Below are 57,671 nucleotides of genomic sequence, written 5' to 3'. Positions count from 1 at the left end.
TGTGGAAAATGTTACTAAACATTGCAGATGCGATGAGTGATTAGGCAACGCATAAATAACTGACTTTTAAAAGACAAAGTCATATTGCGTAACATTTGAAAGCTTACTATTGTTATACTGAAACAGTTACGGTTTATGAAGGGCGACATAACAATGATCAACGACGATCAAAACACTACGACTTCTCTTGATTTGGCTAAGATTCGTGAAGATATCGATTCAGTTGATCAGCAAATCCAGCAATTGATTAATCGCCGTGCGCGTTTGGCAGAAGCTGTAGCAAAAGCAAAGTTTGCTTCAGAAGAGAATCCACTGTTTTACCGTCCTGAACGTGAAGCGCAGGTTTTGCGTAATGTTATGGAACGTAATGAGGGGCCATTGTCTGATACCACCATGGCACGTCTGTTCCGTGAAATCATGTCGGCATGTTTAGCGCTCGAAGCACCACAAAGTATTGCTTTCCTGGGGCCTGTGGGTACCTATACGCATTCAGCAGTATTGAAACATTTTGGGCATGATGCTGTAGTACGTCCATTGCCAACCATTGATGAAGTGTTTCGTGAAGTAGAAGCGGGAAGTGCGCATTATGGTCTGGTACCAGTTGAAAACTCGTCTGAAGGTGTGGTGAACCATACTTTAGACTGTTTCAAAACTTCGCATCTCAATGTGATTGGTGAAGTGGAATTGCCAATTCATCATCAGTTCCTGATCTCTGAAAATACCCGTAAAGACAGTATCAAGCAGATTTATGCGCATCAGCAGACTTTGGCACAATGCCGTAAATGGCTAGATGCCCATTATCCAGGTGTTGAGCGTGTTGCACTCAGCTCAAATGCCGAAGCCGCACGCCGTATTCAGAATGAGTGGCACTCTGCCGCGATTGCCTCTGAAATTGCTGCGAATATCTACAATCTTGAGATCATGCACAGCAATATCGAGGACAATCCGGAAAACACCACACGTTTCCTGGTGATTGGTCGCGAGAAAGTGCCACAAAGCGGTAATGACAAAACTTCACTGCTGGTGTCAGCGCATGACCGCGCCGGTGCATTGCTTGAGATCCTTGCACCATTTGCCAAGCACAACATTAGTCTAACAAGTATTGAAACTCGTCCTGCACTGCCTGAAAAATGGGCTTATGTGTTCTTTATCGATCTGGAAGGTCATATCGATCAGGAACATGTTAAAGCTGCGATTGAAGAAATTCGCCCATTGGTGAAAGAAGTTCGCGTATTGGGTTCATATCCTCAAGCTGTACTTTAAGTCAGCCATTTGTGGTCAGTGCGAGGGTGCTGACCACTGTTTCACACGTAAATCGGAATTATAAAATGTCGTTCGTGCCAGCCAATCAAGGCATCTCAAAGTTAAAGCCATACCAGCCAGGTAAGCCAATCAGTGAACTTGAACGTGAGTTAGGGATCACTGATATTGTGAAACTTGCTTCAAATGAAAACCCGTTGGGCTGTTCAGATAAAGTCAAAGAAGCAGTGGCTGCGGAACTGGCGGAAATTGGCCGTTATCCTGATGGCGGTGGCTTTATCCTGAAAGATCAGATCAAGACACAATTCGGTTTTGATCATAACCAGATTACTTTGGGTAATGGTTCAAACGACTTACTGGAAATATTTGCCCGTGCATTTGTTTCTGAAAAAGATTCAGTGGTGTATAGCCAGCATGCGTTTGCGGTATATGCACTGGTGACTCAAGCGATTAATGCCGAAGCGATTGAAGTGCCAGCAAAAGGCTTCTCTCATGACCTTGAAGCGATGGCGGCTGCGGTAAAAGACAACACCAAGCTGATCTTTATTGCGAATCCGAACAACCCGACAGGGACCTGGTTCGAAGAAGCTGAATTTGAAGCATTCATGCAAAAAGTTCCAGCGAATGTGATCGTAGTACTGGATGAAGCCTATGTGGAATATTTCCCGGAAAACTTCAATAGCCTAAAATTCCTGAAACAGTATCCAAACCTGATTGTCAGCCGTACGCTGTCTAAGTGCTATGGTTTGGCTGCACTGCGTGTTGGTTTTGCCCTGGCTTCTGTTGAAGTGACTGATTACCTGAACCGTATCCGTCAGCCATTCAACGTCAACCATTTAGCGATGGTGGCTGCAGTTGCTGCACTGAAAGACGAAGCATTCATCGAGAAATCTCGTGAAGTAAATAAAGCAGGTATGGCACAGCTTGAAGCTGGCTTGAAAGCTTTGGGCCTGAACTATGTACCTTCACGCGCGAATTTCATCTTGGTCGATGTACAGGCTGATCCAGCGGAAACATTTAACAAGTTATTGAAAGAAGGCGTGATCGTGCGTCCAGTGGGTATTCCAAACCACTTGCGTGTATCGATTGGTACTGAAGCTGAAAATGCCAAATTCCTTGCTGCATTAGGCAAAGTGCTTGGCTTAGAGGCGAAAGCTTAAGTTATGTCGCAGCCACTGTTTGAAAAAGTTGCCTTTATCGGGCTTGGACTGATTGGTTCAAGTCTGGCGCGTGTCATTCAGGCCGAGCATTTAGCCAATGACATCGTGGCATCGACCCGCTCACAAAAAACCTTGGAAGATGCCAAGGCACTTGGTCTGATTTCCAACGGCTATGCAAATCCTGTAGAAGCCGTTAAGGGGGCAGACCTAGTGGTGCTGGCACTACCTGTTCGTGCAACGCAAAAGGTATTGGAAACCATCAAGCCTTATCTGGCTGAAGGTACCATTATTACCGATGTGGGTAGCACAAAGGGGAATGTGGTAGATGCAGCCAAGGCTGTGTTTGGTGATGCATTACCTACAGGTTTTGTACCGGGTCATCCGATTGCCGGTGCAGAACATACGGGTGTGCATGCTGGTAAAGTTGATCTGTTTGCCAATCATAAGGTGATTTTGACGCCGTTGCCAACCAGTGCAGCGTGGGCAGTCGATAAACTGATTCAACTGTGGCAGGCGGCAAAAGCGGAAGTGATTTGCATGGATGTGGAAAAGCACGATGAAGTGCTGGCGCATACCAGTCATCTTCCGCATCTGATGGCCTTTAACCTGGTCGAACAACTGGCCAAGCGTGAAGACAATTTAGATATTTTTCGTTATGCTGCGGGCGGCTTTCGGGACTTCTCCCGAATTGCAGCCAGTGATCCACAAATGTGGCATGACATCTTTTTTGCCAACAAAAAAGCAATTCTTAATGCTGTAGATGGCTTTGAGGCTCAGCTGGAAATTATCCGCAAGCTGATTGAAGACGAAGATTCCCAAGCATTGATGGGCTTACTGGGACATGCGCAGGCGGCTCGCCAGCATTTCAACCATATGCTCGCCAAGAAACCTTTCATGGAGAAAAATCAAGTGACACAACAATTTACCATTCAGCCGGGTGCTAAGAAATTCCAGGGCAAATTTACCGTGCCAGGTGACAAATCTGTGTCACACCGTTCCATCATGTTTGGTGCTATCGCTGAAGGTACAACCCATGTGACCGGTTTCCTTGAAGGGGAAGATGCTTTAGCGACTCTGCAAGCTTTCCGTGATATGGGCGTGAGCATTGAGGGTCCTAAAAATGGTGAAGTGACGATTCATGGTGTGGGGATGCACGGTCTGAAAGCACCACAGTCTGCACTGTATATGGGCAACTCAGGTACCTCAATGCGTTTGCTGTCCGGTATGCTGGCAGCGCAGAAATTTGATTCTGTGATGACGGGTGATGCTTCTCTATCTAAACGTCCAATGGAGCGTATTGCCAAGCCTTTGCGTGAAATGGGTGCACAGATTCAGACTACAGGGGAACGTGGTACCCCGCCGGTATCCATTACAGGCAATCAAAACCTGAAAGGGATCCAGTACGACTTGCCAATGGCATCAGCTCAGGTGAAATCAGGGATTTTACTGGCAGGTCTTTGGGCTGAAGGTGAAACTTCGGTGACTGAGCCTGAACCAACACGTGACCATACTGAACGTATGCTGCGTGCCTTTGGTTATGAAGTGAAAACTGAAGGTAACCGGATTTCACTGCAAGGTGGCGGAAAATTGGTCGGCACCAATATCCAAGTGCCATCAGACATTTCATCTGCTGCCTTCTTTATGGTGGGTGCGGCAATTACTGAAAATGCAGACGTGACTTTAGAAGCTGTAGGTATTAACCCAACCCGTACCGGTGTCATTGAAATTCTGAAGCAAATGGGTGCGGATATTACGGTTGAAAACGAGCGTATTGCGGGCGGTGAACCGATTGCAGACATTCGTATTTGTGGTACTCGTACCTTAAAAGGTATTCATATGCCTGAAGATCAGGTGCCATTGGCAATTGATGAATTCCCGGCATTGTTTATTGCAGCGGCATGTGCGGAAGGTCAAACGATCCTGACGGGTGCGGCTGAACTCCGTGTCAAAGAATCGGATCGTATTCAAGTCATGGCAGATGGCCTAAAAACCATGGGCATCGACTGTACGCCGACTGATGATGGCATCATCATCGAAGGTAAAGGCAAGGCAGGTGACTGGTCACCAATCTTTACCGGTGGTGAAATTGAATCGCATCATGATCACCGTATCGCAATGAGTTTCTCGATTGCAGGTCTGCGTAACTCAGGTGAAATCAAGATTGTCGGGACTGAAACAGTCGCCACCAGCTTCCCAACCTTTACTGAACTGACGTCTCAGGCTGGTCTGGCGATTGAAGTGACAGAATAATCCTTAAATTTATGTGAAACAGCCAAGCTTTTGCTTGGCTGTTTTGTTTATATTGGCTTATGCTAAACCCATACAAGAAAAAAGCCATTTGGATGTAGCGATGCGAAAATTAAAATTTATTGCCAATACTCAAAGCCAACAGCAATTACAGGATAGTCGTGAGACCCAAGAGTATGTCGCGCAATTTCTTGCTGATGAACTCGGAAAATATGGCTTTCAAACCTTGCCACAAAGTGGTGGACAGGTTGCTGTTGCAGTAGATGAACACGCATTGCCACTTTCGGTGAGTTGTGAAAGTCGCGACAGTGAAGGGCATTTTGTCTGTGAGATTGCATCTTATCCAGATGAAGAACAAGACTGGCTGGATCGGATTACCGAACAAAGCCTCCTTAATCAACTGGCACAGGCCGTAGAAGCTTCACTCAAGGAGCAAGAAAGCTTTAGTGAATTCGAATGGAAAAATTAAAAAAAGCGGCCATTGAGCCGCTTTTTTTAATTATGGAATTTTTTACAGCATTAAAAAGCGCGTAATCGCAATACGCAACTGTTTGAGGTAACCAGTAAAGAAATGATTGGCACCTGGTAAAATGGTCAATAAATGACGCTGTGGTTTAGCCCATTCAATTAGATCCGACAACAGGGTCACATCATCGGCTTCACCATGCAGGAACAGAATGTCACCTTTAATATGCGGTGTTACATAGTGGCGTAAACCTGCTACGGTGGCGGTTGGCAAACCGCATAAAACCGTCTGTTTAGGCTGTAATTCTATAGGTAGCGTGGCATAGCTTTTGGCCATGACATGTGCACCGAAACTAAAGCCACCTGCATAGAATGGCAAGCCAATATGTTGAGTACGAGCGAATTTAATCACTTCAAGTACATCATCAGTTTCACCATAGCCTTCGTCGTGTATTCCATCACTTTGACCAGAACCACGGAAACTTGGACGATAGACAACACAACCACGCTCTAAAAACATTTGTGCCAGCAATACTGGAACTTTATGTTGTGGTGTACCGCCTTGCAATGGATGGGGGTGACAAACAACCGCGAATCCTTTCACTTCACCCTGAGGATAATCCACAAAAACTTCAATTTGTCCCACAGGACCCTGAAGGAAAATTTGTTCGGACATAGGAAAATCGATAAATGAGGGGAGAAAGGCGTATTTTAACGATTGTATTAAGTAAAAACATGAATTGGAATTAAAATAACTCGACTGATATAGTTTGATTAATCACTTTTTAACCAGGTTGGCTATGCTCGCATTAATTTCCCCTGCAAAGACCCTCGACTACGAATCATCGTTACCAACAGATCAGCATACGCAAGCAAGATTGCTGGAACATTCCCAGGAATTGATAGAAGTTGCCAGCAAGTTGTCAGCAACAGAAATTTCCAGCCTGATGTCGGTAAGTGAAAAAATTGCCAATCTTAATGTTGAGCGTTTCCGTGACTGGCAGCCAGAATTTGATCTGTCAAATGCACGACAGGCGATTTTTGCCTTTAAGGGTGATGTTTATACAGGTCTGGATGCCTATAACCTAAAAGATCATGACATTAGCTATGCTCAGGAGCATCTGCGTATGCTGTCCGGCTTATATGGTTTGTTACGTCCATTGGATCTGATGATGCCATATCGATTAGAGATGGGAACAAAACTTGCCAATTCTCGTGGTCATAACCTGTATGAATTCTGGGGACATACTATTACTGAGCTGATCAATTATGATCTTGCAGCGGCGAATTCAGAACTTTTGGTGAATATTGCTTCTGATGAATACTATAAATCTGTGAAGGAAAATAAAATCCAGGCAGAAATCATTAAGCCTGTGTTTCTGGATCAGAAAAATGGCAAATATAAAGTGATTAGCTTTTATGCCAAGAAAGCACGTGGCCTGATGGCACGCTTTATTATTGAAAACCAGATTGATCGCGTAGAGGATCTGAAAGGTTTTAATACTGAGGGGTACTACTTTGATGCAGAGAGTTCTCTTAAAGGTGAGCTGGTGTTCAAGCGTGATGAACAGCTCGCTGCTTGAAGTCTTATTTAATAGAGAAAAGATCACCTGTGGGTGATCTTTTTTTTATATATGAATAATTAAGCATTAAAAAGCGCATAAAATGAGCTTTTTCTTTTTACAGATAAGAATTCTGCTACAAAAAGGAGCATTAATTTTAAAGGATAAAATTTAGTCTATTTCAAAGTAGAACGGCAAATATTGGAGAGTTAAAGGTTAAAATATAAAAGCCTTTATCGATGATTTTGATAATGGACCAGAAGAAATTGATTTAGAAAAATTTATAGATAAGGCTGTAAGAAACTCAATTTTACTCATCTTTTATTTAAAAGAAATTAGAGTTCATTTAAATTAAATATTCACTGGAAATAGATATTTATTTAAGATTTTTATAATTAATTTTAATTATAGGATTCTTTCATAAATCATTTTTAAATCTCTATAAAGGGAATTACCTCTCCTACAAGGAGGTTTGCGGAGCATGCTCCTCAGGGAGAGGTTTTTTCTAAAAAACTCCCTCATTCTCTTCAAATTAATACTTCTCATCCCAAAGGGAGAAAGGGCTTTTAATATCTATAAATATGAATAGGATAATCATTTTTTGAGTTATGAAAGAAGTATATTTTAATAAAAATATTTAAGCAGATTAATACTTTGTATTTACGATAAAAGCATAATTTTTTTATTGTAGAATTCCTGATATTAATAAAGCTAAACTGAGTCAATTAGGTTACAAATTAATAATATTGATTACAATTCATATAGAATTTCACCTACTTTGTCACATGATTAGTTGATAATTTATTCATACAATTTTAAAAATGTAAAAGAATGCCTATAATTATGAAAAGTTATGTAATTCCAGTTTGCGCTTTATTGGTCGGGGTACTGGGATACTATGTGTATAAGCAAAGTGAAAACAGGCGCCAGCAGGAAATAAGCCGCATCATTACCGATGCCAAGATTTCTTTGCAGGCAATTGAGGGTAAGCATATTCGTCATTAAGACGATATCTGCTTGAGTAAGCTATTAACTGCATAAAATCAATGAACTTTTCAAATGACTGAACAGTTGAAACTTGAATAGAGAATTAAAGTTAAATTTTAGAAACAATAAAAAATCAATGTGTTATAATTCTGAAAACAAAATATTGGATCAGATTTGAGTTATTGTAACCAATTGATTCAATTCATTTATTAATGAGCTGCATAAGGTTATGCAGCTTTTTTGTTTAGTTTTTTTGTGCTTAGTGCATAGTTACTGTTTTGCTGTGCTTTAAGATTACTTGACCCGTCGAATAGCGATGCTGGCATATTCGTTGCTAACTCATCCGCAAAATCCTTTACCTAAGTAAGTAGAAGGATTTTATGGAATGCTCAGGCATAAAGTTTACTCAATAGGGGCTAGGTCATGACGACTCCTAATCCATCTTCCGAAAACATGCTGGAACGTCTGTTCAAACTGAGTGAAAACAAAACCAGTTTCCGTACAGAAGTTCTTGCAGGTGTAACGACATTCTTAACCATGTGTTACATCATTATTGTCAATCCAATGATTTTATCCGAAACAGGGATGGATCATGGGGCTGTCTTCGTTGCAACCTGTCTTGCAGCCGCAATTGGCTGTCTGGTGATGGGTCTTGTAGCAAACTATCCAATTGCGCTTGCACCTGGCATGGGCTTGAACGCTTTCTTTACCTATTCTGTATGTCTGGGAATGGGTGTGCCATGGCAAACTGCATTGGGCGCCGTTTTTGTGTCAGGTCTGGTATTTATTGCCATTAGTATGTTCAAAATACGTGAGGCAATCGTCAATGCTATTCCAATGTCCTTAAAACTGGCGATTGGTGGTGGTATTGGTTTGTTCCTTGCGCTTATCGCGCTGAAAAACGCAGGAATTATTGTCGATAACCCAGCAACTTTAGTTGGTCTAGGCGACCTTAAACAGCCATCGGTATTGCTTGCATTACTTGGTTTCTTAATGGTTGTGGTGATGCATCACTTTAAAGTTCGTGGTGCAATTATCATCAGTATTTTAGTACTGACGGGCATTTCGGCTGCCATGGGCCTGAGCGAATTTAAAGGTGTGGTCGGTGCTGTACCTTCAATTGCGCCAACCTTTATGCAAATGGACTTTGAAGGTTTGTTTACTGCAAGCTTGATCGGTGTCATCTTCGTATTCTTCTTGGTCGATTTATTCGACTCGACAGGTACTCTTGTTGGTGTTTCTCACCGCGCAGGTTTATTAAAAGATGGTAAATTACCTCGCTTGAAAAAAGCACTATTTGCTGACTCATCTGCAATTGTGGCAGGTGCAGCATTAGGTACGTCTTCAACTACACCATATATTGAGTCTTCAGCAGGTGTAGCTGCAGGTGGTCGTACAGGCTTAACCGCAGTGATTGTCGGTTTCTTGTTTATTGCCTGCTTATTCTTGGCACCACTTGCTCAATCTGTACCAAGCTTTGCAACAGCACCAGCCCTTTTGTTTGTGGGTGTGTTGATGATTCAAGGTATCGTGCATATTGATTGGGACGATATTACAGAAGCTGTTCCAGCATTCTTGACTATCGTATTCATGCCATTCACGTATTCAATTGCTGATGGTATAGCGATGGGTTTTATCAGCTATGCTTTGATTAAATTACTCACAGGTAAGGCTTCAACTGTACCGTATATGGTGTGGATTGTAGCTGTGCTTTGGGCATTGAAATTCGCGCTATTCGGTGGCTGATTTTTGTCAAATTCAGAAAGGGTGTAAACTCAGTTTGCGCCCTTTTTTATTTTTCTCAGGTTTAATCAGGAGTAGTGATGAACCGTCTTGAATTAATACAGGCGATGCCAAAAGCAGAGCTGCACGTGCATATTGAAGGTACTTTTGAACCTGAGTTAATGTTTGCAATTGCACAACGTAATGAGATTGCCATTCCTTACCAGTCGGTTGAGGAAGTCAGGCAGGCCTATAATTTCCATAATCTGCAATCCTTTTTAGATATTTATTATGCTGGTGCCAATGTTCTGATTTATGAACAGGATTTTTACGATCTGGCCTGGGCATATTTTGAAAAATGTGCCGAAGACAATGTTGTACATACCGAAATGTTCTTCGATCCACAAACCCATACCGATCGTGGAATTGCTTTCGAAACGGTACTGAATGGTCTGCAACGTGCGTGTGATGATGCCGCAGAAAAACTTGGTATTACTTCACATCTGATCATGTGTTTCCTGCGCCATTTAAGTGAAGAAACAGCATTTGAAACTCTAGAACAGGCTTTGCCATATAAAGATCAAATTATTGGGGTGGGGCTGGATTCAAGTGAAGTCGGGCATCCGCCTTCTAAATTTGAACGTGTCTTTGCTAAAGCGCGTGAAGCAGGTTTCCTGATTGTGGCACATGCGGGTGAAGAAGGTCCGGCAGAATATGTCTGGGAAGCTTTAGATCTGTTGAAAGTGAACCGTATTGATCACGGTGTGCGTTCTGAGGAAGACCCGGCATTGATGCAGCGTTTGATTGCAGAAAAAATGCCGCTGACAGTATGCCCACTTTCAAACTTAAAGCTTTGTGTGGTAGATGATATGCAGCAACATAATATTCGTCGCCTGTTACAGCAGGGCGTGCATGTCACTGTGAATTCGGATGATCCATCTTATTTTGGTGGTTATATGAATGACAATTTCATTGCCATTGCTGAAGCTCTGGATCTAAGCAATGATGAGTTAAAACAGCTGGCAATCAATTCCTTTGAAGCCTCATTTATCAGTGAAGCAGACAAGGCTAACTGGATTAGTAAGATCAAAGCATTGGTTTAAGTAAACTGTACATAAGAGGTGGAGTTCGCTCCGCCTTTTTCTGTTGAATGAGTAAATTCATGAAAAAATATATTATCGCGATATCTGTGGCTGTTTTGGCTTTCTGGACACATAGTCATGCCGATATAAGTCTGACTCAAAAAGCTTTAAAGCCAGTGATTGCCTATCAATGTGGGCAAGAGCTCAAAGATTCCACAGTCTGGAAAGTTTCGACCTATCTGATGCAGGAGGCTAATAAAGCCAAACTGGAACACAATGTCTGTGATTGTGTGGGTAAACATGCTTTAAAAGATGTGCCGACATCAACTTTGCTTAAAGCAACAGTAAATGAAGAAGCGAAAAACCAGTTGGCACGTCAAGCCGTAGCGAATAGTCTGAAAGGCTGTGTACAGGAATTAGTGAAATAGGTCAGGGTTTTTCAATGGGCGTCGTTTAATTGCACAACTGACTCCATGGGCTGAAATAGTGATTTATTCACGCTTTAATTTTCGGCAAAATAGTGCATCTTTAATTCACAACATAGGATTTACAGTGAAAAAATTAGCAGCTGTACTTGCACCCATGGCTTTTGTTTTAACTGCTTGTGTTACCACTGATGGTACAACAGGTTCAACTGCTGCAACTACAGCGAACGGCTTGGCAATGGCCGCAGTAAAAGTGGGTGTGCAGGCTAAATGCGTCACTGAAATCAATAATAATACTTACTGGAAAACAGCATCTAAGTTGATGACTGAAACTCAGCAAACTGAATTACAAAACGAAGTATGTTCATGTGTAGCTGAGAAAGCGACTACCAGCGTAACAGCAGCTGACCTGGTTGTTGCTGCAATGGACAAAAATTCTCAAGCAACCTTGGTAACTAAAGTGGTAAGTAGCACATTGAATGCCTGTGTTGTAGAAACTTTGAAAAACTAAGCAAGATTTGCTTAAATGAGCGGCCACTTTGGCCGCTTTTATATTTGGGCTGAATAATTGAAGGAAATATGATGCGAATTGCAGGTGTAGATGAGGCAGGGCGTGGTCCATTGGTGGGTTCAGTGGTGGCGGCTGCAGTTATTCTTGATCCGAATAATCCGATTGAAGGCCTGAATGACTCGAAAAAACTCACTGAAAAGAAACGTGAGAAGTTATTTGTTGAAATTCAGGAAAAAGCATTGGCTTGGGCAATTGCCGAAGCGTCTGCAGCAGAAATTGATAAACATAATATTTTGCAGGCTTCATTGCTGGCGATGCGTCGTGCGGTAGAAGCACTTGATATTCAACCAGATCATGTACTGGTTGATGGCAACAAGATTCCTCGAGGTTTGGCGATGAGTTGTGATGCTGTCATTGGTGGGGATGCACTGCATGCCGAGATTTCAGCAGCCAGTATTTTGGCAAAAGTTACTCGTGATCATCAGATGGTTGAAATGGATCATAAATTCCCACACTTTGGTTTTGCCAAGCACAAAGGTTATCCGACCAAAGCTCATTTTGAAGCAATTGCCTTGCATGGGGTAATTGAAGAGCATCGACGTAGTTTTGGTCCTGTGCGTAAAGCCATTGCAGCTATGCAGGAACAGAGTGAACTGGAGCTATAAGACATTTATAGAATATTTTATAAATACATAGAATGTCTAAGTGAACTGCGGTAAAAGTGTAGAAAAAAATAAAAGCGGCCTAGAGCCGCTTTATTATTTTTCGCAGAAATTAACGATTAAAGTTATTCTGAGAAGAGGTATCATCTTCAAATGAAGGCTGATAGTCCTGGTCAATATGTTGAAGATGCTCATGCATTGCACGTTCATGCTGAATACGCTGGTAAATTTCTTCACGGTGGACAGAAACTTCCTTTGGCGCATTCACCCCAATACGTACCTGGTTGCCCTTTACGCCAAGCACAGTCACGCTGACTTGGTCTCCAATCATCAAAGTTTCTCCGACACGGCGAGTCAGAATCAGCATGTTTATCTCCTTGCAAAACGCTAAACGTGCATTCAATTTAGAATGTATGTTGAAACACAACTTGAAATCACAAGAGAAAATCGAACAGATCACCACGCACCATCTTGGTTGGGATTATCATCTATTTAAATTTTCTATAAATCCTCGCCCTTAATATAACAGAGCCACTATAAAAAAAACTATAGTGGCTCTGATTTTTTATGAAGTTTTGCAAAATAATGTCAGACAACGACAATAAATTACAAATCAATCATTAAGCACGTGCGCTTGATTCGCCAGACTCACGATCTAGACCAAATGCAGTGTGAAGCGAACGTACCGCAAGTTCCAGGTAGTTTTCTTCAATGATCACTGAAATTTTAATTTCAGAAGTCGAGATCATCAGAATGTTAATGCCTTCGTCTGCAAGAGCAGTAAACATTTTACTTGCTACGCCTGCATGTGAACGCATACCTACACCTACGATTGATACTTTTACGATGTCATCACGAGTCGCTACTTCACGTGCACCAATCGCTTGCGCTGTTTCTTCAAGGATTTTTTTCGCTTTTGCAAGCTCGCCACGGTTGACTGTGAACGTGAAGTCGGTGGTGCCATCTTCTTCAACGTTTTGGATGATCATATCGACTTCGATATTGGCATCACCAATTGGTTTTAAAATTTTAGAGGCAATACCTGGTTCGTCTGGAACACCCAGAATAGTCAGTTTAGCTTCGTCACGGTTAAACGCGATACCAGAGATAATTGGCTGTTCCATGTTGTCTTCCAATTCAGTAGTGATAAGGGTTCCGACGTTGTTTTTGAAGTCTTCATCAAATGCGCCATCGTTGTCGTTGTCGAAGCTTGAAAGTACACGTAATGGCACTTGGTATTTACCTGCAAACTCAACTGAGCGAATTTGAAGGACTTTAGAACCAAGGGATGCCATTTCCAGCATTTCTTCAAACGAAATACGGTCAACTTTTTTCGCTTTTGGTGCAACACGCGGATCAGTTGTATAAACACCATCTACATCTGTGTAAATTTGGCATTCATCAGCTTTTAATGCAGCGGCAAGTGCAACACCAGAAGTATCTGAACCACCACGACCTAGAGTCGTTGTGTTGCCATTCGCATCAAAGCCTTGGAAACCTGCCACGACAATGACACGGCCAGCATCTAGGTTTTCAGTCAAAACATCGGTATCAATCGATTCAATACGAGCCTTGGTGAAAGCGCTGTCGGTTTTAATCCCAACTTGGCGACCAGTCAAAGATTTAGCTTCAACACCGATCGAGTTCAATGCCATTGCTAACATCGAAATCGTTACCTGTTCACCGGTAGAAACCATTTGGTCAAGTTCACGCGGGTCAGGGGTTTCGGTAATGGCTTTCGCTAAAGCAAGTAAGCGGTTGGTTTCACCACTCATCGCTGATACAACCACCACCACCTTGTGGCCGTGGTCATGCCAGCGCTTCACACGACGAGCAACATTTAAAATGCGCTCGGGAGTACCCATTGAGGTACCGCCATATTTTTGAACGATTAATGCCATAGTTGTTCCATTCAAACCATGACCCTGATGTTCCAATCAGGGTCAGTTACACAAAATGAAGTTTTTATTTTGCTTCAAGCCAAGCTGCTAGATCAGCCATCACTGTTGCAAACTTCTCGTTAAGTGGCGCGCCACCTTGTGCCAAGTCAGGTTTACCACCACCTTTACCACCAAGCTCAGTTGCCAAGTGTTTGATGATGTCACCCGCTTTAATAGAAGCAGTAAAGTCTTTCGCCACAGATGCGATCAAGCTCACCTTGTCACCCTCTACACCTGCAAGAACAATCACTGCATTTTCTAATTTAGATTTCACACCATCGTGCAAGTTGCGAAGTGCTTTTGCATCCATGCCTTGAACGGTTGTGATCAGTGTTTGACGACCTGCAATCGTTTGAACTTGGCTTAACAGTTCACCCGCTTGTAGGCTTGCCAATTTTTGAGTCAGTTGTTCGATTTGTTTTTGCAAGCTTGATGCTGTGTCAACAATCGCTTCAACTTTCTCTAAAGTTTGGTCTTTTTGTGCTTTCAATAAGCCATTAATCGTGTTGATGTCACGATCCGCCTTTTGAGCAACTTCAATGGCTTTAGTGCCTGTCACCGCTTCAATACGACGCACACCGGCTGCCACACCACCTTCAGACGTGATTTTGAACAGGCCAATGTCACCTGTACGTTTTACGTGAATACCACCACATAGTTCGATTGAGAAGTTTTTCTCTTCAATCACTGAACCCATAGACAGTACGCGTACTTCGTCACCGTATTTCTCACCAAACAACATCATCGCACCTTTTGCTTTCGCAGATTCGATATCAAGCAGTTCAGTCGTTACTTCAGTGTTGGCAATCACTTCAGCATTCACAAGACGTTCAATTTCTTGAAGTTGTTCAAATGTCACAGGTTGGTCGTTGGCAAAGTCGAAACGTAATACGTCAGACGCAACCAATGAGCCTTTTTGCTGTACGTGTGAACCTAAAATTTGACGAAGCGCAGCATGTAGAAGATGCGTTGCAGAGTGGTTACGTGCAGTCGCTGCACGGATGTCTGCTTTTACAGTCGCTTCTACATTTTGAGTAACTTTCAGGTTACCCATGGTCACGATACCTTGGTGAACGAACGCACCGCCAGATTTCTTGGTATCTTGAACTTCGAAAATACCGGTATCGTTTTTAAAGATACCTGTATCGCCGATCTGACCACCGCTTTCTGCATAGAAAGGTGTTTGATTCAGTACGATTAATGCTTCATCGCCTTCAACCACTTCATCGACTTGCTCGCCATCTTTATAGATTGCGATGATTTGACCTTCACCCGCAGTTGCATCGTAGCCGTCAAATTGAGTTTCACCTTCAACTTTCACAACAGAGTTGTAGTCGATCGTGAATTTACCGGCATCACGTGCACGTTGACGCTGAGCAGCCATTTCAGTTTCAAAACCAGCTTCATCAATCGTTAAATCACGTTCACGTGCGATGTCCGCTGTAAGGTCAGTTGGGAAGCCATACGTATCGTAAAGTTTGAATACAACTTCACCTGGAATCACGGAACCTTTCAGTTGAGCTAATTCACCTTCAAGCAATTTCAAACCTTGCTCAAGTGTTTTTGCAAATTGCTCTTCTTCTTTCAGAAGTTGCGCTTCGATACGAACTTGTTGTGCTTCAAGTTCAGGGTAGGCAGCACCCATCACTTCAATCAAAGGCTTCAACATTTTGTGGAAGAATGAACCTGTCGCACCCAATTTGTTACCGTGACGAACTGCACGGCGGATGATACGACGTAGGACATAACCACGACCTTCGTTTGATGGATTTACGCCATCAGCGATGAGGAATGAACATGAACGTGCATGGTCAGCAACCACTTTAAGTGATGCAGGGTATTCAACTGGTTTGCCTTCAGCTTGTGCTTTCGCTTCAAGTTCAGCTGTATCTAAACCAATGATTTCCGCAGCTGCTTTTAACAAATGTTGGAATAGGTCGATTTCGTAGTTTGAGTTGACGTGTTGTAGAACTGCCGAAATACGCTCTAAGCCCATACCTGTATCAACAGAAGGAGCAGGAAGAGGGTGAAGCACCCCATCAGCAGTACGGTTGAACTGCATGAATACGTTGTTCCAGATCTCGATGAAACGGTCGCCATCTTCTTCAGGTGTGCCCGGTAAACCGCCCCAAATGTGATCGCCATGGTCATAGAAAATTTCAGAACATGGGCCACAAGGACCTGTATCGCCCATTGCCCAGAAGTTATCTGATGCGTATTGACCGCCTTTGTTGTCACCAATACGGATAATGCGAGATGCATCCAGACCGATTTCTTTGTTCCAGATGTCAAAAGCTTCGTCATCGGTGTGGTAAACCGTGGCATAAAGTTTGTCTTTAGGAAGACCTAACCATTTTTCGTTGGTTAAGAAATCCCAAGCAAATTTGATCGCATCACGCTTGAAGTAGTCACCAAACGAGAAGTTACCCAGCATTTCAAAAAATGTGTGGTGACGCGCTGTGTAGCCAACGTTATCTAAGTCGTTGTGCTTACCGCCTGCGCGTACGCATTTTTGTGAAGATGTTGCACGGACATAATCGCGTTTTTCCAGACCTAAGAAGCAGTCTTTAAACTGGTTCATACCGGCGTTGGTAAACAATAATGTTGGGTCGTTGGCAGGAACCAGAGAACTCGACGCGACACGTGTATGCCCTTGCGATTCAAAGTAGCTTAAAAAAGCTTCGCGAATTTCAGCTGATGTCATAAAACGAGTACTCACAACCAAGTCACTCCATAATTTCTGATTGGGCAAAAGCAGTGCAGTCTGACAAGAAGGTTGGTTCTTTGCTGCAATGCGGGGCTTAAATTTTTAAAAACGCCAAATTATAACGGAAAATGCCTGTTCGACCAATGATTTTCATATTTATAGATCATAAAACTCTAAGGAATGAATATTGGTAAATTCTGGAAAATGACTACAAAATCAAAAGCTATTGTCAGAACAGCAATTTATTTCAAATCTGTCAGGATTAAAGAGAATATTCACGATGATAAAGCATAAATTATTCGGTGAAATATTGGACATGCTGTGTAAATTTTAAAGGATTTGGCTGAATAGTTATCAGTCAGCTGTATAATTCCATTAATATAGGGCACTCAAAGTTTTATGCTGCTTAAGGGAATGTCGATGCAACGTATCGCAATTAATGGTTTTGGGCGAATCGGACGCAATGTGTTACGTGCATGGTTTGAAAATCCGAAAGATTTTAATTTTGACATCGTTGCTATTAATGACATTGCCGATGTGGAAACTTTACTGCATCTGTTCAAATACGACACCACTCATGGCCGCTTTCCAGGGCAGGTCGATCTCAGCTATGAACAGGAACGTGTTTATCTGCATGTGTCTTATCAGGATGCCAGTTTAAAAGTCGAAGTCCTGCGTCAAGCCAGCCCGGCTCAGATGCCATGGCAAGAACAGAATGTTGATGTGGTACTGGAGTGTACCGGTCTGTTCCGTTCCCGTGAAGCAGCGACACAGCATATTACTGCCGGTGCCAAACGTGTAATTATTGGTGCAGCGCCATTTGACAGTGTAGATGCTGCAATTGTTTATGGCGTGAACCATCGTGATGTGAAAAACAGTGACCAGATCATTTCCAGCGTATCTTGTACCACGCAGGCATTAGTGCCGCTGGTTAAAATCATAGATGATGCTTTCGGTATTGATACCGCGCTAATGACTGAAATTCATGCGGTCACTGCGGATCAATCAGTCCTAGACCATGCGCATCGTGACTTACGTCGTGCCCGAGCTTCAGGGCAAAATATTATTCCGACGACGTCATCTGCTTTAGGCGCACTCAAGCAGGTCATGCCGAAAATGGAAAACCGGATTGATGGTTATTCGATTCGTGTACCGACCATTAATGTGGCAGCGATTGATTTAACTTTTGTAACTCAAGCCAATATTACCGATCATCAGCTGAATGACGTCCTAATCAAAGCAGTGGCTCAGGACTATACTGAAATCATGTCGATCACGGATGAACCTTTAGTCTCTTCCGATTTTAATCATTCACCATATTCATTGATTGTGGATATGACCCAGACCATAGTCGTAGGCAAGCAGGCCAAAGTATTTGCCTGGTATGACAATGAATGGGGTTATGCCAACCGGTTACTAGATTTATGTCATTCCTTTAATGCATAAAGCGCTCTAATCTATGGCTTAAGTAAATTTTATTCTCAAGTATATTGATGTATAAAGAAAATTAATCTAATTTGCCAGTCGATATCTGGTGCTGGCATTCCGATAAAATCGTTACAATATCGCCTGTTTTTTTGATTATGATAAAACTCAGGCGACCAACTAGAAGAGCAAAAGCAATGTTATTAATGTGGGGCTTTATTACACTCCTGACACTGGCGGTGATTTTCCTGATCTGGCTGCAGTTCAATCAGGTTGAAACTGGTCCTGAATTGGAGGGTGTTGCGGTCGAGCAAAAGGTCGCGAATCTGGAAGATAATCTAAAAAAGACCTTAGAGATTATGCAGGATCTGGCTAAAAAGATGCATGTACAGCAAGAAGTACTGGACCAGACCACGACCAAACTAAAACAGGTCGAATTACAGAATGCCGAGCTGGTGCATCTGCTGGCAAAAGTGGTTGAACCAAAACAATAATCTTCGAAAATGGTTTTCTGATTAAGCAGTCTAAAAGAGCGGGCTGCGTGAAACTCCTGCCGAAATTACCCTCATCATAATGGTAGGCAGCATGCCGAAACCTGATGTATTACATATAGATGTAGGCTAAATTTAATCTAATAACGAAGTGTATTTGTATAATGAAGTGCAGCGTATTGTCCTGTTAACTTCAAATTTGCCTGAATAGTGCTGTTTTCTTAGGTATTCAAATCCGTGCATCTTGCATTTATGCGGGATTTTTTTAAACATTTAAAAATGAATTTTTCTGAAGTATTTGCTGGTTATTTTGGAAAGTATAGAGTTCAAGATAAAACCTTAAAGTTTTTTTAAGGAATAAAATTTTTAAAATCATGTTGATACTTTAGCTTTTGATATCTTTTTAATTGACTTGGCCCAAGTCTTCACCGCCGGATTTTCATTATCAATGTTAGTCATTTGATCAGTCAGAGAAAATTATAAAAATTGCGATGCACAGCCTAAATGATCGTGCTAGACTAGGAGAAATCGGGTGTGCTCCCGATTTTTTTATGCGGATTTGTTCCGCGCTGACAAGAATTTAGGTTTACAACATGCCCATTTCAGAGACATGGTTATTACCTGATGGTGTAGCTGATGTATTACCAGAACAAGCGCAAGTCCTTGAGCATTTGCGTCGTAAATCACTGGATTTCCTCGCATCTCGAGGTTATCAGCTGGTGTACACGCCATTCATTGAATACATTGAATCTCTATCTTCTCTCTCAGAATCGAATCAGGATTTAGACTTAGCCACTTTTAAAGTGATCGACCAGCTTTCTGGCCGTTTGCTTGGTGTGCGTGCCGATATGACACCACAAGTGGCTCGTATCGATGCACATGTACATCCAGTGGAAGGTGTAGCACGTTATTGCTATGCAGGTACTGTACTTCATACCAAGCCACAGGGTTTTAACACCACGCGTGCACCGCTGCAGCTGGGTGCAGAATTATTCGGTTCAGACAGTATTGATGCCGATGTAGAAATGATTGACCTGATGGTGAGTCTGATTCAGGAATCTGGTCTGGCAGATGGTATTCACCTTGACTTGGGTCATGTCGGTCTGTTCCGTAGTCTTGTAGCTCAAGCGGGCTTAAGTAAGGCAGCTGAACGTCAATTGTCTGACCTGTATCAGCGTAAAGCATTGCCAGAACTGCAAGAGTTTACTGCGACACTAAATCAGGGTCATGATTTCTACGTATTGGGTCGCTATGCAAGTGACTTGAATGCATTACAAACACAATTGAGTGCTGAAGTGCTGGCGAATCCAGACTTTAAACAGGCACTGGATGCATTGATCACTACTCAACAGGAAATCCAGGCACGCTGGCCGAATCTGGAGATTGGTGTCGATGTGGTTGAATTGCGTTCTTACCATTACCACACTGGCCTGATGTATGCCGTGTATGCACCAAACCGTGCTGCACCACTGGCACAAGGTGGCCGTTATGACAGTATTGGTCAACACTTTGGTCGTGCTCGTCCTGCAACCGGTTTCTCTTGTGACTTGTATAGCTTAAGTGCAGGCAAATTTGAAACTGCACAGATTATTGTTGCGCCTAAAGGTAATGATGCTGCTTTGCTTGATGCGATTCAGGCAACACGTGCACAAGGCTTAAGTGTAATTCAGTTATTAGGTAATGACGGTTTAAACTCGGTGCCGTATGCAACTCACCAGCTGGTGAATGTTGACGGTGAGTGGACAGTCAAAACAATTTAATGGTCAGGCTCAGTATTCATGTCGCTGGGCCAGGCTTTTCAACTTTAACAGCATGATGTAATGAGGCTATTATGGGCAAGAATGTTGTGGTACTTGGTACCCAATGGGGCGACGAAGGTAAAGGTAAAATCGTCGACCTGCTCACAGATCAAGCGGCAGCAGTTGTACGTTATCAAGGCGGTCACAACGCAGGCCATACTCTTGTAGTTGGTGGTAAAAAGACAGTTCTTCACCTCATTCCATCAGGTATTTTACGTGAAAACGTACTGTGCTTAATTGGTAACGGTGTGGTTCTTTCACCTGAAGCGCTCATCAAAGAGATGGATATTCTTGAAAAAGAAGGCGTGCCTGTTAAAGAGCGTCTGCGTATTTCTCCAAACTGTCCTTTGATTCTTCCAAACCACATTGCGCTTGATCAAGCACGTGAAATCAAACGTGGTAATGCGAAAATTGGTACGACTGGTCGCGGTATTGGCCCAGCTTACGAAGATAAAGTGGCTCGTCGTGCAATCCGTGTTGCTGATCTGGTACGTGGTGGTGAACATCTTAAAGCGCAGTTAACTGAGCTTCTTGAATACCATAACTTCCAGTTAACTCAATTCTACGGCGTAGAAGCTGTTAAGCTTGAAGAAGTACTTGCACTTTGCGACCAATGGCGTGAAGTGGTTGCGCCGCTTGTTATCGACGTAACAGGTGAGTTGCATAAATACCGTAAAAACGGTGATAACATCATGTTTGAAGGTGCGCAAGGTTCACTTCTTGACGTTGACCACGGTACATATCCGTACGTGACTTCTTCAAATACGACTGCGGGCGGCGTAAGCTCAGGTTCAGGTCTTGGTCCATTACACCTTGATTATGTATTGGGTATTACCAAAGCATACACAACACGTGTAGGTGCTGGTCCATTCCCAACTGAACTTGTGTACGATGCTGCAAATGATGTTGGCGATGCAATCGGTAAACACTTAGGTACTGTAGGTTCGGAATTTGGTGCGTCTACTGGCCGTCAACGTCGTTGTGGCTGGTTCGATGCTGAAATCCTGCGCCGTTCAGTAGAAGTAAACTCACTTTCAGGTATTTGCCTGACTAAACTTGACGTTCTTGACGGTTTAGAAGAAGTAAAAATCTGTGTAGGTTACGAAGCTGCTGATTCTGGCTGTGTAGGTTCTTCTGATGCACTTGCATTCGAAACTTTAAGACCGATCTACGAAACGATGCCAGGCTGGTCTGAGTCTACTTTCGGTGCCAAATCATTAGATCAATTGCCACAAGCTGCAATTAATTATGTGAAACGTCTTGAGCAATTGATTGAATGTCCAATCGACATCATTTCAACTGGTCCAGACCGTGAAGAAACAATTGTTCTTCGTCATCCGTTTGATGCTTAATCCTTTAAGCTGAAATGAGAAAAACCCTGTGAATTTCACAGGGTTTTTTTATAACGTATCGAGTAAGGAATACTGGCGCACGACTAAAGTTGCATCACAGAGTGATGTGTAATGCTGCTGTGCTTGTTAGAATAAATATTAAAGAAAATATAAGAGCTTGCAGGATGCAAAAAAATATCTCGGCAACCATGTTCTATTCGTTGCTATTTGCCATGGGCGGGGCTCCCACCATTGCCATGCTGATTATTCGTGCTCAAACCAGTAATCCTGAAATTATCTATAATGCGCTGGTAGGCTTAAGTGTCATTATTGCCTGCATATTGGTGCCAGTGATCCTGATCCAGAACGCGATCCTGTTTGCCAAGCGCAAAAGTGAAAGTCTGGAGTTGAAGATCCAACCTTTGAGCCAGTTTTATCTGGTTTTAAATGTACTTTGTCTAATTTATTGGCTTAGCATACAATTCATCACCTGAAATATTACATAAATGCTAAAAAGATGAAGTAATTACACGTTTCAGGTATGGCGATGTTTCAATTATAATTTTTATCAAGTATTGTGCCTTGAAACTGGGGTGGAGAATCTATAATGAAAAATAAATTTTTGTTCAGCATGTGTGCGGCTACAGTCGTCACTTTATCAGGTTGTACCACTGTCGCTGATATAGCGGGCGCGGATACATCAACCTTAAACGCTGTAGCGACACAAGGCTTTAACAAGACCGTTCAGGAAGCACGTGCTGCCAATACACTGGATACGTCTTCTGCTACTTATAAGCGCATCAACACTGTATTTAACAAATTGCGTCCTTATGCAGACCAGCTGAACCAGACAGGCACCCGATTTGACTGGCAGCTGGCTGTACTGAAGAGCGATCAGGTCAATGCTTATGTTGCCCCAGGTGGTAAGGTGGTGTTCTATACGGGTATCGTCAATAAATTGAGCTTAACTGATGCTGAAATTGCAGCAATTATGGGTCATGAAATGGTGCATGCGCTAGAAGAGCATTCTAAACAGAAGATTGGTGCTCAGGCACTGACTGACTTGGCTTTAGGTATTGGCCTGAGTGCAGCAGGTGTGGGTCAGGGTGGTGCAGCAGCTGCACAGCTGGGTAGCCAGATTGGTATTGGTCTACCATACTCACGTAACTTGGAAAGCCGTGCTGACCAAGGTGGCTTAATGTTGATGGCTCGTGCAGGTTATAACCCGAATGCTGCAATTACTCTTTGGGAAAAAATGAGTAAGCAAACCAGTAGTGGTGTCGCGTTCTTATCGACTCACCCATCAAGCAGTCAGCGTATTGCCGCAATGCGTCAAAATCTGCCAGCCGCAATGCAGATTTATAACCAACGTAAATAACCATTGCTTGAATTATAAAAAAAGCAGGGCAGAGGCTCTGCTTTTTTATGCCTGAATAAAATATATAGGCAACAAAAAAAGGCAAAGTTTTCACTTTGCCTTTTGCACTTCAGATCAATCAATCTTAGTGGTGGTGACCGCCTGCACCGTGTACGTGACCATGGTCAAGTTCTTCTTGAGAAGCTTCACGGATTTCCACGATTTCAACGTCGAAAGTCAGGTCTTGGCCAGCAAGTGGGAAGTTCGCATCAACAACAATGTTTTCGCCTTCAACTGCTTTAACAGTTACGATTTGAACGCCGTCATCAGTTTGCGCCTGGAATTGCATACCAGGTTGGATGTTGTCCACACCTTGGAACATTTTCGCAGGAACTTCTTGTACTAGCTCTGGGTTGTATTCGCCATAGCCTTCAGCTGCTGGAACAGTTACAGTGAATTTGTCGCCTACAGTTTTACCAAGTAGTGCATTTTCAAGGCCAGGAATGATGTTGCCTGCACCATGCAAATATGCAAGTGGTTCACCTTGAGATTTATCGAGAGTTTCACCCTCTGCGTTAGTCAATGTGTAGTGGAAAGAAACCACGAGGTCATTTGCAACTGCAGTCATGATATTGATCCAATCAAATTTTTTAAGAGATACATCATAAAGTGAAATTGAGTTTTTGTAGACTAAAATTAGCAAAAAAAATGCAATTTCCCTATATAAATGCTGATTTTTTCATTGATGGGGGCGCATCTGTAAATTTCAATGCAATTTTATCTTCGGCGAGATTTTTCTTGTAACGAAGTCTTTTACCGTCATTACCCCAGCCTGAGTATAGCCCAAGATCGTGGCCTGATGCAGCCGATATAATGAAACATACATCGACTTGGCGACAAAGCCCTGTACATTGACCTGACCGAGTAATTCACCTACGGCTTTATTTTCACTTAAGGACACCAGAGAACCTTTATCCGAGAAGACAAACATCGGTAACTGTGTCTGACCATTCGCACGTAATCGTAAAGAATTGACAAGGAAACTGGCCTGCTGGCTTGCAACCTGTGCACGTGGTCCCAAGACGGGTTCATCAGCTCTAGGCTTGCAATGTGCACAATCCCCAAAGGCAAAAATATTCGGATCTGCGGTCGTCTGCAATGTCGCATAAACTTTAAGGCGATGAATATTGTCTCTTTCCAGTCCCTCAAGTTGCGTGAGTACCTCAGGCGCCTTGATCCCGGCTGCCCAGACTTTTACTTCTGCTTCCAGACTTGAACCATCTGCAAAATAAATATGCTCTTCATCGACTTTAGCCACACGATGTTGAGTCAGTACTTCAATACCTAGCTGTTTCAGCTGCTTCATCGTGTGCTCAGCAACTTTGGAAGACAGGGCAGGAAGAATACGATCTGCAGCTTCAATCAGGGTAATTTTGACCTTATTCGGATCGATCTTGTTTAGACCATATTTATGAAAATTATTCTTGGCAGAAACCAGTTCTGCTGCCAGTTCAACGCCTGTAGCACCTGCACCGATAATAGCAATTTTCAGTTCACGGCTATCTGCTTCATTCTGGGCATTTAAGTAAAGATGCAGCAGGTCTTGCTGGAAAATATCCGCCTGTTCGCGGCTGTCGAGGAAATGACAGAACTGTTTGACACCTTCAGTATTAAAGTCATTTGAAGTGGAGCCTAAAGCAAGCACCAAGGTGTCATAGTCAATGCTTCTATTCTTGGTAGGTTGGACTTTTTTAGAAAAGTATTCGGTTTCAACCAGAATCTGTTTGGTTTCACGGTCAATATTTTTAAACGTGCCCAGAACAAATTCATAATGATTTGCTGCGGCATGGGCAAAATAATTGGTTTCTTCTTCATGCGGATTGAGTGTTCCCGCTGCAATTTCGTGAAGAAGAGGTTTCCAGATATGGGTCAGCTTCTGGTCGATCAGGGTAATCTGGGCCTTACCATTTCTGCCTAAGCTTTGTCCTAACTGGGTAGCCAGTTCCAGACCACCTGCACCACCACCTACAATCACAATTTTATGGGCTGTCATACCTTGTTAACCTATTTATTTTTTTAATGAAATAGAAAGAAAACATACTATGACAGGCTTAAAATAAGGTCTTGATAAGAATTGTTATACAGCTTACAAATTGTAGCAATTCAAGGATATAAATTAATAATGTCTTTTATGGAGGTTGCTATTGGTAAAATTAAAAATAAATGCAGGCAATAAAAAAAGGACGGCTAATTAATATAATTGCCATCCTTTGTCTGTCTCAGATTTTATTTGCCAATCGGATACAATATAACGTCTGCATTCGTACTTGAGAATAGGCCAAATAACCATTGCAGGAACTTTTCAAAGAAATTCGATTCTTCAATATCGACCTGATCTTCAATCAGGATGGTACGAATCAACTGATTATTCTGATAGACGTTTACCGTTGCCAATTGCATGACTTTTGCCAGTGGCGCGGTCAGTTGGGTCTCATTCACTTCAATGTTTAAGTGGGTCTGAGTTTCGCGTAATGGCTCAATGCTTTGTAGAGTATCATTCCCTGTATCTAACATCACGCGTTGAGTACTTTGATCAAACTGGTTCAGGTCAATGCTATAGCTCTGATCATAGAGTGAAGTAGTAATTAATTCAGGTTTTTTGGTCGCTACCTTAAACATTTTCAGGGTAGATTGAACCACAGGCAGTTCGGCCAGCACTTGCTTGTCCTTGAGTGCTACCTCATTGCGGGTATAGGTATAGGCCAGGTTCATTAGCTTATGAGCGACTTCCGCACGTTTTATAGCGCTTTTGCTCCCCATCACCACGACGATTAAACGACGGTTAGATAAACTCATGTCCATGCTTGGACGGATCGCAGTTGCAGCCAGGTTATAACCTGCAGCACGGGTAAAACCAGTTTTCAAGCCGTCTACTGTTGGGTCTATTTTTAGCAATAGATTGGTGGCACGGTGAAAATGCTGGTTATAACTGAAGCTCTGTTGCTTGGAATAGAACAGATAGTTTGGCGTTTCATTGACCAAAGCCTGAGATAGTTTGGCCAGGTCGGCTGCTGTGGAATAATGCTCAGGCATGGTGATACCAGCTGGATTCTGGAAATGAGAATGGGTCATTCCTAAAGCCTGTGCTTCCTTATTCATACGCTCCACAAATTTGGGTACGCTTCCAGAAATTTTTTCCGCCAACGTCACTGCGGCATCATTGGCAGACATTATAATTAAGCCTGCCAATAACTGATCTACTGAAATCTGATCACCTTCTTTTAGGTACATCTGGGATTCATCCCACATCACCATATTGACTACAGACGTTGCAGTTATTACTTCATTTTTATCTAATTTTCCGGCCTGAATTTCCTTGAGCGTGATATAAGCTACCATCATTTTGGTCAGGGAAGCCGGAGCACGTTGCAGGTCTTCATTATGTGAAGCAATAGTCTGACCGGTCTGGCTGTCCAGAATGGTCCAGGCTTCTGCCTCAACACTTTCAGGATTAATATTAAGTAGGGCAGCATGCGAGATTGCGGACATAAAAAAGCACAATGTCGCAATCAGTGAGGCGATAAATTTCAAGGGAGTTCCTTATTCGACCAGTCCATTGGCGAGCAAAAAAAATTTTAGGCATGCTAAGCCTTTTTTTTTGTCATGGCTAGTACTCATTGTAGACATTTAAGACACTTCCGCAATGTATTGGAAAAAAATGTTAAGCTTAGACTTAACACATTCTAATTTCTTTTGAATCGCCCATTATGTTGCATTATCAAATCGAATTTGACGATTATCGTCAGCATCTTGTTCACGTGACTGTTCGCTTTTTAGCAGACCCTACACAGGTGTTGTCTTTGCCAACGTGGATTCCGGGCAGTTACCTGATTCGTGAATTTTCCAAGCACATTGAAGGGGTGAAAGCCTTTGATGAAGCAGGACGCCAGCTGAAAATCCAGAAATTTGAAAAGAATAAATGGCGCCTGTTTAATACCGACCATGAACTGATCACGGTTGAATATGATGTCTATGCCTATGATCTGTCCGTACGCGGTGCGTATGTCGATGAAACACGTCTATATGTGAACCCGGCCTGTGCTTGTCTGGGGCTGGAAGGACAAGAAAGTAAAGCGATTGAAGTTGAAATCTTCCTGCCAGATGAACTGAAACACTTCCAGTTAGCAACCGGTATGGCATCCAAGAGCCTGGTCAAAGGCCGCTATACGCTTAAAGCAGAAAATTATGCCGAGCTGATCGATTCACCATTTGAACTGGCAGAACAGACCCGTTTTAGCTTTGAAGCCAATGGTATTCCGCATGAGTTCGTGGTTTCTGGCAAACATGAGATGAATGCTGAACGCATGCAGCAGGATCTGGAAAAGATCTGTAGTACCGAAATTTCTATGTTTGGTTCGGCGCCATTTAGTAACTATACCTTTATGACCATGGCAACAGGCAACAGTTATGGCGGTCTGGAACATCCAAACTCAACCAGTCTGATTACACCACGTGACGATCTGCCGAAAGCCAACGAGCCGGAAGAGCCATCGAAGGATTATCAGCGTTTCTTAGGTTTATGTAGCCATGAATATTTCCACTCTTGGTTAGTGAAATTTATTCGCCCTGATAACTTTGTGAATTACGATTTAAACAAAGAAGGCTACACCTCTTTACTTTGGATCTTTGAAGGATTTACTTCTTATTATGATGATCTGATTCTGCTACGTAGTGGTGTGATTAACCAGGAATCATATATTGCTTTACTGAAAGCACAGATTGACCGTTATTTGCAAAACCCAGGTCGCTTTATTCAAAGTGTGTCTGAATCAAGCTTTGATGCCTGGGTGAAATTCTATCGTCAGGATGAAAACTCGAATAATGCTGGCACCAGCTATTACAACAAAGGTTGTTTAGTGGCACTTTGCTTAGATTTAGGCTTGCGTCTACGTGGTTCAAGCCTGGATGCCTTGATGCGCAAGTTGTATGAAAATGCGCAAAATGGCATTCAGGTGAACGAGCGTACTATCTTCGAGTTATGTGAAGAATTGACTGGCGATAACTGGTTAGAACAGATCAACCATCTGATCAATACCACAGAAGACTTACCACTGGATCAGTTATTCCCTGAGTTTGGGGTAAGCTATACCCTGAAAAATGACAAGTCTCTGCCATTTGGTTTGAAGTTGGTAGATAAGCCTGAAGGTGTATTCATTCAATCCGCTCGTCGTGATAGTGCTGCTGCGAAAGCAGGCCTGTCAGCCAATGATGTGATCATTGCAATTGATGGCTTGAAAGCGACGACAAAGCTTGCCGAAAAATATGCGAAGCAGGAAGGAACCTATACTGTTCATGCATTCCGTCGTGATGAGTTAATGGCCTTTGATATTCAAGCAGCTGGTTCTGCATTGACTGAAGTCGAACTTAAAATTGAAGATCAAACTAAAGCTGAGAAATGGTTGAAAGCGTAATTTGCATAGTTTAAATAAACCATGTAAAACCGGTGCTTAGGCATCGGTTTTTTTATGTGAATATGAATAAGAAGAGTTTAAATTGGGGAATGGGAATTACGGTTGTCTGGTTAGCCATAATTTTTATATTTTGGTTTTTCGGAGATTTGAAAAGTCCAATATCTTTAAATGAATTAGGTGATTTTCTTGCAGGTATTTTTGCGCCTGTAGCATTTCTTTGGCTAGTACTTGGTTATGTGCAACAAGGTAAGCAACTTGAACAAAATACCAAAGCGTTAGAACAACAAGAACAAGCATTACAGCTTCAAATTGATGAGATGAAGGAAAGTGTGAAACAGCAGAAAAGATTGGTTGATGATCAGCAAAAATACTATAATTCTCTGCAAGAATCTGTGAAGCCTATACTAGAGCTTACTCATCCTAAAATTAGATTAAAACCACATTCTATTGATGCACTAGATGCCAATATAGAATATCAAGAAGCACCATTGTTTCAGTTTAGAGTTTTTAATGATGGTAAAGAAAAAGCCTGTTTTATTGAGGTTTTAGGTGGGGTTGATAAGCTAAAATTAATACGAAAATTAAACCGTATAAATGATTTCCAGAGTGTTTGGATAGCATCTTATCTAACAATAAATGAAGCCGAAATTTTAAATAAATGTAATGAAATTAAATACAAAATACTTATTAATTTTGAAGATATTTATGGAAATGAATTTCAATTGGAACACTACTTTAATATTCAAATAAAGAGTAAAAATAAGGTGCTAATTATCAATAGTGAATCAATTTCCCCGATACGTTGAATATCCATAAGAACTTAACAACAGTGGAATATGGTAATGCTCCAAAGTACCATCAATCACAAACACAACCGGAATTTCTGGGAAAAAGGTGCGTTGATTATTTGCCTTAAACCAGTCGCCCGTTTTAAAAGTCACCTTATAAATGCCTTTTTGTAGCGCAGTCTCTTTAGGATAGAATTCTTTAATCCGGCCATTATTATCGGTTTTGGCTTCATTGAGTTTGACCCATTTCTCACCTTGCTGGGCTTCTAAAGTTACCGTGATATTGGCAGAAGGCAGGCCAGTTTCCTGATTTAGCACATGCACACTGAGTGGATTGGCAAAGCCAAAAGTTGAAAGGGAAGTCGCAGCTAAAGCAAAAATAATTTTTTTCATGAGACCCATCACAAAATGAATACTTATAATTATTCTAAAAGACTGAAAAATAAAAAATATTAAAGTTATGTAATAAAAAAAGCCCACCTTCGTGAGCTTTCATTGATTCATTTAAATATTATCCACGACCGCGTCCGCGACCACGTGGTGCTTTGGTATTTGGACGTGTCGTACCATTGGTCTTACGACGTGGTTTTTCACCTTCTTCCAGTTGCCAAACACGTGGAGTACCGGTTTTCTTCTTGGTACCGTCTTTATTCACTTTTTTATTGAGTGGTTTGCCGCCCGTACCACCTGGTTTTTTCACGTAAGAACGTGAACGGTATGGCTCTTCTGCGGGTACATCTTTAAAGTCAGGGTAAAGCAAAGGTTCAATTTCTTTGGTTTCACCTGGTTGCAGACCCAATTGAACCAGATCAATAGAACCGATTTTGGTACGGATCAAACGTAAAGTCGGGAAACCTACGGCAGCAGTCATACGACGTACCTGACGGTTACGGCCTTCACAAATCGAAATTTCTACCCATGACGTTGGTACAGAAGCACGGTAACGAACTGGAGGATCACGATCCCATAACCATTCAGGTTGCTGAACCTTGATTGCTTTTGCAGGTAAGGTCATACCATCTTTCAGCTCTACACCTTTACGTAACTGCTCAAGTGCTTCTTCAGTCACGTCGCCTTCAACCTGAACCAGGTAAGTCTTGAATTTTTTATTGGCAGGATTGGTAATGAACTGGTTTAAACCACCATGATCGGTCAGGAATACCAAGCCTTCCGAGTCCATATCGAGACGACCTGCCAGACGCAGTGTAGGATCATCTACGAAATCAGACATCGTCATGTGTGCTTCGTCTTTACGAAACTGGGAGAGGACGTCATAAGGTTTATTTAGAATGACGATTTTCATAGGAAAAGACTTCTATAATTACAAAAATTTGAAAATGAGCAGATTTCTTCGCGTGGGGATAGTCGTGATCTCCCATTGAAATCTAAAAAACGGTGGATTTATATATGGGTATTATGAGGGAAGACGGCCTTAAAGTGTTGCTTATCTCGAAATATTTTTGAAACTGTTCGCAGTTGAACCTGTGAATAGTATCTTGTAAAAGGGTAAAGTGCAGCTATAAGCGTTAATAAAAATCAAACCTGAATCTGTTTTAAAATTAAACGGAACAGCTCAGCCTGAAAGATCGCATCCTGTAATGCATTATGATTGCCTCTGCTTTGTGGCTTTAAAATTTCAATAATATTCTTTGCCCGTGTATCTGACCAACGTCCGCCAAATGTACCCATATAAAGAGATTTAATATCGAGTGAGGAAACACCAAAAGGATTGTGTCCGATAAATTTATGGAAATAATAATTCATAAAAGACCAGTCAAAACCGGCATTTAATCCGACAAAAATTGGTGTTTCAGATTTGGAAAGATGTTGCTCAAGCCAAGTGGCGCAATTCTGCATCGCAGTGGTGGGGTCTATCCCATTTTTTGTTAAATCTTCTAAATTGAAACCGCTAACGGCCAAGGCTTTCGGGTCAGCTTTATGGGGGACCGGCTTTAATTCACAATAAAACTGGATCTCAGGTTGATCGACAAGACACATGCCGATAGATAGCAAATCATATTCCCCAGGAATCGGGCCGGAAGCTTCAATATCGACGGAAATAAACACTTCTTTTTTAGCCATTTTTGTCTGACCACTCTCATCTATCTGTAAAAATTTTAATCTTGCTTGCCAGGTTTTCTGAATATCCATATTAAAATCACTATTGTGGCAGAGAAGGGACTCTTCCAATATCTTAGATAAACAATACAGGGTTAAAATGACCGAGTTAAAGTCATCATAATCTGTGATCTTTACAGTCGGAACTGACACTAAAATCTTGGCTTCATATTTATAAATCTCAATATATAAATTATACGCTGAGTAATCTCATGTTTCAGTCTGCAAAAATCTGTAAAACTTGTAATTACAAAAAACCATGTCCACTTAAAACAGAATAACTTAGTTAAAGTGTAATTACATTGAAGCAATTAGATACGACTCTGGCATTGGTTATTTATTTATAGTGGTTAGAGTAGAAAAACAATCTTTTTGATCGAGATGAGTAGGAGTCAAAAATGGCTAGATCTCAGGCAAAACATAAGCAGGTTCAGCAAAAGGACAAAAAGGATTCCATGCAGGATGAGGAACAGCAGCAACAGCAGCAACCTCAAAAATCTAAACCATCACGGGCGAAAAAACGTAAATAGTCCATGATTTTGAATTGGTGATAATCAATGACAAAACCCTCTATAAGAGGGTTTTGTTGTTTAGAGGAGAAAAAATAATATTCAAAGGAATCATCAATAAAAATTACAAGAACAGCACGTGTAATCAGATTGAATTGAATAAGATTATTTTAAGAAGTATGAATGAGAAATTGCAGTGCCGAATGTAAGAGCTTCCTTATTATTAATTATTGTATTGATACTTCTGAGTGGCTGTCAGCCACCACCTTCTGGTGAGTCAGCGGGCTGGAAAAGTCCTTATCTATATTGGCAATTGAGAAAAGAAACTTTATCACAACCTTTAACCATTCCAGTCGAAGGTGTGACCCAAAGACAGCTCAATGATACTTGGGGTGCTTCACGAAGTGCAGGCCGTAAGCATGAAGGAATTGATATCTTTGCTCAACGAGGTACACCTGTGCTGAGTGCAACCCAGGGTATCATCAGAAATATTGGAACTAATAACTTGGGCGGTAAAGTGATCTGGATAACAGGACCTGAGCTGAGCCAGCATTATTATGCACATCTGGAGGATTATGCTGAGCATATACAGGAAGGTGACTGGGTGGAAGCTGGCGAAGTCATTGCCTATGTGGGCAACACCGGTAATGCTAAAACCACACCACCACATTTGCATTATGGAATTTATTTTAGTGGGCAGGGCGCAACGAATCCTTATCCTTACTTGAAAGCTGAGGAATTAGAATAAACGCCATAATGTAAGATAAATATAAAAAAATTTATTCTGAAATTGGAAAGGCATAAAATAGCTTATCTCCCGCTTTTCCTGTTTTTATGAGTATTGCCTACAGACCAGATATCGATGGCCTACGTGCTATTGCGGTATCTCTGGTTATTTTCAATCATTTAGGCTGGTCACTATTTTCTGGTGGCTATATTGGTGTAGATATCTTTTTTGTGATTTCAGGTTATCTGATCACCATTATTCTCACACGCGATATTCAGGCCCAACAATTTTCAATTGCAAGATTCTATAAAAAACGTGTAGTCCGTTTGGCACCAGCGTATTTTACCGTACTCGCTGTGGTTAGCCTGATTGCCTGGCAGGTGATGCTGCCGGGTGAACTAACTGAATATTTTAAGAGTTTCATGTATGCCACTGTGCTCATTGCGAATCTCTATATGCGCAATGAAGTGGGGGATTACTTTAGCCCGAGCGTGGAAAATGTACCGCTATTGCACCTATGGTCATTAGGGGTGGAAGAACAGTTCTATATTTTCTGGCCTTTAATATTATGGCTATTTCTTGCCAGAGCATCACGCAAATATCTCTGGTTGATGATCAGTACATTGATTATTGTTCTACTGGTTTATGCTCAGTACCAACTCACGCAAAATCCAGCCAAGGCCTATTACAGCATGCCGGTCCGGGCTTTTGAGTTACTGATTGGCGCATTGATTACCTGTTTGCCACGACCAAAACTCCCTAAAAAATTACTACAGATCCTGGTGTGGCTCGGAGTCTTTGTTTTATTTGCAGCAGCAATATATTTTGATCAATACACGCCATTTCCCGGTCTTATGGCGCTGATTCCGTGTCTGGCAACAGCAGTAATTATTTATCTGGGCCAATCTGTACCCGCAACCAATCTGTTACTCAGTAATCAGCTGAGCACCTGGATCGGAAAAATTTCATATCCGCTGTATTTATGGCACTGGCCGATTATCGTGCTATTTGGCATTTATATGCTGCCACTCAATACAGAAAATCAGATCATCATTCTCCTGCTGTCAGTGCTTTTGGCATTTCTTACCTATCAGCTGGCAGAACAACCCCTAAAACGCTTTGTAATGGCTGCCAATTACAAGGTGATTCTTCTCGGATTTGTAATTCCTGCGATCATCTTTATTGTTATCGCTCAGATTATTAAAAACAATGAGGGTTTTCCTGATCGGTTTCCACCCTCCGTATATGTCAAGCAGGAAGCATTGCAGGCTTATGCGCATGTGATTCGTAGCCAGTGTATGGATACGAATCCGAAAACCTTACCTGATCCCAAAGATTGCATATTAGGACACACGAAGGATGATATTGATTTCTTATTGATCGGTGATTCACATGCCAATGCCTATACTGCAATGCTAGATGAATGGGCTAAAGATGCCAATTTACGTGGTTATGATATTGCCCAGAGTTCAACTTTTTATTTGCCTGGTATACAGCGTTCTGAGTTAAAGCTCGGACGTTGGGAAGAACTCATTAAGTTTCAGCAACGTAATAATGCTCTTACCGAACATCTGTCTAAAACCCATTATCCAATGATTATTTTAGCCGGTTCTTATGCGCCATATTTTGGAGATGAGGTAAAACTTAAAGATGGGATTCATCAGCGCAATAATGAAATCTTTAAAGTCGGCTTGATGAAAGCGCTAGAAATTGCCCACAAAGCGAGTGATCAAGTAGTAATACTGAACGATGTACCACGATTGGATTGGGATGGAATACCTTCAGACTGTAATATCCGTAACGAGATTCTAAATCGACATGCACAATGTACGGTTTCTAGAAAAAGCTACGATACTTATCTAAAACCATTTAATCAGATTCTGGCTGAAGCCAAACTGAAATACCCTGATTTGAAAATCATTGATCCAACCAAAGTGATCTGTGATCAGCAGGTATGTAAGATCATCGTGAATGATGTGCCTTTATATCGCCTAAAAGATGATAACCATATTAATGATCAGGGTTCACGTCAATTAGGGATTGAATATCTGAAACAATTTGGTAATCCACTAAAAGACTTAAAAGCAAATTAATTATAAAAAAACCGCGCTATTAAACGCGGTTTTTTTATCGGTGCTATTAACGAATTTTTGCCAGGAAACGGCTCAAACGGTTAATAGCTTCACGCAGTTCATTTTCTGCTGGCAGAAATACTACACGGAAATGATCCGGAGTTGGCCAGTTAAAGCCTGTACCTTGAACCAGCAATACTTTCTCGGCACGCAGCAGATCCAGCATCAGTTTTTCATCATCTTCAATCGGGTAAATTTCCGGATCCAGACGCGGGAAGCAGTACATTGCACCTTCTGGTTTCACACAAGTCACACCAGGAATTTCATTGAGCATTTCCCATGCAATATTGCGCTGCTCATACAGGCGACCACCTGGGCGGATCAGGTCATTAATTGACTGGTAACCACCGAGAGCAGTCTGAATTGCATATTGAGCCTGATGGTTGGCACAAAGGCGCATCGATGCCAGCATATCCAGACCTTCGATGTAATCTGCTGCACGAGACTTATCACCCGTAATAGCCATCCAGCCAGAACGGTAACCCGCAATACGGTAAGCTTTAGATAGGCCATTGAAAGAGATACATAGCTGATCACCGGCAAGTGATGCAACGGCAACATGCTCAACACCGTCATAAACGATCTTGTCATAAATTTCGTCAGCAAACAAAATCAGGTCGTGCTTTTTCGCCAGATCCACGATTTGCTGTAATACGTGACGTGGATAAACTGAGCCTGTCGGGTTATTCGGGTTAATGATCACGATACCGCGGGTATTTGGTGTGATCTTGCTTTCCATATCTGCGATGTCTGGATACCAGTAATTTTCTTCATCACATTTATAGTGAATCGCAGTACCACCAGACAGGTTCACTGCCGCAGTCCACAACGGATAATCAGGCATTGGAATCAGCATTTCATCGCCGTCATCCAGCAAGCCTTGCATTGCCATTACAATCAGCTCGGACACACCGTTACCCACATACACATCATTGACGTGCATATCTAGAATGCCTTTTTGCTGGTAGTACTGACAGATCGCCTTGCGTGCCGGGAAAATACCTTTTGAGTCGGTATATCCAATCGCATTTGGCAGGTTGAGTGCCACATCATTGATAATTTCTTGGGGTGCTTCAAAACCAAATGGAGCAGGGTTGCCGATATTCAGCTTAATGATCTTATGTCCGGCTTCCTCCATCTCGTTGGCCGCTCGTAACACTGGTCCGCGAATGTCGTAGCATACATGCTCGAGTTTAGACGATTTTTTGATTTCGCGAGATTTTTGGAAAGTGTTCGGCATTTTGATGTTCTCTGAAAGAGTGGAGGTCACTTTTGCATAACGATATAAATAGCTTTTAAATGTCTCAGTGGTGACTAGATCGAGATCGTGCTCATCTCGGAGTAATGCAACAATTTTTTCATGCGTAAATCCAAGCTGTTGATATTGTTTAATCACCGGCAATAGATTTTTAAAAATTACGCTTTTTTTTTGCGACATTATTTAATCCTGAGCAAATTTAGTACCAAGCCTAACACTAAAATTGCTCACAAAAAAGCATTTAATGAACGAAATGCTCACTTTTATTTTGTTTATTTGCTTACTTTTTGCTTTTTTGGGAATTATATGTCTTTTGTAAAATGTTAAACAAACACTAGAATTTTTAAAATGAATCACGTAAATATAGAATTATCCTATTTAAAATAGCAAGATAGAAAGGACCGTCATCATGGGAAAACTCAGTAAATCAGACAGAGAATGGCAAAGAGAGTTATCACCTGAAGAGTTCCGTATTACACGTCAAAAAGGGACGGAGCCAGCATTTACCGGTAAATACTGGAATACGAAACAAGATGGTACTTATGTATGCCGTTGTTGTGGTGAACCTTTATTTACCTCAGAAACCAAATATGACAGTGGCTGTGGCTGGCCAAGCTTCTATAAGGCGATCAACGGCTCTGCAATTGAAGAGCATTTAGACACATCTCATGGTATGGTCAGAACAGAAATTGTTTGCCATCATTGTGATGCACATTTAGGGCATGTTTTCACTGATGGACCTCAGCCAACAGGCTTACGTTATTGTGTGAACTCCGCTTCATTAGAATTAAAAACACAAGAAAAAAATGATGAGGAAACTTATCCATGACCAGCATATATCAGTTTGAAGCTGAATTGTTAGATGGAAAAACCAAACAATTTGCAGACTATGAAGGAAAGGTACTGTTAATTGTGAATACCGCAAGTAAGTGCGGTTTCACACCGCAGTTCGCCGGCCTGGAAAAACTTTACGAGAAATATAAAGATCGTGGCCTGGAAGTTTTAGGCTTTCCCTGTAACCAGTTTGGTGGACAGGATCCGGGCAGTAATGAGCAAATTGGTGCATATTGCCAGAAGAACTATGGGGTGACATTTCCGATGTTCTCCAAGATCGATGTCAAAGGTCCTGAAGCACATGCAATTTTCCGTTATCTGACCAATAATTCTAAAGGGATTCTAGGTAATGGTATTAAATGGAACTTTACCAAGTTCCTGATTGGGCGTGATGGCAAGGTACTGAACCGTTTTGCGCCAACCACCAAGCCTGAAGACCTGGAAGCTGAGATTGAAAAAGCGCTATAAGGCGCTTATTCAGGGCGGTTATTGGCCGCCTTTACTCTCTTCAAGCCATTGCCATGCCATCCAGACTCCTCGTTCAGAGCCTGCTATTTAGCGCCTGTATCGGGCTGTTTTTAGCTCCTGCTTATGCACAGGATGAAAAAACCCGGCAATTACTAAAAAGGCTGAAGCAGCCTGTTCCAGCGTATCAGCCGCCTACTGTCAAAAATGCTGTGCCACCACATTTGCTGGCGAAGCAAGGCTATGAAGTCAGCTGGCTAAAAGTACCGTATCTGAGATTTAATGATGCAGAACTGCAACGTGCCAAGACAGTAATCGTGCAAATGACGGTCATCGCCAGTACAGGGCAGATTACCGACGTTGAGATCATTCAGAGTTCTGGCTTGAGAGTTGTCGATGCTAAAGTTAAAGAAGCGGTGCTGGCTGCCAAGCTGGAGCCGATTAAGGGTGTAGACCACAATCTGGTGTATAGTCTGGAACATAAGATTGAAATAAAAAATCCACTATAAATATAGTGGATTTTTTATTAAAAATTTTAGGTTAAAGAATGGCTTTTAAGCGCTCAATGACCTGTTCACATTGTGCCAGATCAGCAACCAATGCCAGACGTACATGGTTTTCACCTGGATTGCCTTGCTCTGTATCACGAGACAGGTAGCGGCCAGGAAGTACTTTGATATGTGCCTGTTCCATTAAGCGTTTGGCAAATTCTTCATCATTGTCTACTTTCAACCAGTAGTAGAAACCCGCATCCGGTTTTTTCAGTGGCAACAAGTGACCAAGCTCTTTCTGGAACAGATCAAACTTGGCACGGTACTGTACGCGGTTTTCTTCAACATGTGCTTCATCATCCCAGGCAGCAATTGAAGCCAGCTGATGTTGAACCGGCATCGCTGCACCGTGGTAAGTACGATATTGCAGATAAGGTTTAAGCAAATCCGCATCACCCGCAACAAAGCCTGAACGCATGCCTGGAAGATTCGAGCGTTTAGAGAGTGAATGGAATACTACGCAGTTTTTGTAGTCATCACGTCCAATTTCTGCACAGACTTCCAGTAAACCGATGGGGGCTTCATCAAACCATAACTCTGAGTAGCATTCATCTGAAGCAATCACAAAATCATATTGATCAGAAAGTGCAATTAGCTTTTTAAACTGCTCTTTAGACAGGACTGCACCTGTCGGGTTACCCGGTGTACAGACAAATAGAAGTGCGGTTCTTTCCCAGACTTCAGCAGGGACTGTATCAAAATCACCAAGATAATTATTTTCCTCAGTGCAGTTGATAAAGTACGGTTTTGCACCTGCAAGTAGCGTTGCACCTTCATAAATCTGATAAAAAGGATTTGGCATCACCACATAAGGTGCATCTTCACGATTAATCAGGGCCTGTACAAAAGAGAAGATTGCTTCACGGGTACCCGATACTGGCAAGATATTGCTGTCTGCGCTAATGCTATTCAGTTTAAAACGGCGAGTCAGCCAGTTGGCGATACTGGTACGCAGTTCAGGTAAACCTTTCGAGTTTGGATAACTCGAAAGGTGCTGGAAATTATCAATAATCGCCTGTTTCACGAACTCAGGAGCTGGATGCTTTGGTTCACCAATCGATAGGGGAATGAGTGGCATATTCGCAGGCTTAATATCCGCAAAAAGCTTATTCAACTTTTCAAATGGATAAGGATGCAATAAAGACAAGCTAGAGTTCATGAATGAGTTACCGCGTTTTAATGTGAGTGTTGACTGTTGACCTGATTAGAGGCTTCATCCAGCGCTGCTTTTAACGCAGAGGCAAATTCAGAAGATTCTTCAGGGTTCAACGGCATGCCATCTTTTTTAGTGACAAAGAAAATGTCTTCGGCACGTTCGCCAAGTGTGGCAATTTTAGCAGAATGGATATCCAGACCACGCATCATAAATAATCCGCCTACTTTGGCAAGTAGACCCGGTTGGTCGAGCGTGGCAATTTCCACCATATTCTGGTTCAAAACAGGGTTCAGGCTGATATCTACCGTATTTTCAATATCAAAATGACGGAGCTGACGTGGAATACGGCGCTGCATCAGGCCTGGGTATTTATCGGAATGACTTAAAGCATCTTTAAGTGCATCAATCACTTTCAGCTCGCGTTCCGGATCGGTAAGCAGCGTACCGAAACGGTCAAGCACGACATACGTGTCTAGGCTGAACGCCTTGGTTGCTGTGATAATTCTTGCATCCTGTACATCCAGGTCCATGCGGTCCAGAACGGCCACTGTGGTGGCAAACAGGTTTGGTTTATCTTGCGTATAAATAAAGATCTGCACTGCATCTTGCGCATATTTACGATGCGGGCGCATCAGCACCAGCGGTTCAGAATTATCACCATGCTGTAAAATGGCACGGGTATGCCAGGCGATTTCATCTGGCGATTCTTTCAGGAAGTAGTCATCACCGAGTTCCTGCCAGATGGTTTCCACATCATATAAAGAGAAGTCCTGTACCAATAGTTCGCTGGCAGCAAACTTGGTGTCTTCAATCAGCATCTGATAATCCACCGGACGACCCAGACCAGAACGGATTACATCACGCGCATGCGTATATAGCTGACGCATTAAAGACGCACGCCAGGTATTCCACAGTTTTGGATTGGTGGCATTAATGTCGGCAACAGTCAGGGTGTACAGATAGTCCAGGTGCTCCATATCACCCATTTTTTCTGCAAATTCACGGACCACATCCGGATCAGAAATATCTTTTTTCTGTGAAGTCACAGACATAATTAGGTGATTTTGAATCAGCCATGCAACCAGATTGCATTCACGTTCGGTAAAGCCATGCGTGCGGCAGAATGCAATCGCATCTGTGGCACCGAGTTCGCTATGGTCACCACCACGACCTTTGGCAATGTCATGGAACAGGGCAGCCAGATAGACGATGTCACGACGGGCCAGACGCTGAAACACCGAACTGACTACCGGGAATTCCTTGGCGAATTCCGGTTCCTTAAAGCGGTTCAGGTTGCGTAATAGCAATAGGGTATGCGCATCTACAGTATAGATATGGAACAGGTCGTACTGCATCAGCCCCATAATCTGGCCAAAGGCCGGAATATAATTCCCCAGTACGCCGTAGCGTTTCATTGCCACCAAGGTTTCATATAAACGATGTGGTGAACGGATAATTGCCATGAACAGCGCTTGATGAACGGGATTATTGCGATAATCCTGATCAATCCGTTTTGCTGCGAGCGTTAAAAGACGCAAAGTACGGGCACGGATGCCTTCAATCTCTGGACGGTTTGCCAGAAGATAAAAGATTTCCAGAATTGCGCTTGGATTTTCCGAGAAAGTTTTATGGTGCTGTACCGCAAGTTTGCCATCAACCAGTTTAAAGTTCTGGTTAATTTCTTCGATATTACGCTCATAGTTTGGCAGGCGCGGGGTAATTACCGATTCATTGAAATAAGCCAACAGCATTTCATTCAGCGTCGATACCTGCTGTGCATTGCGGTAATAGCGCTTCATAAACTGTTCGATCGGATAGTTCTGCGGCTGGCCTTCTTCACGTACATAGCCGAACTTCGCGGCGATATCACGCTGATAGTCGAATAACAGGCGGTTTTCATCGCGTTTGGTAATGCGATGCAGATGATGACGGATTTCCCAGAGGAAGCTTTCGGCTTCTTCTAAAACGGCCAGTTCAAATTCTGAAATAAAACCAAGATGTACCAGATCATAAATACGGTTTACGCGGAAATGGCGTTTAGCAATCCAGCCGATCTGGTTAATATCCCGAATACCACCCGGAGCATTTTTAATGTCCGGTTCGAGATTACTTTCGGTATTGTTATGTTGAGCATAGCGTTTATGCTGCTCTTCCATTTTGGCATCAAAAAAGGTCTTGTCGGTCCAGGATTGAGACACGATACGACGTGGCCATTTGGCCAGGCTTTCATTACCGGTAATCAGACGGGACTCAATCAGGGTCGTGGCTACAGTCAGGTCACTGCTGGCCTGATTGACACATTCACTAATGGTGCGGACGCTAATACCTGGCTTGAAATTGCCGACATCCCATAAAGATGAAATAAAGGTCGAAATCAACTGTTCCTGTTCAGACGTAATTTCATCTTCTGACAGGATCATGATATCGACATCAGAATAGGGCAGCATTTCGCGGCGGCCGTAGCCACCGACAGCAAATAGACCCAGATCAGTCTGATCGAGTTCAGCATGCTTCCACAGGAACTGTAGCGCTTCATCAATCAGATTTGATCGGGTCAGAATAATGTCACGGATCGACTCACCATTTTCAAAACATTCCTGCAGCTGGTGCTCGACATCACTGCGCCATTCGTTAATGGCTTTAATGTCATGGTTACTTTTGGTGTAATTCAGCAATGGCAGGGTATTGATCATGAACAGTCGTCCGTTTCGTTTTTCAGCTTAGTTTTGGTTGACACTGACTTGTTGAGCCACCTGTTGCGCAAGTTCACGTGCCTGATCTGTTGTTTCAGCACGTGCAGTTGCTACACCCATACGACGTCGTTTGAAGCCTTCAGGCTTGCCAAACAGGCGCAAGTCTGTATTGCCATCTGCTAAAGCAAGATCCAGACCAGAATAAGAAAGATTCTGATCATCTACACCAGCGTAAATCACAGCACTGGCTGCAACGCTATGACGAGTGGTATTTACCGGAAGACCCAGGATCGCACGCGCATGCAACTCAAATTCACTTTGGAACTGGGAAGCTAAAGTGACTAAGCCGGTGTCGTGTGGACGTGGTGACACTTCACTAAACCATACTTTGTCGCCTTTGACAAAGAGTTCTACCCCAAAAATACCGCAACCACCGAGCGCAACGGTTACTTTATTGGCAATTCGCTTGGCTTCTTCCAATGCAGCAGGTGTCATTGGCTGAGGTTGCCAGCTTTCAACATAGTCCCCAGAATCCTGACGGTGACCAATAGGGTCGCAATAAGAGGTTTCGATTTCACCTGTTCTCGGATTTTTGGCACGAACAGTGAGCAGGGTGATTTCAAAATCAAAATCAATCTGTGACTCAACAATGACGGTACCTTGATTTACACGACCACCCGTTTGCGCATATTCCCAGGCAGCATCAACTTCATCGAAGCTTTTGACACGAGACTGACCTTTGCCTGAAGAGGACATCACAGGCTTCACAAAGTTTGGATAACCAATATCATCACAAGCGGCACGGAAAGATTCTAAAGTATCGGCAAAACGGTAAGCAGATGTTGGCAGGCCCAGTTCTTCAGCAGCCAGACGACGGATGCCTTCACGGTTCATGGTCAGATTCACTGCTTTCGCGGATGGAATTACCGTTGCGATATTCTGCTCTTCAATTTCAACCAGCACCTGGGTGGCAATCGCTTCAATTTCCGGAACAATCAGATTTGGTTTCACCTGATCAATCAGCTGTCTAAGTTCTGCTGGATCAGCCATATTCAGGGTATGCGACTGATGGGCAACTTGCATGGCAGGTGCATGGTCATAGCGGTCAGCTGCGTGAACCTCGACACCTAACCGTTGCAGGGAAATCACCACTTCCTTGCCCAGTTCGCCTGAACCCAGTAATAAGACCTTGAAGGCAGAAGCCTGTAGTGGGGTACCAATCGTCACGCTCATGTAAATCATCCATGCTTGATTTTATGGGCTTTTAGCATAGCAGAACTCTCTGCGGAGATAAGCCAAGTTTCATACAAAATTGTGATATTGACCAACAATTTTATTTATAAAGTTCGCAAAATTTAGATTAAGAAATCAGAAAGATACTTCCACTGGATCGATTTGAGGATCTAAATAATAAATATGATTTTGCGGATTGAGTTTTTTCATTTTCAGAAGCTGGCCCGGACTTAAATCCAGCCAAGGTAGGAGTTTCATGGTTTGGTTGCGTTGCTAAGAGAGATGGGGAGAACAAAGTCAATCGTAAATATTGTAATGCTCCACTCCAGCGCTGATGGATAAAGATTTTCCGCTCAAGCATTTGTCTTGGTTCAAACATGCCAATTTTCTTATTATCATTAAAAAAAGGCTTATACCGGAACGTAGCATAAGCCTCTTATATTCATTGATTCATTTTTTAAAAATGAATCGGTAGGTAAGTATAAATCAGGCCATAGGTAAGGGCAGCCGTCAAAGTGGCCATCACAATGCGTTTAAACTTGAAATACAGCACTGTTAATACAATAAAACCGGCCAGCATCGCCACACTTTTATCGGGAGTTTCCAGCAAAGGCGGTAGTGTCGCCACGACCAACATTGAGCTAATTGCAGAAATTCCAATCGCACCTAAGGCAATTTTTAACCACAGCGCACCACGCTTTTGTGAACCTTGCTGCGATTTCTGAATCACAAAAAAAGGTCCGAAACGGGAAGCGAAATTGGCAATCCCGACCAGAATACCAACCAGAATAATTTCTAAATTCATAGTTCTTCTCCCATATGCTCAGGATCGGGACGTTTGAGTACATAGTGCTTGAACAGGCCTGCCAGAATACCGGAACTGATGCCGATAAAGATTGCAGCAGACAGGTCAATCATGTAGCAGGCAATAGCAGAAACAACAATCGTCACACTGACAACAAAAGTATGTTTCTTTTCAAAGGCTGCCAGCAGGAAGCTTAGGAATAGCGCAGGTAACAGGAAGTCTAAAGCGGCCTGTAAAAATTGCGGTAAGTTGCTGACCTGATCTGCAAATAAGCCACCGAGAAAAGAACCTGTTGCCCAGGACAGCCAGCTGAATAAACTCAACCCCAGCATCCACGATTCAGACCATTCCTGACGCCGTTGCGACAGTTTGATCATGCCAGAGGCAAATACCTCATCGGTGAGTCCCCAAGCCCAGACTGCGGTTTTTTTCAGATTAAGCCGATCCTGAATCAAATTCTGTAGCGCAGGGCCATAAAGTAGATGACGGATATCCAGAGCAATCACGGTTAATGCAGTCATCCAGATGGAAGTGCCACTCCCTAAGAGTGCAACAACCAGGAATTGACTGGCACCTGCATACATAGAGCAGGACAGGAATAATGCTTCCCATGCGGTAAAGCCAAACTGGGTCGCAGAAACCCCAAAGGCAAAAGAAACGGGCAAATAGGTAAAAATAATCGCCTGGCTGTCTTTGGCACCTTGCCAAAAACTGGCAGGTTTTACAGCGTGTTGATTCAGTTCGGACACAGCACACCTTGGAGGGAGAGTTGAACAAGGGGTCAAATGGTAATTGAGTATTGTACGTGAATTTAATAGCATAGTGCCGAATTGTTTAAGATGGCGAGCCTGATAATGTTCATGTTCAAGACACGTTATATACTGAGTGTTGCTTTAGTCAGCACAGCATTGTTATTACAGGCATGCGGAAATGAGGGTTCAGGCAATCAAGCACCGGAAATTAAGCCAGCCCCGAAACTGAGCAATGATGCGACCACTTATGCCCATGAAGCTTGGACATTTATGAATGAAGTAGATCCGCTGGTCTACAACAAGCAGATTGATCAAATTGAAAAACGCGTTCGTCAGCCTGCGCGCAAGTTGAGCACGGATTGGCGCATTAATGTGAAAATGACTGATTCCGTGACTGAAGGAAAATATGCATTATGTCGTAAGGCTTTAACCAGTCTGGAAATCTGGGCACGAACCACACTTGAAAATGGGAATAGTCTGGCACAGAAGCAAGCCGATTATGAACGTGACAAAAAACAGTGTGAAAGTGCAATTGCTCATCCACAACTGGGCAATACTGATCCGAAACAGGTGGGTGTTGCCAGCTGATCGATATTTTGTTTGTGTCAACTTAAGGCTGAGTCATATGCTCAGCCTTTTTGATTTTCTTAGTTCGGAATCAGTGAAGTGGAACGCCAGTCAATTGATGTAGTCGTTGCACATCCAGAATTTCAATCTGTTTAAAGGCAATTTTCAGGATATTCATTTTTTCCAGCTGTTGCAGTTCCTGATTAATAGTCTGGCGGGAACACATCAGCATTTGTGACAATTGTTCCTGCGACAACTGAATGGTACGGTTTTTAATGACCAGGTGATTGCCATAGCCTTGCAAAATAAATAGTAAACGCTGCGCTAGGCGTTGTTGCATGGTTTGGGTCTGAATAGAAAATAATTCCAGAAACACATAACGTAATTTTTGGCTCATGAGCTGGGAGATGTGAAACCAGAATGCAGGATGTTCAGCCACCAGCTTATAAATAAATTGCGCAGGTATATGCAAGAGCAGGGATTTCTTGCAGGCGATGGCGTGATGAGAACGCGGCTGCTCATCTACCAATGAAATTTCACCAAACCAGACAATAGGTTCTACAATTGCAGAAACTGCCTCTTTACCCTCAATATTGATAGAACCTAAACCAATTGCACCTTCTAACACAGCATAAATTCCATCAAACACATCACCTGAATAAAATACGGTCTGGTCTTTATCGACAGATAAGGTAACTGCATGTTTCAGCAGGCTGTTCTGGAAATGAGAAGGTAATTTTGAGAACCAGGAATTTTTTTCTAATTCAACAAGATATTTTTCTTCCACTCGCTTTATTGCTCCAAGTTTTATGAGTTGTCGTCCAGCTGACAACTTGTCTTTTATTGTTGCGCTATAGTCAAATTCTATGGCCAGTCAAGGAAGAATAATATGACCAGAGTAGAACGACTATTAAGCCAGTATGCAGCTTATCATTTAGACCGTAAGAATGTCATGACACATTTTATTGGGGTCCCATTAATTGTTTTTTCCATTATTTGTCTTACTGCACGTGTATCACTGATGATGTCCGGCTTTGAGGTGACTCTCGCCTTGGGACTTCTCATTGTTTCAATTCTTTATTATTTAACTATTGATGTATTTTTTGCATTGATCATGGCCTTCATTTTTATGTTTGTTTATCCTTATGCCTATAATGTGGCACAGTGGGATACTGGAACCTGGCTGAGTACCAGCGTTGGAATTTTTGCCATTGGATGGGCATTCCAGTTTGTAGGTCATTTCTACGAAAAGAAAAAACCGGCATTTATGGATGATCTGATTGGCTTGGCGATCGGACCTTTATTTGTTCTTGCGGAATTAATTTTCCTGTTCGGCTTTCGCAAGGAACTAGAAGCAAAAATGTTACTTGAAGCACGTAAGCAACGCTTGCTAATGGAACAAGACACCCCATATGCGGAAATAGCAGCTGATTAATCCTTTTTAAAATACATAAAAAATGCCCCGAATTATCGGGGCATTTTTATCTTCAACTTATACGTTGAAGCGGAAGTGCAGAACATCGCCGTCCTGAACGATATAAGTTTTACCTTCCAGACGCCATTTACCTGCTTCTTTGGCGCCAGCTTCGCCGTTGTACTGTACGAAGTCATCATAAGCAATACATTCAGCACGGATAAAGCCTTTTTCGAAGTCAGTGTGGATTACACCTGCGGCTTGAGGGGCAGTCGCACCCACTTTTACTGTCCAGGCACGAACTTCCTGTACGCCAGCAGTAAAGTAAGTTTGTAGACCAAGCAATGAATAACCTGCACGAATCACCACGTTCAGACCTGGTTCTTCCATGCCCATAGCTTCCAGGAATTCAGCACGGTCTTCATCTTCAAGTAATGAAATTTCTGCTTCGATCTGGTTACAAAGTGGAACCACGATTGCATTTTCAGCAGCAGCCAGTTCACGTACAGCATCTAAATGCGGGTTATTTTCAAAACCGTCTTCAGCCACGTTGGCGATATACATGGTTGGTTTAAGCGTTAACAGACCAAAACCACGTACCAGTTTACGTTCGTCATCATCTAAGGTTGCAGCACGAGCAGGTTTGCCTTCATCTAAAAGAGGAAGAATTTTATCTAGAACTGCTTTAGTCGCGATCGCTTCTTTATCGCCACCTTTTGCAGATTTCGCTAAACGAGTCACTGCTTTAGTCACAGTTTCAAGATCGGCTAGAGCAAGCTCAGTATTAATGGTTGCGATGTCATCAAGCGGATCAATTTTGCCGTTTACGTGAATCACGTTTTCATCTTCGAAACAACGGACCACGTGAGCAATTGCATCAGTTTCACGGATGTTTGCCAGGAACTGGTTACCCAGACCTTCACCTTTAGATGCACCAGCGACAAGGCCCGCGATGTCCACGAATTCCATAGTTGTCGGGATCACGCGTTGTGGTTTTACGATTTCAGCAAGTTTGTCCAGGCGTGGATCTGGCACAGGCACGATACCGGTGTTTGGTTCAATGGTACAGAATGGGAAGTTTTCCGCAGCAATTGCAGCTTTGGTTAATGCATTGAAAAGCGTAGATTTACCAACGTTAGGCAGGCCTACAATACCACAATTAAAACCCATGAAATAACTCACAAAGCGTTATATAAAAATTGCCAGTGATTTTACATGAAAGCCATGACAAAGTCAGGTCATGGCTGAGGGCTTTGTTGAAAACTTATGAAAAGAGAGGTTTTTAAATTTTGCGTTTGTCGAGCTGATTGGACAGGGTGTCACCAGCGGTCTGAATCAGCATTACCAGAATAACCAGTACTACAATCACGGCCAGCATGATCTGCATATCAAAACGCTGATAACCATAACGGTATGCAATATCACCTAAACCGCCGGCACCAATCGCACCGGCAATGGCTGATGAATTGATCATAGTGACTAAGGTAACGGTAAAGCCAGCCACAATTCCTGGTAAAGCTTCAGGCAATAACACATGCCAGATGATCTGCTTACGGTTACAGCCAATGGCTTGTGCAGCTTCGATCAGTCCCTGATCCACTTCACGTAAACTGACTTCAGCAATCCGCGCAAAGAAAGGGGTAGCTGCCAAGGTTAAAGGCACAACTGCGGCCCAGACCCCATAACTGGTGCCGACAATCCAGCGGGTAATTGGAATCAGCGCGACCATCAGAATCAGGAAAGGCACAGAACGGGTGATATTTACAATCCAGCCCAAAGCCTGATTAATTGGTTTGGATGGATAAATGCCATGCTCCGAGGTACTGACCAAAACCACCGCCATTGGTAACCCAATCAGAAAAGCAACGATGGCAGAGACACCCACCATGATTAAGGTATCGGTAGTTCCCGTCAGTAATAAATCAATGAGTTGGTCGTGCATAGCCAATCACCTCAATCTGTGTAATGTGTTGTTTGAGTTTTTGCTGGAGCAGGTTGGTATCCAGATTGAGGTCAGCCACCGCGACAATCAGGCTGCCGACCAGATGGTTCTGGATACTGTCGATATGGCTCTGATAGAGGTAAACCGGATGATCAAAATGCTCAAAAATCACCTTTAAATCTGGTGAATACTGAACACTAGAGGCATAGCGCAGTTTGACAATGCTATGCGTGGTATCCGCGGTTACTTCAGGACTAATGGCAAATGGGAGTTCCAGTTGTTCCAGATTCAGCAGTTCCTGGGTAATCTGCTGCTGAGGATTGGAAAATACTGACCAGACTTCACCCGCTTCGACAATTTCACCTTTATCGATCACTACCACCTGATCGCAGATTTCACGGATCACCTGCATTTCATGCGTAATCAGCACAATGGTAATGCCAAGTTTCTGGTTGATTTCTTTCAGTAAAGACAGCACCACGGAGGTACTTTCTGGATCTAGTGCAGAAGTGGCTTCATCACAGAGTAAAATTTCCGGATGATGCACCAACGCGCGGGCAATACCGACACGCTGTTTTTGTCCACCAGAGAGCTGCGAAGGATAATTCTGCGCTTTTTTGCTTAAGCCCACCAGTTGCAGTACTTCATTGACACGTGCATTGATGTCTGACTTTTTATAGTTTGAAACTTTGAGCGGCAGAGCGACATTTTCCCAGACAGTTTTGGCAGACATCAGATTGAAGTGCTGAAAGATCATGCCAATGCGCTGACGTAACTGGATCAGTTCAGCATGGGTGAGTCCAGCCAGATCCTGCTGATGAATATGGATATGACCTTCGCTGATCTGTTCCAGACCATTCAAAGTACGTAACAGCGAGGATTTTCCTGCGCCACTTTTCCCGATAATTCCGAAAATTTTACTTTCAGGTATATCTAGGTTGATGTTCTTTAAGGCATGTACCGATTTGCCTTGTACCTCATAGTATTTATTCAGGTTACGGATTTTGATATGCGGGACGGAAAACGCCACCTGAGAACCAAAACTCACCATAGTATTCTCCTTATTTCCAGCCCGGGAACCAGAGCTTTGCACCAAAGTCAGCATCAAGAGCTTCCTTTACGCGAGGTGAATTCTGATAGATGTTGACAAATCTCTTCAGCTTGTCATTCTTGTCCTGATAGTCCTCACGCACTGCAAATAGAATTGCATAACGGTTGTCCTTATTAGAATCAAATAACAGTGCTTTTTCAGGATCAGCTGTTTTTGCCAGACGTAGATAGTGTGGATAGCCGAATGCCAGATCAACGTCATCAATGGCACGTGCAGTTTGTGGACCTTCAACTTCAACAAACTGCAGGTTTTTTGGATTGGCTGCAATATCTTTCAGGCTAGATAAGTGGTTATTTGAATCTTTGAGTGTTACCAGTTTTGCCTGTTGCAATAACAGTAGGGCACGACCTTGGTTGACTAGATCGTTTGGCACCACAACTTTCGCGCCGTCTTTTAGCTCATCCAGGCTTTTTATTTTTTTGGAATAAAGGCCAACATGAGTGGCTGCACCTTTAGCAAAGGCTTTGATCTTAAAGTCGGTTTCTTTCTTGGCATTATCCAAAAACGGCTGATGCTGGAAGAAATTGGCATCAATATCGCCATGATTCAGGGTGATATTTGGCGTATTCCAGTCGGAGAACTCGACTAGTTTGACATTGACACCTTGCTGTTTGGCCTCAATTGCTGCGACCTGTAAAGGTTTGGCAAAAGACGGACTGATACCAATGACCAGTTCATCCGAACCAGATTTTTTTTGTTGGTTCCATACCCCCAGTCCGATAATGACGACGGCAATAATTACCCCAATAATGCTGAATTTTGTTTTAGCGGTTTGTGCCATGTTGCACCTCAAAATAAATTTATGCTGATTGTTTTTGCTTTAGGTTTATGTTCGCTGTTGAGGCGGAGCTTTGACATCGAAATTGCTGCACTGGATGAGCGCTGGATAAGCGATCTCCTTGCTGGAATAGCTTGTGTCTGAAACTACCTTGTTTATATTCAGTTTTATAGCGTCCGCGCTGCTGTAATTCAGGAATAACAAAACGGATAAAATCCAAATGCGATTCTGGAGCCACCGTACGGGTCAGGTTGAAGCCATCTATACCGGTTTCATCGATCAGCTGAATCAGCTTTTCTGCCACCGTTGCGCCGCTACCTACGATCAGTGGATAACGCCCACCCAGTACATGCAGTGCTTTCAGATCAGTTGGTGTAAGCTGTTGTTCTTTAAACTTGTTATTGACTGAAGCAATGCTGTTGGTTTGCTGGTAAGGAATTGGCTCATCATCGGCAAATTTGGACAGGTCAATCCCGACCGAGCTGGAGAAATGTGCAAGACCAGCTTTAGGGCTGGCATAAAAACGATATTCTTCCAGCTTTTGCTGCGCCAGTTCATCCGTTTCTGCGGTTACCACAGTGATACCAACAAAAATCTTGATCGCTTCAGGATCACGTCCTTGTTCAGTGGCCTGACGACGGATCTGATCTACCTGTTTCTTGATTTTGTCCGGATGATCACCACCAATAAACATGCCTTCCGCATGCTGGGTGGCAAAGGCCATACCACGTGGTGAAGCACCAGCCTGGAACAGTACCGGAGTACGTTGAACAGAAGGAGAAACCTGAAATACGCCCTGACTGCGGTAGAACTGACCTTGATGATTAACCTGATGCACTTTGGCTGGATCGGTAAAGATCCGCTGCTGTTTGTCTTTCAGCATGGCATCATCTTCCCAGGAACCTTCCCAGAACTTGTAGCACAACTGTAAAAATTCTTCGGCCTGCTCGTAGCGTCGATCATGGTCTTTCAGACCATTTTCACCGATCAGGCGCTGGGCACTGTCCAGATAACCAGTGACCATATTCCAGCCGATACGGCCATGGGTCAGATGATCCAGACTGGCGAAGCGACGGGCGAACTGATAAGGCGATTCATAGCTGAGATTGACTGTAACGCCAAAACCAAGATGCTGGGTCACGGCTGCCATGGCAGACACAAGGGTGCTTGGATCATGACTCGGTAATTGAATCGATTCTTTTAACGTCAGGTCAATCCCATTCTGGTAGACATCATAGACACCGGTGATGTCGGCAATAAACAGACCATCAAACAATCCTAGTTCTAAGGTTTTTGCCAGATCGGTCCAGTAGCTGAGCTCATTAAAGCGATGCGATTCATCCCGTGGATGAGTCCACAAGCCATGATTGATATGACCCACGCAGTTCATATCAAAAGCATTGAGCAGGATTTTTTTAGCTTTTGGATTAGTCGTTGTAATTGTCATTACAATGTCCCCCGGCGTGGAGGCAGAACCCCATTCAGCAAATAATTGGCGATAAAATAGTATTTCCAGCGTGAGGCATCATGCAGGGTATGCACGCGGGCATTGCGCCAGAAACGATCCAAGCCATCTTCGCGTTGGCTGCCACGGCTACCCGCCAGCTCAATCAGTTTAGATGATGCTTTTAAGGCAGTTTCACTACTGTGCGCACGGGCTTTCGCTACATCTAAAGAGGCTTTGGCAACACTGACTTCAGTCGGATCAGCTTTAGCAGCATCAACAGAATGGGCGGCCTGTTTAAGTAACACTTCTGAAGCACGTACATCAGCGACCATGCGGCCCAGTTCAAGTTTGGTCAGCGGATCATCGGTGGCCTTGTCCACACCAGAATCAATCCACGGACGCGCCTGACGTACACGGTTTAAGGTTTCTTCGAATGCAGCACGGGCAATGCCAGTTTCAATAGAAGCATGTAGCAATTGTGCGAAAGGGCCAGAAATAGTGGGGCGGGAATAGGCTGTATCAAAACGTACCACATCTTCTTCGAGCACCTGCACGTTGTCGAATTTCACTGTTCCACTGCCAGTGGTGCGCTGACCAAAACCGCTCCAGTCATCAATCAAGGTGAGACCTTCACTGTCACGTGGAACAAAGGCTAAGAACTGCTGTTCATGTTCATCTACGACCAGTGTTGGAATGCGATGTGCAAACAGGCTACCAGTGCAATAGAACTTTTCGCCGTTAATCACATAGCCTTGCTCGGTTTTGCGAATTGCGGTCTGGCGCTGTGCCGCGGTCTTGGTCTTGAACTCAGCCAGGGCATTACCAAAACGAACACCTTTTAAGACTTCGGCATAGAGTTTCTGTTTTTGTTCCTCCGTGCCGTTATTGCGCAGGATTTCGAGACTATAGAAATGGTTTTGCGGAATCTGACCGATTGATCCATCCACACCGCTCATTAGGGCAATGACTTGTGCCACCGTATAGCTAGACACTTCTGCACCACCATATTCTTTAGGTACGGTAATCGCCCAGAGTCCGGACTGGCTATAAGCCTCGATTTCTTCGAAAGGCAGAATACGTTCAGCATCACGTTGTACTGAATTAATCTTGAACTGCTCTGCCAGATTATGGGCAATTTCTAGTGCTTCTTCATCAGATTTGATGATGTGCGCATGTGCCAGCTGTTCTGACTGCAATGGACTAATGTTTTGAAATGAAGTCATGGCAAATATCCTTAAATCCAGGCGTGGCGGGCAGGGAGTTTATGATTTAGGTAATAATCCCCAAGTGCATGCAGCTTCCAGCGGATCGGGTCATGCAAGGTATGCACACGGGCATTACGCCAATGCTGATCCAGATTGTGCTGACTCAGGCTGGAGCGACTTCCACCCAATTCCAGTAATTTTTCCGAAATATTTAAGGCTGCATCATTGGCATAGACCTTGGCTTCAGCCACCAGAATTGAGGCTTTGGCTGCCTGCTCATCGGTCACTGCTTTCAGTTGATCCAGTTCATCCAGATATTCAGCAGCTTCATCCAGCAGTAAAATCGCGGCATCTAATAACACAGATGACTTACCCACTTCCTGCAGGGTGTAATGCTCAAAGCTGGCTTTTTCGACTTGTGCATCCACAACCGGACGAGCCTTATGTATGGCAGTCAACGTATCGGCAAAAGCCGCTTCAGCAATCCCGACATCAATTGCCACCTGCATCAGCTGAGAATAGGCACCACGGTAACTTGGTTGATTCCCTAACAGACGCTCATCAAAAATCAGTAGTGGATCGACTTCGACATGTTGCAGTTTAACGGTACCGCTAGAGGTGGTGCGTTGACCAAAACCATTCCAGTTATCAATCACTTCAACACCGTCGGCAGTCCGGTCGACAATAGTGAGCACCACATGCCCTTCAGGATGAATCGCTTTAATTGCCAGCCAGTGCGCGAAGCTGCTACCAGTTGAATAGAATTTTTCGCCATCGATAAAATAGCGACCATTTTCGATTGTAAGCGTGGTTGCCAGGGTTTTAGTATCTTTGGTATGACGTTCCGGACCGCCATTGGCCAGACGTTTACCCTTTAAAATTTCGCTATAAATAAACTGTTTTTGTTGTTCTGTACCCATGATCTGGATCATGTTGAGTAATGCGATCTGGTTCTGAGGGATTTGCCCGACACTCGAGTCAGCTTTATTCACAATACGGAATACATGTGCCAGGGTTTTATTGGAAACGAAAGCACCGCCGTACTGTTTTGGAATACGTATACCGCCCAGACCCCTTTGGCTGAACAGGTCAATTTCAGCAAGAGGGAATACACGTTGCCGATCACGCTGATTTCGGCCTTCCAGAGCAAAGTCTGCAACATGGTAGGCAGCATTAATTGCGTCGTGATCATTTTTAATAATATGAACTTTTTCAAAAGTTAAACGAGACATAATGACATCCTAAATCGATATCAAAACGTTACAGGCTAAGCTTTATGAGATTAAGTAATTGCTTTCGCAAAGCTTATGAAAAAACCTATTTAGGACAAAAATTGCTAGGTTTCTATCAATTTTGAATATAGTAAGTAATTAAAATATTTAAAATTTTATTTTATATTTAGTATGAGTGGCTTGGTCTAAAATAGAATATATCTGCTTTAAAGATATTTAAGGCGGAAAAATGTATAAAAATAAACATTGTAGAGTTGAATAAACAACATCTTAATTTTGAATTAAAAGCACATTGTATTTCCAATGAAGGGTGTCTAAAGTATCCAACTGAAATAGATGGTTTTAATGCGACCGAATTTAATAATCAACATGGAGATTTTATGCGCACCTTATACCAGTTTCCTTTATCACATTTTTGTGAAAAAGCACGTTGGATGCTTGATCATAAAGAACTGGATTATGTCGCACAAAACCTCATGCCAGGTGCGCATCGTGCCTTTGCTCGTCTTAAAACCGGACAGAACCGTCTGCCAATTTTGCGTGACAAGGAACAATGGATTGCAGATTCAACCCAGATCGCCTTATATCTGGATGAACATTATCCTGAGCATCGTTTATTACCCGTAGAAGGGCGCTTACGTCAAAAAGTGCTGGAGATTGATGAAAAGACTCAGGAACTAGGACGCCATATCCGTCGCTGGATGTTGGCTCAGGCTTTATCTCATGATCATGAATCGATGGAGATCCTGATTGGTGAAAAGGGATATCTACGTCAGTTCGAAAAATTTTCCAAGCCTTTGCTTAAAACTCTTCTCAGCAAAGGTTATGCACTTACTGAAGATACACTTGCTCAGTCCCGCGAATATATTAAAGAGACAGTTGAACAGCTGAACCAGACACTGATCGAGAATAAGGGAGCTTATTTTGCGGGATCGCGTTTTAGTCTGGCTGATATTGCAGTCTGTTCAATGTTGGCACCTTTGTTGGCAATTTCCGGTACGCCGTGGGAGCGTGAGAGTTTTGAATCAATGTCAGATGAATATCGGGATTATCAGACCTATCTCTCGGAATTGCCTTTAGGCCAATATATTAAAAACATCTATCGTCATGAACGTAATGCTCGTATTGATTGGCGCGGTGTATAAGTTAAATAGTGAAATAAAAAACGCGCTTAAAGCGCGTTTTTTATTGGATACTTAGCCCCAAGGGTTTGTGAGATCAATATCACTCTGTTTATTAAAGCCACTGAGAAGTGAGCTAAAGTCAAACTTCGGTAATGGACTCCCGCTCGAGATATTGGAAATTGTTTCTTTGATGGTCGGAATAATTTCAGTAATACTGATATTGTTATTAACTGAGCTACCATCTGAAATAAGATCACCTAATTCTGGAATAATGCTCGAACCTAAGTCGCCTAGACTTCCATCAAGTAAGCCTTCAAATGCATTTGAACCTAAACCATTGCCTAGGTCGCCTAAACCACCCAGTAAGCCACTCAGATCAGAGCTATCATTCGCACTCAAGAGACCACCAAGTAAATTGGTCAATTGTGAAAGGTCGAAGTCACCGCCATTATTGCTGAAGCCAGAAATAATATCGGTAATCGCACCTAGGTCGAAGTCACCAAGACCACCTGAACCACCAATTAAGCCACCGACCAGTTGAGCGATCTGACCGATATCGATGTCACCATTGCCTTCAATTAAGCCGCCAACCAAGCCTGCAATTGCCCCGATGTCGATACCTTCAAGACCACCAGAGCCACCGATTAAGCCACCGACAAGTTGAGCGATCTGCGCGATATCAATATCGCCATTCCCGCCAATCAGATTGCCGACTAGTCCTGCGATTGCACCAATATCAACACCCTCAAGACCGCCAGAACCACCAATTAGGCCACCGACGAGCTGAGCAATTTGCGCGATATCAATGTCACCGCCTTGCAGAAGGTTACCAGCCAGGTCAGCAATTTTACTGAGATCTAAATTACCTGAACTACCACCAATTAACCCACTGACTAATTTAATCACGGCATTTAAATCTAAATTTGATGTATTGTTACCCATTAAACTACCCAGCAGATTACTGATCGAACCCAGATCAAAACTGCCGCCGTTGGCTTGAGTGAGTTTGCTAATTAAACTGTTAATATCGAGTTTTGTAGCATTCGAACCGGTAAATTGAGTAATTAAATCAGTCAGGGAGCTTGAACTTAAACTCTTACCTGAAAGTAAGCTATTTAAGAGGGAGTCTAGGGAAGGAGTAGCGGGAGTAGAACCCGTGATAGAACCAATAATGCCAGAAAGACTGCCACCTAACAAACCGCTAAGTAAACTCTTGTTTTGCGTCTCTATCGTGAGTACCGGGCTGAGTTTACTTTTAATTGAACTAAAAATACTGAAAGCCATAACCGTTCCTTGCGTTTTTGTCTTGTTTTGATTATTTTGCGTTGTAAATAAAACGCCTAATTTTTATTCAATTTCTATACAAGTGTAAATCTAAGCATGAATAATCACGTTTCGAAAATAGTATTATTTGCCTGAATAAAAGATCTCTTTCATAAATCAAAAAACGATCTTCTTTTTGGTTAATATTTGCACTCCGGATTTCTTGGCATTCGTGCATAATCTGCGGATGAAATACATCGATTCGAACAAGCTTTCTGATCCTCAGTTCAAGCGATACACAGGCATCTCATGGTCAACTTTCTATTTGATGGTTGAGCAATTGCAGAAGCATGTCTCTGCCAAAGGCAGACCGCCCAAGTTAAGCCTGGAGGATCAGGTTCTGCTCTGTCTGAGCTATTGGCGGGAATACCGAACCTTATTTCACGTTGCGACGAGTTACGGGGTTTCAGAGCCCACAGCCTCAAGAATTGTCCGTCATGTTGAAGACTGCCTGATTCGGTCCAATCTGTTTAATTTACCCAAAGATCTACCCGAGGGCGAAGGCATCGACTGGAATGTTGTGATCGTGGATGCCACGGAAATTCCAATCCAAAGGCCTAAAAAAACAGAAGAAAAGCTATAGCGGCAAGAAAAAGACCGATACCTTTAAAGTACAGGCCATGATTCACTACAAAACTCAGCAAATTCTGAGTTTATGTACCAGTCGCGGTGCAGTGCATGATTTCGAGTTGTTCAAACGCAATTTAAACCAGATTCCTTTTGGGGCTTTTATCCTTGCAGATAAAGGCTATCAGGGGATTTATGTGTTGTATCCGAATAGCCTGTTGTCATTAAAAGCCAAGAGACACTGTAAATTGGATCCTGAATTGAAAATCTATAATCAGGAAATCAATAAAAGAAGAATCGGAATTGAGCATGTATTTGGCAGCCTGAAAACCTTCA

55 protein-coding genes are annotated in these 57,671 nt (G+C 42.9%); 30 read left to right on the top strand and 25 right to left on the bottom strand.

What is annotated here, in order from left to right; all coding sequences use genetic code 11:
* The first annotated feature begins 153 nt into the window (after positions 1–153).
* From pheA to ACS72_RS01750, 4 genes are all read left to right on the top strand, one after another.
* Positions 154–1,263 (top strand): prephenate dehydratase, encoded by a 1,110-nt coding sequence (gene pheA / locus ACS72_RS01765; RefSeq protein WP_004892523.1) that lies wholly within the window; start codon positions 154–156, stop codon positions 1,261–1,263.
* 65 nt (positions 1,264–1,328) lie between these two features.
* Complete coding sequence (gene hisC / locus ACS72_RS01760) at positions 1,329–2,420, top strand: histidinol-phosphate transaminase (RefSeq protein ID WP_048881041.1); 1,092 nt, start codon at positions 1,329–1,331, stop codon at positions 2,418–2,420.
* Between the two features lie 3 nt (positions 2,421–2,423).
* Complete coding sequence (locus ACS72_RS01755; RefSeq protein ID WP_048881040.1) at positions 2,424–4,670, top strand: bifunctional prephenate dehydrogenase/3-phosphoshikimate 1-carboxyvinyltransferase; 2,247 nt, start codon at positions 2,424–2,426, stop codon at positions 4,668–4,670.
* A gap of 100 nt (positions 4,671–4,770) precedes the next feature.
* Complete coding sequence (locus ACS72_RS01750) at positions 4,771–5,136, top strand: hypothetical protein (protein ID WP_008302545.1); 366 nt, start codon at positions 4,771–4,773, stop codon at positions 5,134–5,136.
* Positions 5,137–5,178: 42 nt separating this feature from the next.
* Here the strand turns inward: ACS72_RS01750 and ACS72_RS01745 are convergent, their stop codons facing one another.
* The gene (locus tag ACS72_RS01745; protein ID WP_004892534.1) at positions 5,179–5,808 is read right to left on the bottom strand and encodes an alpha/beta hydrolase; all 630 of its coding nucleotides are present in this window, start codon (positions 5,806–5,808) and stop codon (positions 5,179–5,181) included.
* 124 nt (positions 5,809–5,932) lie between these two features.
* Here ACS72_RS01745 and yaaA point away from each other — a divergent pair, with 124 nt between their 5' ends.
* The 7 genes from yaaA (at position 5,933) to rnhB (ending at position 12,086) form a co-directional block, all read left to right on the top strand.
* The gene (gene yaaA / locus ACS72_RS01740; RefSeq protein WP_008302539.1) at positions 5,933–6,715 is read left to right on the top strand and encodes a peroxide stress protein YaaA; all 783 of its coding nucleotides are present in this window, start codon (positions 5,933–5,935) and stop codon (positions 6,713–6,715) included.
* Between the two features lie 822 nt (positions 6,716–7,537).
* A complete protein-coding gene (locus ACS72_RS17910) occupies positions 7,538–7,699 on the top strand; it encodes a hypothetical protein (protein ID WP_155756525.1) in 162 nt (53 codons plus the stop codon).
* 405 nt (positions 7,700–8,104) lie between these two features.
* Positions 8,105–9,427 (top strand): NCS2 family permease, encoded by a 1,323-nt coding sequence (locus ACS72_RS01735; protein WP_004892544.1) that lies wholly within the window; start codon positions 8,105–8,107, stop codon positions 9,425–9,427.
* Between the two features lie 77 nt (positions 9,428–9,504).
* A complete protein-coding gene (locus ACS72_RS01730; RefSeq protein ID WP_048881039.1) occupies positions 9,505–10,506 on the top strand; it encodes an adenosine deaminase in 1,002 nt (333 codons plus the stop codon).
* Positions 10,507–10,565: 59 nt separating this feature from the next.
* On the top strand, positions 10,566–10,913 hold the full coding sequence (locus tag ACS72_RS01725; RefSeq protein WP_048881038.1) for a hypothetical protein: 348 nt from the start codon (positions 10,566–10,568) through the stop codon (positions 10,911–10,913).
* Between the two features lie 124 nt (positions 10,914–11,037).
* Complete coding sequence (locus ACS72_RS01720; protein ID WP_048881037.1) at positions 11,038–11,421, top strand: hypothetical protein; 384 nt, start codon at positions 11,038–11,040, stop codon at positions 11,419–11,421.
* A 71-nt stretch (positions 11,422–11,492) separates the two neighbouring features.
* Positions 11,493–12,086, top strand: a complete 594-nt coding sequence (gene rnhB / locus ACS72_RS01715; RefSeq protein ID WP_048881036.1) for a ribonuclease HII — start codon at positions 11,493–11,495, stop codon at positions 12,084–12,086.
* Between the two features lie 109 nt (positions 12,087–12,195).
* Here the strand turns inward: rnhB and csrA are convergent, their stop codons facing one another.
* The 3 genes from csrA to alaS form a co-directional block, all read right to left on the bottom strand.
* Positions 12,196–12,450 carry a carbon storage regulator CsrA gene (gene csrA / locus ACS72_RS01710; protein ID WP_004892562.1) on the bottom strand — a complete coding sequence of 85 codons (255 nt, stop codon included), beginning with the start codon at positions 12,448–12,450 and terminating at the stop codon, positions 12,196–12,198.
* A gap of 253 nt (positions 12,451–12,703) precedes the next feature.
* Positions 12,704–13,984: an aspartate kinase gene (locus tag ACS72_RS01705; RefSeq protein ID WP_048881035.1), complete on the bottom strand. Its 1,281-nt coding sequence runs from the start codon at positions 13,982–13,984 to the stop codon at positions 12,704–12,706.
* Positions 13,985–14,048: 64 nt separating this feature from the next.
* Positions 14,049–16,742 carry an alanine--tRNA ligase gene (gene alaS, locus ACS72_RS01700; protein WP_171249831.1) on the bottom strand — a complete coding sequence of 898 codons (2,694 nt, stop codon included), beginning with the start codon at positions 16,740–16,742 and terminating at the stop codon, positions 14,049–14,051.
* A gap of 408 nt (positions 16,743–17,150) precedes the next feature.
* Here alaS and ACS72_RS01695 point away from each other — a divergent pair, with 408 nt between their 5' ends.
* The 6 genes from ACS72_RS01695 to ACS72_RS01670 all read left to right on the top strand — a co-directional run bounded on the left by ACS72_RS01695 (position 17,151) and on the right by ACS72_RS01670 (position 23,154).
* Positions 17,151–18,176 carry a type I glyceraldehyde-3-phosphate dehydrogenase gene (locus tag ACS72_RS01695; protein ID WP_048881033.1) on the top strand — a complete coding sequence of 342 codons (1,026 nt, stop codon included), beginning with the start codon at positions 17,151–17,153 and terminating at the stop codon, positions 18,174–18,176.
* Positions 18,177–18,352: 176 nt separating this feature from the next.
* Positions 18,353–18,649, top strand: a complete 297-nt coding sequence (locus ACS72_RS01690; protein ID WP_004892573.1) for a hypothetical protein — start codon at positions 18,353–18,355, stop codon at positions 18,647–18,649.
* 590 nt (positions 18,650–19,239) lie between these two features.
* The gene (locus ACS72_RS01685; RefSeq protein ID WP_048881032.1) at positions 19,240–20,406 is read left to right on the top strand and encodes an ATP phosphoribosyltransferase regulatory subunit; all 1,167 of its coding nucleotides are present in this window, start codon (positions 19,240–19,242) and stop codon (positions 20,404–20,406) included.
* Positions 20,407–20,477: 71 nt separating this feature from the next.
* Positions 20,478–21,797 carry an adenylosuccinate synthase gene (locus ACS72_RS01680; protein WP_048881031.1) on the top strand — a complete coding sequence of 440 codons (1,320 nt, stop codon included), beginning with the start codon at positions 20,478–20,480 and terminating at the stop codon, positions 21,795–21,797.
* A gap of 164 nt (positions 21,798–21,961) precedes the next feature.
* On the top strand, positions 21,962–22,270 hold the full coding sequence (locus tag ACS72_RS01675) for a hypothetical protein (RefSeq protein ID WP_048881030.1): 309 nt from the start codon (positions 21,962–21,964) through the stop codon (positions 22,268–22,270).
* A 113-nt stretch (positions 22,271–22,383) separates the two neighbouring features.
* Positions 22,384–23,154, top strand: a complete 771-nt coding sequence (locus tag ACS72_RS01670) for a M48 family metallopeptidase (RefSeq protein WP_048881029.1) — start codon at positions 22,384–22,386, stop codon at positions 23,152–23,154.
* Positions 23,155–23,278: 124 nt separating this feature from the next.
* Here the strand turns inward: ACS72_RS01670 and slyD are convergent, their stop codons facing one another.
* The 3 genes from slyD to ACS72_RS01655 all read right to left on the bottom strand — a co-directional run bounded on the left by slyD (position 23,279) and on the right by ACS72_RS01655 (position 26,724).
* A complete protein-coding gene (gene slyD / locus ACS72_RS01665) occupies positions 23,279–23,761 on the bottom strand; it encodes a peptidylprolyl isomerase (protein WP_004815419.1) in 483 nt (160 codons plus the stop codon).
* Between the two features lie 138 nt (positions 23,762–23,899).
* Positions 23,900–25,186, bottom strand: a complete 1,287-nt coding sequence (locus ACS72_RS01660; protein ID WP_048881028.1) for an NAD(P)/FAD-dependent oxidoreductase — start codon at positions 25,184–25,186, stop codon at positions 23,900–23,902.
* Between the two features lie 233 nt (positions 25,187–25,419).
* Positions 25,420–26,724 (bottom strand): D-alanyl-D-alanine carboxypeptidase family protein, encoded by a 1,305-nt coding sequence (locus ACS72_RS01655; protein ID WP_048881027.1) that lies wholly within the window; start codon positions 26,722–26,724, stop codon positions 25,420–25,422.
* A gap of 176 nt (positions 26,725–26,900) precedes the next feature.
* On the opposite strand from ACS72_RS01655, the gene ACS72_RS01650 reads away from it, so the two are divergent.
* Both ACS72_RS01650 and ACS72_RS18585 read left to right on the top strand, forming a co-directional pair.
* Positions 26,901–28,604, top strand: a complete 1,704-nt coding sequence (locus ACS72_RS01650; RefSeq protein WP_048881026.1) for a M61 family metallopeptidase — start codon at positions 26,901–26,903, stop codon at positions 28,602–28,604.
* Between the two features lie 62 nt (positions 28,605–28,666).
* Positions 28,667–29,410, top strand: coding sequence for a hypothetical protein (locus ACS72_RS18585; RefSeq protein ID WP_048881025.1), 744 nt, complete (start codon positions 28,667–28,669; stop codon positions 29,408–29,410).
* Here ACS72_RS18585 and uraH read toward each other — a convergent pair.
* The 3 genes from uraH to ACS72_RS01630 all read right to left on the bottom strand — a co-directional run bounded on the left by uraH (position 29,390) and on the right by ACS72_RS01630 (position 31,543).
* Positions 29,390–29,785, bottom strand: a complete 396-nt coding sequence (gene uraH / locus ACS72_RS01640; RefSeq protein WP_034425031.1) for a hydroxyisourate hydrolase — start codon at positions 29,783–29,785, stop codon at positions 29,390–29,392. The two genes, ACS72_RS18585 and uraH, sit on opposite strands and share 21 nt — an antisense overlap.
* Positions 29,786–29,903: 118 nt before the next feature.
* Positions 29,904–30,695, bottom strand: coding sequence for a pseudouridine synthase (locus tag ACS72_RS01635; RefSeq protein WP_004815429.1), 792 nt, complete (start codon positions 30,693–30,695; stop codon positions 29,904–29,906).
* 233 nt (positions 30,696–30,928) lie between these two features.
* Entirely contained in the window at positions 30,929–31,543 is a 615-nt protein-coding gene (locus tag ACS72_RS01630) for a 3'-5' exonuclease (RefSeq protein ID WP_249888251.1), read from the bottom strand.
* A gap of 365 nt (positions 31,544–31,908) precedes the next feature.
* On the opposite strand from ACS72_RS01630, the gene ACS72_RS18860 reads away from it, so the two are divergent.
* From ACS72_RS18860 to ACS72_RS01620, 3 genes are all read left to right on the top strand, one after another.
* Positions 31,909–32,040 (top strand): hypothetical protein, encoded by a 132-nt coding sequence (locus tag ACS72_RS18860; RefSeq protein WP_283936047.1) that lies wholly within the window; start codon positions 31,909–31,911, stop codon positions 32,038–32,040.
* Between the two features lie 175 nt (positions 32,041–32,215).
* Positions 32,216–32,767: a M23 family metallopeptidase gene (locus ACS72_RS01625; protein ID WP_048881023.1), complete on the top strand. Its 552-nt coding sequence runs from the start codon at positions 32,216–32,218 to the stop codon at positions 32,765–32,767.
* An 86-nt stretch (positions 32,768–32,853) separates the two neighbouring features.
* The gene (locus tag ACS72_RS01620) at positions 32,854–34,839 is read left to right on the top strand and encodes an acyltransferase family protein (RefSeq protein WP_008306706.1); all 1,986 of its coding nucleotides are present in this window, start codon (positions 32,854–32,856) and stop codon (positions 34,837–34,839) included.
* Positions 34,840–34,885: 46 nt separating this feature from the next.
* Here ACS72_RS01620 and ACS72_RS01615 read toward each other — a convergent pair whose 3' ends face one another.
* Entirely contained in the window at positions 34,886–36,316 is a 1,431-nt protein-coding gene (locus tag ACS72_RS01615) for a pyridoxal phosphate-dependent aminotransferase (protein ID WP_008304293.1), read from the bottom strand.
* 229 nt (positions 36,317–36,545) lie between these two features.
* On the opposite strand from ACS72_RS01615, the gene msrB reads away from it, so the two are divergent.
* From msrB to ACS72_RS01600, 3 genes are read left to right on the top strand one after another with little or no spacing between them, the layout of a single operon-like run.
* Positions 36,546–36,965: a peptide-methionine (R)-S-oxide reductase MsrB gene (gene msrB / locus ACS72_RS01610; protein WP_004815441.1), complete on the top strand. Its 420-nt coding sequence runs from the start codon at positions 36,546–36,548 to the stop codon at positions 36,963–36,965.
* Positions 36,962–37,438 (top strand): glutathione peroxidase, encoded by a 477-nt coding sequence (locus ACS72_RS01605; RefSeq protein WP_004815442.1) that lies wholly within the window; start codon positions 36,962–36,964, stop codon positions 37,436–37,438. Before msrB ends, ACS72_RS01605 begins: the two co-directional genes overlap by 4 nt.
* A 53-nt stretch (positions 37,439–37,491) precedes the next feature.
* Complete coding sequence (locus ACS72_RS01600) at positions 37,492–37,944, top strand: energy transducer TonB (RefSeq protein WP_048881022.1); 453 nt, start codon at positions 37,492–37,494, stop codon at positions 37,942–37,944.
* A 31-nt stretch (positions 37,945–37,975) separates the two neighbouring features.
* On the opposite strand, the gene dapC is transcribed toward ACS72_RS01600, so the two are convergent.
* From dapC to ACS72_RS01575, 5 genes are all read right to left on the bottom strand, one after another.
* A complete protein-coding gene (gene dapC, locus ACS72_RS01595) occupies positions 37,976–39,145 on the bottom strand; it encodes a succinyldiaminopimelate transaminase (RefSeq protein WP_048881021.1) in 1,170 nt (389 codons plus the stop codon).
* Between the two features lie 17 nt (positions 39,146–39,162).
* Positions 39,163–41,835: a [protein-PII] uridylyltransferase gene (gene glnD / locus ACS72_RS01590; RefSeq protein WP_048881020.1), complete on the bottom strand. Its 2,673-nt coding sequence runs from the start codon at positions 41,833–41,835 to the stop codon at positions 39,163–39,165.
* A 27-nt stretch (positions 41,836–41,862) separates the two neighbouring features.
* Entirely contained in the window at positions 41,863–43,077 is a 1,215-nt protein-coding gene (gene purT / locus ACS72_RS01585) for a formate-dependent phosphoribosylglycinamide formyltransferase (RefSeq protein WP_171249830.1), read from the bottom strand.
* 448 nt (positions 43,078–43,525) lie between these two features.
* A complete protein-coding gene (ygaH, locus tag ACS72_RS01580) occupies positions 43,526–43,873 on the bottom strand; it encodes an L-valine transporter subunit YgaH (protein ID WP_005222633.1) in 348 nt (115 codons plus the stop codon).
* Positions 43,870–44,622 (bottom strand): AzlC family ABC transporter permease, encoded by a 753-nt coding sequence (locus ACS72_RS01575; protein ID WP_004815457.1) that lies wholly within the window; start codon positions 44,620–44,622, stop codon positions 43,870–43,872. The genes ygaH and ACS72_RS01575 overlap by 4 nt, the downstream gene beginning before the upstream one ends.
* Positions 44,623–44,727: 105 nt before the next feature.
* Between ACS72_RS01575 and ACS72_RS01570 the strand changes: the two genes are divergently transcribed.
* On the top strand, positions 44,728–45,213 hold the full coding sequence (locus ACS72_RS01570; RefSeq protein ID WP_048881018.1) for a hypothetical protein: 486 nt from the start codon (positions 44,728–44,730) through the stop codon (positions 45,211–45,213).
* A gap of 70 nt (positions 45,214–45,283) precedes the next feature.
* On the opposite strand, the gene ACS72_RS01565 is transcribed toward ACS72_RS01570, so the two are convergent.
* The gene (locus ACS72_RS01565; protein ID WP_048881017.1) at positions 45,284–45,979 is read right to left on the bottom strand and encodes a Crp/Fnr family transcriptional regulator; all 696 of its coding nucleotides are present in this window, start codon (positions 45,977–45,979) and stop codon (positions 45,284–45,286) included.
* Positions 45,980–46,081: 102 nt separating this feature from the next.
* On the opposite strand from ACS72_RS01565, the gene ACS72_RS01560 reads away from it, so the two are divergent.
* Positions 46,082–46,627, top strand: coding sequence for a DUF962 domain-containing protein (locus ACS72_RS01560; protein WP_004815468.1), 546 nt, complete (start codon positions 46,082–46,084; stop codon positions 46,625–46,627).
* Positions 46,628–46,684: 57 nt separating this feature from the next.
* Here ACS72_RS01560 and ychF read toward each other — a convergent pair whose 3' ends face one another.
* The 7 genes from ychF to ACS72_RS01525 form a co-directional block, all read right to left on the bottom strand.
* The gene (ychF, locus tag ACS72_RS01555) at positions 46,685–47,776 is read right to left on the bottom strand and encodes a redox-regulated ATPase YchF (protein WP_005222625.1); all 1,092 of its coding nucleotides are present in this window, start codon (positions 47,774–47,776) and stop codon (positions 46,685–46,687) included.
* A 112-nt stretch (positions 47,777–47,888) separates the two neighbouring features.
* Entirely contained in the window at positions 47,889–48,548 is a 660-nt protein-coding gene (locus ACS72_RS01550; protein ID WP_005222624.1) for a methionine ABC transporter permease, read from the bottom strand.
* Positions 48,529–49,599, bottom strand: a complete 1,071-nt coding sequence (locus tag ACS72_RS01545) for a methionine ABC transporter ATP-binding protein (protein WP_048881016.1) — start codon at positions 49,597–49,599, stop codon at positions 48,529–48,531. The genes ACS72_RS01550 and ACS72_RS01545 overlap by 20 nt, the downstream gene beginning before the upstream one ends.
* Before the next feature lie 10 nt (positions 49,600–49,609).
* Positions 49,610–50,440 carry a MetQ/NlpA family ABC transporter substrate-binding protein gene (locus tag ACS72_RS01540; RefSeq protein WP_048881015.1) on the bottom strand — a complete coding sequence of 277 codons (831 nt, stop codon included), beginning with the start codon at positions 50,438–50,440 and terminating at the stop codon, positions 49,610–49,612.
* A gap of 19 nt (positions 50,441–50,459) precedes the next feature.
* On the bottom strand, positions 50,460–51,884 hold the full coding sequence (locus ACS72_RS01535) for an LLM class flavin-dependent oxidoreductase (RefSeq protein ID WP_048881014.1): 1,425 nt from the start codon (positions 51,882–51,884) through the stop codon (positions 50,460–50,462).
* Complete coding sequence (locus tag ACS72_RS01530) at positions 51,884–53,107, bottom strand: SfnB family sulfur acquisition oxidoreductase (RefSeq protein WP_048881013.1); 1,224 nt, start codon at positions 53,105–53,107, stop codon at positions 51,884–51,886. Before ACS72_RS01530 ends, ACS72_RS01535 begins: the two co-directional genes overlap by 1 nt.
* A gap of 11 nt (positions 53,108–53,118) precedes the next feature.
* Positions 53,119–54,321, bottom strand: coding sequence for an SfnB family sulfur acquisition oxidoreductase (locus ACS72_RS01525; protein WP_048881012.1), 1,203 nt, complete (start codon positions 54,319–54,321; stop codon positions 53,119–53,121).
* Positions 54,322–54,701: 380 nt separating this feature from the next.
* Here ACS72_RS01525 and ACS72_RS01520 point away from each other — a divergent pair, with 380 nt between their 5' ends.
* Positions 54,702–55,466: a glutathione S-transferase family protein gene (locus tag ACS72_RS01520; RefSeq protein WP_048881011.1), complete on the top strand. Its 765-nt coding sequence runs from the start codon at positions 54,702–54,704 to the stop codon at positions 55,464–55,466.
* Between the two features lie 51 nt (positions 55,467–55,517).
* Here ACS72_RS01520 and ACS72_RS01515 read toward each other — a convergent pair whose 3' ends face one another.
* Complete coding sequence (locus ACS72_RS01515) at positions 55,518–56,729, bottom strand: hypothetical protein (protein ID WP_048881010.1); 1,212 nt, start codon at positions 56,727–56,729, stop codon at positions 55,518–55,520.
* 226 nt (positions 56,730–56,955) lie between these two features.
* On the opposite strand from ACS72_RS01515, the gene ACS72_RS17225 reads away from it, so the two are divergent.
* Positions 56,956–57,351 carry a transposase family protein gene (locus ACS72_RS17225; RefSeq protein ID WP_008306679.1) on the top strand — a complete coding sequence of 132 codons (396 nt, stop codon included), beginning with the start codon at positions 56,956–56,958 and terminating at the stop codon, positions 57,349–57,351.
* Positions 57,299–57,671: transposase (locus tag ACS72_RS01510; RefSeq protein ID WP_048881009.1), on the top strand; the 373-nt coding region annotated here is incomplete at its 3' end. The genes ACS72_RS17225 and ACS72_RS01510, both read left to right, overlap by 53 nt.

Source organism: Acinetobacter sp. VT 511 (genome assembly GCF_001077515.1).
Taxonomy (GTDB): Bacteria; Pseudomonadota; Gammaproteobacteria; order Pseudomonadales; family Moraxellaceae; genus Acinetobacter; species Acinetobacter schindleri.
This window is presented reverse-complemented; position numbering and strand designations above follow the sequence as displayed.

Excerpts from the sequence above, each read along its gene's own strand:
- ACS72_RS01690 (WP_004892573.1), top strand. The coding sequence starts at position 18,353 with ATGTTATTAATGTGGGGCTTTATTACACTCCTGACACTGGCGGTGATT.
- hisC (WP_048881041.1), top strand. The coding sequence starts at position 1,329 with ATGTCGTTCGTGCCAGCCAATCAAGGCATCTCAAAGTTAAAGCCATAC.
- ACS72_RS01660 (WP_048881028.1), bottom strand. The coding sequence starts at position 25,186 with ATGACAGCCCATAAAATTGTGATTGTAGGTGGTGGTGCAGGTGGTCTG.
- ACS72_RS01540 (WP_048881015.1), bottom strand. The coding sequence starts at position 50,440 with ATGGCACAAACCGCTAAAACAAAATTCAGCATTATTGGGGTAATTATT.
- ACS72_RS01650 (WP_048881026.1), top strand. The coding sequence starts at position 26,901 with ATGTTGCATTATCAAATCGAATTTGACGATTATCGTCAGCATCTTGTT.
- ACS72_RS18585 (WP_048881025.1), top strand. The coding sequence starts at position 28,667 with ATGAATAAGAAGAGTTTAAATTGGGGAATGGGAATTACGGTTGTCTGG.
- yaaA (WP_008302539.1), top strand. The coding sequence starts at position 5,933 with ATGCTCGCATTAATTTCCCCTGCAAAGACCCTCGACTACGAATCATCG.
- ACS72_RS01605 (WP_004815442.1), top strand. The coding sequence starts at position 36,962 with ATGACCAGCATATATCAGTTTGAAGCTGAATTGTTAGATGGAAAAACC.
- ACS72_RS01695 (WP_048881033.1), top strand. The coding sequence starts at position 17,151 with ATGCAACGTATCGCAATTAATGGTTTTGGGCGAATCGGACGCAATGTG.
- ACS72_RS01550 (WP_005222624.1), bottom strand. The coding sequence starts at position 48,548 with ATGCACGACCAACTCATTGATTTATTACTGACGGGAACTACCGATACC.
- ACS72_RS01750 (WP_008302545.1), top strand. The coding sequence starts at position 4,771 with ATGCGAAAATTAAAATTTATTGCCAATACTCAAAGCCAACAGCAATTA.
- msrB (WP_004815441.1), top strand. The coding sequence starts at position 36,546 with ATGGGAAAACTCAGTAAATCAGACAGAGAATGGCAAAGAGAGTTATCA.
- ACS72_RS01520 (WP_048881011.1), top strand. The coding sequence starts at position 54,702 with ATGCGCACCTTATACCAGTTTCCTTTATCACATTTTTGTGAAAAAGCA.
- ACS72_RS01630 (WP_249888251.1), bottom strand. The coding sequence starts at position 31,543 with ATGGATATTCAGAAAACCTGGCAAGCAAGATTAAAATTTTTACAGATA.
- ACS72_RS01730 (WP_048881039.1), top strand. The coding sequence starts at position 9,505 with ATGAACCGTCTTGAATTAATACAGGCGATGCCAAAAGCAGAGCTGCAC.
- ACS72_RS01530 (WP_048881013.1), bottom strand. The coding sequence starts at position 53,107 with ATGACTTCATTTCAAAACATTAGTCCATTGCAGTCAGAACAGCTGGCA.
- ACS72_RS01635 (WP_004815429.1), bottom strand. The coding sequence starts at position 30,695 with ATGAAAATCGTCATTCTAAATAAACCTTATGACGTCCTCTCCCAGTTT.
- csrA (WP_004892562.1), bottom strand. The coding sequence starts at position 12,450 with ATGCTGATTCTGACTCGCCGTGTCGGAGAAACTTTGATGATTGGAGAC.
- ACS72_RS01570 (WP_048881018.1), top strand. The coding sequence starts at position 44,728 with ATGTTCATGTTCAAGACACGTTATATACTGAGTGTTGCTTTAGTCAGC.
- ACS72_RS01670 (WP_048881029.1), top strand. The coding sequence starts at position 22,384 with ATGAAAAATAAATTTTTGTTCAGCATGTGTGCGGCTACAGTCGTCACT.
- ACS72_RS17225 (WP_008306679.1), top strand. The coding sequence starts at position 56,956 with ATGAAATACATCGATTCGAACAAGCTTTCTGATCCTCAGTTCAAGCGA.
- ACS72_RS01525 (WP_048881012.1), bottom strand. The coding sequence starts at position 54,321 with ATGTCTCGTTTAACTTTTGAAAAAGTTCATATTATTAAAAATGATCAC.
- ACS72_RS01680 (WP_048881031.1), top strand. The coding sequence starts at position 20,478 with ATGGGCAAGAATGTTGTGGTACTTGGTACCCAATGGGGCGACGAAGGT.
- dapC (WP_048881021.1), bottom strand. The coding sequence starts at position 39,145 with ATGAACTCTAGCTTGTCTTTATTGCATCCTTATCCATTTGAAAAGTTG.
- ACS72_RS01620 (WP_008306706.1), top strand. The coding sequence starts at position 32,854 with ATGAGTATTGCCTACAGACCAGATATCGATGGCCTACGTGCTATTGCG.
- ACS72_RS01515 (WP_048881010.1), bottom strand. The coding sequence starts at position 56,729 with ATGGCTTTCAGTATTTTTAGTTCAATTAAAAGTAAACTCAGCCCGGTA.
- ACS72_RS18860 (WP_283936047.1), top strand. The coding sequence starts at position 31,909 with ATGGCTAGATCTCAGGCAAAACATAAGCAGGTTCAGCAAAAGGACAAA.
- ACS72_RS01725 (WP_048881038.1), top strand. The coding sequence starts at position 10,566 with ATGAAAAAATATATTATCGCGATATCTGTGGCTGTTTTGGCTTTCTGG.
- purT (WP_171249830.1), bottom strand. The coding sequence starts at position 43,077 with ATGATTTACATGAGCGTGACGATTGGTACCCCACTACAGGCTTCTGCC.
- uraH (WP_034425031.1), bottom strand. The coding sequence starts at position 29,785 with ATGAAAAAAATTATTTTTGCTTTAGCTGCGACTTCCCTTTCAACTTTT.
- ACS72_RS01705 (WP_048881035.1), bottom strand. The coding sequence starts at position 13,984 with ATGGCATTAATCGTTCAAAAATATGGCGGTACCTCAATGGGTACTCCC.
- slyD (WP_004815419.1), bottom strand. The coding sequence starts at position 23,761 with ATGACTGCAGTTGCAAATGACCTCGTGGTTTCTTTCCACTACACATTG.
- pheA (WP_004892523.1), top strand. The coding sequence starts at position 154 with ATGATCAACGACGATCAAAACACTACGACTTCTCTTGATTTGGCTAAG.
- ACS72_RS01675 (WP_048881030.1), top strand. The coding sequence starts at position 21,962 with ATGCAAAAAAATATCTCGGCAACCATGTTCTATTCGTTGCTATTTGCC.
- ACS72_RS01545 (WP_048881016.1), bottom strand. The coding sequence starts at position 49,599 with ATGGTGAGTTTTGGTTCTCAGGTGGCGTTTTCCGTCCCGCATATCAAA.
- ACS72_RS17910 (WP_155756525.1), top strand. The coding sequence starts at position 7,538 with ATGAAAAGTTATGTAATTCCAGTTTGCGCTTTATTGGTCGGGGTACTG.
- ACS72_RS01685 (WP_048881032.1), top strand. The coding sequence starts at position 19,240 with ATGCCCATTTCAGAGACATGGTTATTACCTGATGGTGTAGCTGATGTA.
- ychF (WP_005222625.1), bottom strand. The coding sequence starts at position 47,776 with ATGGGTTTTAATTGTGGTATTGTAGGCCTGCCTAACGTTGGTAAATCT.
- glnD (WP_048881020.1), bottom strand. The coding sequence starts at position 41,835 with ATGATCAATACCCTGCCATTGCTGAATTACACCAAAAGTAACCATGAC.
- ygaH (WP_005222633.1), bottom strand. The coding sequence starts at position 43,873 with ATGAATTTAGAAATTATTCTGGTTGGTATTCTGGTCGGGATTGCCAAT.
- rnhB (WP_048881036.1), top strand. The coding sequence starts at position 11,493 with ATGCGAATTGCAGGTGTAGATGAGGCAGGGCGTGGTCCATTGGTGGGT.
- ACS72_RS01535 (WP_048881014.1), bottom strand. The coding sequence starts at position 51,884 with ATGACAATTACAACGACTAATCCAAAAGCTAAAAAAATCCTGCTCAAT.
- ACS72_RS01755 (WP_048881040.1), top strand. The coding sequence starts at position 2,424 with ATGTCGCAGCCACTGTTTGAAAAAGTTGCCTTTATCGGGCTTGGACTG.
- ACS72_RS01615 (WP_008304293.1), bottom strand. The coding sequence starts at position 36,316 with ATGTCGCAAAAAAAAAGCGTAATTTTTAAAAATCTATTGCCGGTGATT.
- ACS72_RS01735 (WP_004892544.1), top strand. The coding sequence starts at position 8,105 with ATGACGACTCCTAATCCATCTTCCGAAAACATGCTGGAACGTCTGTTC.
- ACS72_RS01560 (WP_004815468.1), top strand. The coding sequence starts at position 46,082 with ATGACCAGAGTAGAACGACTATTAAGCCAGTATGCAGCTTATCATTTA.
- ACS72_RS01600 (WP_048881022.1), top strand. The coding sequence starts at position 37,492 with ATGCCATCCAGACTCCTCGTTCAGAGCCTGCTATTTAGCGCCTGTATC.
- ACS72_RS01745 (WP_004892534.1), bottom strand. The coding sequence starts at position 5,808 with ATGTCCGAACAAATTTTCCTTCAGGGTCCTGTGGGACAAATTGAAGTT.